This is a genomic window from Coleofasciculus sp. FACHB-1120, from assembly GCF_014698845.1.
Classification (GTDB): domain Bacteria; phylum Cyanobacteriota; class Cyanobacteriia; order Cyanobacteriales; family FACHB-T130; genus FACHB-T130.
In genome coordinates this window covers 110,745-168,415 of the sequence record NZ_JACJTV010000006.1, presented here as the reverse complement: position 1 = coordinate 168,415, position 57,671 = coordinate 110,745, and the positions used below count along the sequence as shown (strand labels likewise).

51 protein-coding genes and 1 pseudogene (2 of these 52 cut by a window edge) are annotated in these 57,671 nt (G+C 46.7%); 32 read left to right on the top strand and 20 right to left on the bottom strand.

Annotation, left to right across the window (positions count from 1 at the left end; all coding sequences use genetic code 11):
- The 6 genes from yidC to H6H02_RS08865 all read right to left on the bottom strand — a co-directional run.
- On the bottom strand, positions 1-725 hold the 5' portion of the coding sequence (gene yidC, locus H6H02_RS08890; RefSeq protein WP_190816695.1) for a membrane protein insertase YidC. The gene continues 433 nt to the left of window position 1, outside the view; 725 of the gene's 1,158 nt are visible here — the first part of the coding sequence; the start codon lies at positions 723-725; its stop codon lies off the left edge, out of view.
- A gap of 181 nt (positions 726-906) precedes the next feature.
- Entirely contained in the window at positions 907-1,302 is a 396-nt protein-coding gene (locus tag H6H02_RS08885; RefSeq protein WP_190816693.1) for a PH domain-containing protein, read from the bottom strand.
- Positions 1,274-1,672, bottom strand: a complete 399-nt coding sequence (gene rnpA / locus H6H02_RS08880; RefSeq protein ID WP_190816691.1) for a ribonuclease P protein component — start codon at positions 1,670-1,672, stop codon at positions 1,274-1,276. The genes H6H02_RS08885 and rnpA overlap by 29 nt, the downstream gene beginning before the upstream one ends.
- 84 nt (positions 1,673-1,756) lie before the next feature.
- Positions 1,757-1,894 (bottom strand): 50S ribosomal protein L34, encoded by a 138-nt coding sequence (gene rpmH / locus H6H02_RS08875; RefSeq protein WP_190412727.1) that lies wholly within the window; start codon positions 1,892-1,894, stop codon positions 1,757-1,759.
- A 124-nt stretch (positions 1,895-2,018) separates the two neighbouring features.
- The gene (locus H6H02_RS08870) at positions 2,019-2,552 is read right to left on the bottom strand and encodes a DUF2808 domain-containing protein (protein WP_190816689.1); all 534 of its coding nucleotides are present in this window, start codon (positions 2,550-2,552) and stop codon (positions 2,019-2,021) included.
- A gap of 49 nt (positions 2,553-2,601) precedes the next feature.
- Positions 2,602-2,850, bottom strand: coding sequence for a hypothetical protein (locus H6H02_RS08865; protein WP_190816687.1), 249 nt, complete (start codon positions 2,848-2,850; stop codon positions 2,602-2,604).
- 330 nt (positions 2,851-3,180) lie between these two features.
- Between H6H02_RS08865 and H6H02_RS08860 the strand changes: the two genes are divergently transcribed.
- The 8 genes from H6H02_RS08860 (at position 3,181) to H6H02_RS08825 (ending at position 17,722) form a co-directional block, all read left to right on the top strand.
- A complete protein-coding gene (locus tag H6H02_RS08860) occupies positions 3,181-4,326 on the top strand; it encodes a Re/Si-specific NAD(P)(+) transhydrogenase subunit alpha (RefSeq protein ID WP_190816685.1) in 1,146 nt (381 codons plus the stop codon).
- Between the two features lie 133 nt (positions 4,327-4,459).
- Complete coding sequence (locus H6H02_RS08855) at positions 4,460-4,750, top strand: NAD(P) transhydrogenase subunit alpha (RefSeq protein ID WP_190412730.1); 291 nt, start codon at positions 4,460-4,462, stop codon at positions 4,748-4,750.
- A gap of 114 nt (positions 4,751-4,864) precedes the next feature.
- A complete protein-coding gene (locus H6H02_RS08850; RefSeq protein ID WP_190816683.1) occupies positions 4,865-6,268 on the top strand; it encodes an NAD(P)(+) transhydrogenase (Re/Si-specific) subunit beta in 1,404 nt (467 codons plus the stop codon).
- Positions 6,269-6,451: 183 nt separating this feature from the next.
- Positions 6,452-7,813 (top strand): serpin family protein, encoded by a 1,362-nt coding sequence (locus H6H02_RS08845; RefSeq protein WP_190816681.1) that lies wholly within the window; start codon positions 6,452-6,454, stop codon positions 7,811-7,813.
- Positions 7,814-7,905: 92 nt separating this feature from the next.
- Positions 7,906-10,899, top strand: a complete 2,994-nt coding sequence (gene pruA, locus H6H02_RS08840) for an L-glutamate gamma-semialdehyde dehydrogenase (RefSeq protein ID WP_190816678.1) — start codon at positions 7,906-7,908, stop codon at positions 10,897-10,899.
- A gap of 449 nt (positions 10,900-11,348) precedes the next feature.
- A complete protein-coding gene (locus H6H02_RS08835) occupies positions 11,349-12,899 on the top strand; it encodes a glycosyltransferase family 39 protein (RefSeq protein WP_190816676.1) in 1,551 nt (516 codons plus the stop codon).
- A gap of 547 nt (positions 12,900-13,446) precedes the next feature.
- On the top strand, positions 13,447-15,060 hold the full coding sequence (locus H6H02_RS08830) for a glycosyltransferase family 39 protein (protein WP_190816675.1): 1,614 nt from the start codon (positions 13,447-13,449) through the stop codon (positions 15,058-15,060).
- A 73-nt stretch (positions 15,061-15,133) separates the two neighbouring features.
- Entirely contained in the window at positions 15,134-17,722 is a 2,589-nt protein-coding gene (locus H6H02_RS08825; RefSeq protein WP_190816673.1) for a glycosyltransferase family 39 protein, read from the top strand.
- Positions 17,723-17,762: 40 nt separating this feature from the next.
- Here H6H02_RS08825 and H6H02_RS08820 read toward each other — a convergent pair whose 3' ends face one another.
- Positions 17,763-20,855: a response regulator gene (locus tag H6H02_RS08820; protein ID WP_190816671.1), complete on the bottom strand. Its 3,093-nt coding sequence runs from the start codon at positions 20,853-20,855 to the stop codon at positions 17,763-17,765.
- Between the two features lie 1,310 nt (positions 20,856-22,165).
- On the opposite strand from H6H02_RS08820, the gene H6H02_RS08815 reads away from it, so the two are divergent.
- The 3 genes from H6H02_RS08815 (at position 22,166) to H6H02_RS08805 (ending at position 24,664) form a co-directional block, all read left to right on the top strand.
- Complete coding sequence (locus H6H02_RS08815) at positions 22,166-22,597, top strand: BON domain-containing protein (RefSeq protein ID WP_190816669.1); 432 nt, start codon at positions 22,166-22,168, stop codon at positions 22,595-22,597.
- A gap of 34 nt (positions 22,598-22,631) precedes the next feature.
- On the top strand, positions 22,632-23,501 hold the full coding sequence (locus H6H02_RS08810) for an RsmE family RNA methyltransferase (RefSeq protein WP_190816667.1): 870 nt from the start codon (positions 22,632-22,634) through the stop codon (positions 23,499-23,501).
- A 77-nt stretch (positions 23,502-23,578) separates the two neighbouring features.
- Positions 23,579-24,664, top strand: a complete 1,086-nt coding sequence (locus tag H6H02_RS08805) for a tetratricopeptide repeat protein (RefSeq protein WP_190816665.1) — start codon at positions 23,579-23,581, stop codon at positions 24,662-24,664.
- Positions 24,665-24,706: 42 nt separating this feature from the next.
- On the opposite strand, the gene H6H02_RS08800 is transcribed toward H6H02_RS08805, so the two are convergent.
- Positions 24,707-25,300, bottom strand: coding sequence for a hypothetical protein (locus H6H02_RS08800; RefSeq protein WP_190816663.1), 594 nt, complete (start codon positions 25,298-25,300; stop codon positions 24,707-24,709).
- Positions 25,301-25,760: 460 nt separating this feature from the next.
- On the opposite strand from H6H02_RS08800, the gene H6H02_RS08795 reads away from it, so the two are divergent.
- Entirely contained in the window at positions 25,761-26,450 is a 690-nt protein-coding gene (locus H6H02_RS08795) for a triacylglycerol lipase (RefSeq protein ID WP_190816786.1), read from the top strand.
- Here the strand turns inward: H6H02_RS08795 and H6H02_RS08790 are convergent.
- Complete coding sequence (locus tag H6H02_RS08790; RefSeq protein ID WP_190816788.1) at positions 26,380-26,811, bottom strand: VOC family protein; 432 nt, start codon at positions 26,809-26,811, stop codon at positions 26,380-26,382. The two genes, H6H02_RS08795 and H6H02_RS08790, sit on opposite strands and share 71 nt — an antisense overlap.
- Before the next feature lie 228 nt (positions 26,812-27,039).
- Here H6H02_RS08790 and H6H02_RS08785 point away from each other — a divergent pair, with 228 nt between their 5' ends.
- Positions 27,040-27,831, top strand: coding sequence for a TIGR00297 family protein (locus H6H02_RS08785; protein ID WP_190816661.1), 792 nt, complete (start codon positions 27,040-27,042; stop codon positions 27,829-27,831).
- 246 nt (positions 27,832-28,077) lie between these two features.
- Positions 28,078-29,925, top strand: a complete 1,848-nt coding sequence (locus H6H02_RS08780; RefSeq protein ID WP_190816659.1) for a serine/threonine-protein kinase — start codon at positions 28,078-28,080, stop codon at positions 29,923-29,925.
- A 201-nt stretch (positions 29,926-30,126) separates the two neighbouring features.
- Here the strand turns inward: H6H02_RS08780 and H6H02_RS08775 are convergent, their stop codons facing one another.
- The 3 genes from H6H02_RS08775 to H6H02_RS08765 all read right to left on the bottom strand — a co-directional run bounded on the left by H6H02_RS08775 (position 30,127) and on the right by H6H02_RS08765 (position 32,948).
- Positions 30,127-32,490, bottom strand: a complete 2,364-nt coding sequence (locus H6H02_RS08775; RefSeq protein ID WP_190816657.1) for a response regulator — start codon at positions 32,488-32,490, stop codon at positions 30,127-30,129.
- A gap of 108 nt (positions 32,491-32,598) precedes the next feature.
- On the bottom strand, positions 32,599-32,793 hold the full coding sequence (locus H6H02_RS08770; protein ID WP_190816655.1) for a hypothetical protein: 195 nt from the start codon (positions 32,791-32,793) through the stop codon (positions 32,599-32,601).
- An 11-nt stretch (positions 32,794-32,804) separates the two neighbouring features.
- Positions 32,805-32,948, bottom strand: coding sequence for a hypothetical protein (locus H6H02_RS08765; protein ID WP_190816653.1), 144 nt, complete (start codon positions 32,946-32,948; stop codon positions 32,805-32,807).
- A gap of 386 nt (positions 32,949-33,334) precedes the next feature.
- Between H6H02_RS08765 and H6H02_RS08760 the strand changes: the two genes are divergently transcribed.
- Together H6H02_RS08760 and H6H02_RS08755 are read left to right on the top strand one after the other, a co-directional pair.
- Positions 33,335-33,484 (top strand): hypothetical protein, encoded by a 150-nt coding sequence (locus H6H02_RS08760; RefSeq protein WP_190816651.1) that lies wholly within the window; start codon positions 33,335-33,337, stop codon positions 33,482-33,484.
- 106 nt (positions 33,485-33,590) lie between these two features.
- Positions 33,591-34,034: a pentapeptide repeat-containing protein gene (locus tag H6H02_RS08755; RefSeq protein ID WP_190816649.1), complete on the top strand. Its 444-nt coding sequence runs from the start codon at positions 33,591-33,593 to the stop codon at positions 34,032-34,034.
- A 122-nt stretch (positions 34,035-34,156) separates the two neighbouring features.
- Here H6H02_RS08755 and H6H02_RS08750 read toward each other — a convergent pair whose 3' ends face one another.
- Positions 34,157-34,744 (bottom strand): SRPBCC family protein, encoded by a 588-nt coding sequence (locus tag H6H02_RS08750; protein WP_190816647.1) that lies wholly within the window; start codon positions 34,742-34,744, stop codon positions 34,157-34,159.
- A gap of 140 nt (positions 34,745-34,884) precedes the next feature.
- Here H6H02_RS08750 and H6H02_RS08745 point away from each other — a divergent pair, with 140 nt between their 5' ends.
- The 8 genes from H6H02_RS08745 to H6H02_RS08710 all read left to right on the top strand — a co-directional run bounded on the left by H6H02_RS08745 (position 34,885) and on the right by H6H02_RS08710 (position 40,108).
- On the top strand, positions 34,885-35,127 hold the full coding sequence (locus H6H02_RS08745; RefSeq protein ID WP_242040628.1) for a hypothetical protein: 243 nt from the start codon (positions 34,885-34,887) through the stop codon (positions 35,125-35,127).
- Between the two features lie 39 nt (positions 35,128-35,166).
- Complete coding sequence (locus H6H02_RS08740; protein ID WP_190816645.1) at positions 35,167-35,358, top strand: hypothetical protein; 192 nt, start codon at positions 35,167-35,169, stop codon at positions 35,356-35,358.
- Positions 35,359-35,506: 148 nt separating this feature from the next.
- The gene (locus H6H02_RS08735; protein ID WP_190816643.1) at positions 35,507-36,298 is read left to right on the top strand and encodes a ChaB family protein; all 792 of its coding nucleotides are present in this window, start codon (positions 35,507-35,509) and stop codon (positions 36,296-36,298) included.
- A 233-nt stretch (positions 36,299-36,531) separates the two neighbouring features.
- A complete protein-coding gene (gene rd / locus H6H02_RS08730) occupies positions 36,532-36,696 on the top strand; it encodes a rubredoxin (RefSeq protein ID WP_190816641.1) in 165 nt (54 codons plus the stop codon).
- A 57-nt stretch (positions 36,697-36,753) separates the two neighbouring features.
- Positions 36,754-38,016: an aminoacetone oxidase family FAD-binding enzyme gene (locus tag H6H02_RS08725; protein WP_190816639.1), complete on the top strand. Its 1,263-nt coding sequence runs from the start codon at positions 36,754-36,756 to the stop codon at positions 38,014-38,016.
- Positions 38,017-38,132: 116 nt separating this feature from the next.
- Entirely contained in the window at positions 38,133-39,182 is a 1,050-nt protein-coding gene (gene lpxD, locus H6H02_RS08720) for a UDP-3-O-(3-hydroxymyristoyl)glucosamine N-acyltransferase (protein WP_190816637.1), read from the top strand.
- A gap of 171 nt (positions 39,183-39,353) precedes the next feature.
- Positions 39,354-39,659: a WGxxGxxG family protein gene (locus tag H6H02_RS08715; protein ID WP_190816635.1), complete on the top strand. Its 306-nt coding sequence runs from the start codon at positions 39,354-39,356 to the stop codon at positions 39,657-39,659.
- A 122-nt stretch (positions 39,660-39,781) separates the two neighbouring features.
- Positions 39,782-40,108, top strand: a complete 327-nt coding sequence (locus H6H02_RS08710) for a WGxxGxxG family protein (RefSeq protein ID WP_190816633.1) — start codon at positions 39,782-39,784, stop codon at positions 40,106-40,108.
- Positions 40,109-40,374: 266 nt separating this feature from the next.
- Here H6H02_RS08710 and H6H02_RS08705 read toward each other — a convergent pair whose 3' ends face one another.
- From H6H02_RS08705 to H6H02_RS08695, 3 genes are all read right to left on the bottom strand, one after another.
- Positions 40,375-40,929, bottom strand: coding sequence for a peroxiredoxin (locus H6H02_RS08705; protein WP_190816631.1), 555 nt, complete (start codon positions 40,927-40,929; stop codon positions 40,375-40,377).
- 231 nt (positions 40,930-41,160) lie between these two features.
- Positions 41,161-42,246: a DUF3474 domain-containing protein gene (locus tag H6H02_RS08700; RefSeq protein WP_347342587.1), complete on the bottom strand. Its 1,086-nt coding sequence runs from the start codon at positions 42,244-42,246 to the stop codon at positions 41,161-41,163.
- Between the two features lie 156 nt (positions 42,247-42,402).
- Positions 42,403-42,567, bottom strand: a complete 165-nt coding sequence (locus H6H02_RS08695) for a hypothetical protein (protein ID WP_190816627.1) — start codon at positions 42,565-42,567, stop codon at positions 42,403-42,405.
- 137 nt (positions 42,568-42,704) lie between these two features.
- Here H6H02_RS08695 and H6H02_RS08690 point away from each other — a divergent pair, with 137 nt between their 5' ends.
- The 3 genes from H6H02_RS08690 (at position 42,705) to H6H02_RS08680 (ending at position 46,650) form a co-directional block, all read left to right on the top strand.
- Positions 42,705-43,631, top strand: coding sequence for a retropepsin-like aspartic protease (locus H6H02_RS08690; RefSeq protein WP_190816625.1), 927 nt, complete (start codon positions 42,705-42,707; stop codon positions 43,629-43,631).
- Between the two features lie 242 nt (positions 43,632-43,873).
- The gene (locus H6H02_RS08685; protein ID WP_190816623.1) at positions 43,874-45,535 is read left to right on the top strand and encodes a D-Ala-D-Ala carboxypeptidase family metallohydrolase; all 1,662 of its coding nucleotides are present in this window, start codon (positions 43,874-43,876) and stop codon (positions 45,533-45,535) included.
- 317 nt (positions 45,536-45,852) lie between these two features.
- Positions 45,853-46,650: a hypothetical protein gene (locus H6H02_RS08680; RefSeq protein WP_190816621.1), complete on the top strand. Its 798-nt coding sequence runs from the start codon at positions 45,853-45,855 to the stop codon at positions 46,648-46,650.
- 431 nt (positions 46,651-47,081) lie between these two features.
- On the opposite strand, the gene H6H02_RS27055 is transcribed toward H6H02_RS08680, so the two are convergent.
- Together H6H02_RS27055 and H6H02_RS08670 are read right to left on the bottom strand one after the other, a co-directional pair.
- A complete protein-coding gene (locus H6H02_RS27055) occupies positions 47,082-47,981 on the bottom strand; it encodes an ATP-binding cassette domain-containing protein (RefSeq protein ID WP_190816619.1) in 900 nt (299 codons plus the stop codon).
- A 77-nt stretch (positions 47,982-48,058) separates the two neighbouring features.
- On the bottom strand, positions 48,059-48,796 hold the full coding sequence (locus H6H02_RS08670; RefSeq protein ID WP_190816617.1) for a phycocyanobilin:ferredoxin oxidoreductase: 738 nt from the start codon (positions 48,794-48,796) through the stop codon (positions 48,059-48,061).
- Between the two features lie 130 nt (positions 48,797-48,926).
- Between H6H02_RS08670 and H6H02_RS08665 the strand changes: the two genes are divergently transcribed.
- The 3 genes from H6H02_RS08665 (at position 48,927) to tatA (ending at position 52,201) form a co-directional block, all read left to right on the top strand.
- The gene (locus tag H6H02_RS08665; protein ID WP_190816615.1) at positions 48,927-50,375 is read left to right on the top strand and encodes a serine/threonine-protein kinase; all 1,449 of its coding nucleotides are present in this window, start codon (positions 48,927-48,929) and stop codon (positions 50,373-50,375) included.
- A gap of 184 nt (positions 50,376-50,559) precedes the next feature.
- Positions 50,560-51,984, top strand: a complete 1,425-nt coding sequence (locus H6H02_RS08660; protein WP_190816613.1) for a serine/threonine-protein kinase — start codon at positions 50,560-50,562, stop codon at positions 51,982-51,984.
- A 40-nt stretch (positions 51,985-52,024) separates the two neighbouring features.
- Positions 52,025-52,201 carry a twin-arginine translocase TatA/TatE family subunit gene (gene tatA, locus H6H02_RS08655; protein ID WP_190816782.1) on the top strand — a complete coding sequence of 59 codons (177 nt, stop codon included), beginning with the start codon at positions 52,025-52,027 and terminating at the stop codon, positions 52,199-52,201.
- A 53-nt stretch (positions 52,202-52,254) separates the two neighbouring features.
- Here tatA and cphA read toward each other — a convergent pair whose 3' ends face one another.
- The gene (gene cphA / locus H6H02_RS08650) at positions 52,255-54,951 is read right to left on the bottom strand and encodes a cyanophycin synthetase (protein WP_190816611.1); all 2,697 of its coding nucleotides are present in this window, start codon (positions 54,949-54,951) and stop codon (positions 52,255-52,257) included.
- A gap of 278 nt (positions 54,952-55,229) precedes the next feature.
- Positions 55,230-56,081, bottom strand: coding sequence for a cyanophycinase (locus H6H02_RS08645; protein ID WP_190816780.1), 852 nt, complete (start codon positions 56,079-56,081; stop codon positions 55,230-55,232).
- A 428-nt stretch (positions 56,082-56,509) separates the two neighbouring features.
- On the opposite strand from H6H02_RS08645, the pseudogene trmD reads away from it, so the two are divergent.
- Positions 56,510-57,193, top strand: a pseudogene (gene trmD / locus H6H02_RS27050) (tRNA (guanosine(37)-N1)-methyltransferase TrmD); the annotation flags it as partial.
- Positions 57,194-57,220: 27 nt separating this feature from the next.
- Positions 57,221-57,671, top strand: partial view of a DUF1517 domain-containing protein gene (locus tag H6H02_RS27045; protein WP_242040634.1) — the 5' portion only. It continues 137 nt past the right edge of the window; only the first 451 of its 588 coding nucleotides appear in the window; its start codon is at positions 57,221-57,223; the stop codon falls past the right edge of the window.

Below are 57,671 nucleotides of genomic sequence, written 5' to 3'. Positions count from 1 at the left end.
GCTAGTCCTGGAACTGTCCCCTGCACTGTGACTTCTCCAGGCTGAAGAGCTTCCAGGGTGCCATCTTCATTCACCTGTACCCTTTCTTCGCCTTTAGTGACCTTCCAGCGGGGAATCAGCTTGGTTTCAGGGTAATCGGCGAGGAGTTCCCGAAGGGGTTTGCCCTCTACGGTTTGAAATTCAATTTTAGCCTTTTCCCCAATCGTCAGGCGGTTTCCTCCTGGCAGCAGCGCCGCAATCGGGGCATGAACGCCATCTGAAAAGTAAATGTTTTGTGGCGCTGTCACGAAAGCTTGCGGTTGAATCCGTTCAATTTGTTCTTGAGGAAAGACTTGCAAATTGACCGTGTAATTCACATCTGAGAACGGAGATCCTCGCAAGGTGGCAAACAATGCAAAGAGAATCGGCATTTGCAGCAACACAGGGAAGCACCCAGCTAAGGGGTTGCCGAATTCTTTAAACAGCTTGCTCATTTCCTCCTGCTGTTTTGCAGGATCGTCCTTGTAAAGCTTCTGAATTTCTTCTTGTCGCTTTTTCATCAGCGGTTGGGAAACTTTCATCCGCCGCATATTGCGAATGGAGCCAGCACTCAGGGGATAGAGAGCAAAGCGAATCACCAGTGTCAGCGCCACGATGGCGAGACCATAGCTAGGCACAATCCCGTAGAAGAAATCCAGGATTGGCAGCATGACGTTATTGGAGAGAAACCCGATACCAAAGTCCATTCGTTCTGAGTTAGAGGGGGCGCTAGTAGCTTGTGGAGAATCTTAATCTAAGTTATCTAATGTTTGTGATTTTTGGGTTAATAAAACACTCAAAAGCAACGGCACAGCCATTGTGGAATTTTAGATAAGCAATTGATAATTCAATTTGAGCATCTAAAATTTCTTGGCTTTTGAGGCAATCTTATCGACTTGCGGAACCACCCGCTGGATTGCCGGTTCTGGCTGCCACTTTCTCATTGATGTAGTCATAAATTTCCCGGAATTGAGGCAATGCTCTGAGTTCTAGGCGGCTGCCATCTCTAAGAGTGACTACCATATCGCCCCAGAGGCCGATCCCACGGGGAACCTTAACGACATTAACAATTTCTGAGTAGATAATGTCGGTGCGATCGCGTCCCATCCAACCACCCGTTACCGAGATGCGGCGAGTCGTAATCCGGTAGCGCAACCAAAGCGCTCTCACAATCGCTCCTACGGTCAGAGGTATACAGATGACTGTAAATCCCAGCAGGATATTAATAATCAAATCACCTATGTGGGGACCGCCTTCATAGAAGGTTTCCTCTTTGATGCCCATTGAGTACCTCTGCTTCTGCCAACAACTGCTCTAATTCTCGCAAAATTTGACCATAATCGCACTCCACTGCTATGGGTCGCACAACGATGACCAATCGCCAGCCAGGTGCAATGCGAGGTAACATCTGACGAATCGCTGCCCGAATCCGTCGCTTGATACGGTTCCGGATGACTGCCCGCTTGCTGACTTTTTGGCTGATGGAGATACCGATGCGGGTTGGCATCACTTCAGCAGTTTTCATGACCCCAGCGCCGCTTGGTTGCCTTAACGCTCTTAAAGCAAAGTGCGGGGCATTGCGACGCAGACCACTCTGATACACAGCGGTGAAATCTTGCCGGTGCCGGAGTCGATTCGCTCTGGATAATGCCACTAGAAACTCCGCCCTCCTACGTGGCTTAAAAGAAGGCTGAAGGCGAAATCAATTCATCCCTCATCCTTCATCCTTCTTTGGTTTCTAAACGGAAAGGCGATAACGTCCCTTTTTTCGCCGAGCTTTGATGACAGCCTGACCATTTTTGGTACGCATCCGTGCCCGAAAACCAGATGTTCTTTTTTGTTTACGATTAGTGCCGCCCAGAGTGCGCTGAGTCATCGGTTTTTACTCCAGATTTAGGAATCGCCGCTATAGAAAAAGTCACGATTCTCCAGCATAGCATCACATTGCGCTCCTTTTGCAAGCGCCCCTTGGCGGCACAGAAGCAGACGTGGAGTGCGCCTTAATTAATACTCAGAATCCAGGTACCGAGATAACGGGGCAACGGTACATCGCCAGGAGTGAGAATCGCACCCGTGAAATAATAAGTTCCACCAAAAGGCGGGTTTTTCACGTTAGACAAGATTAAGTCTACGCTGTTACCGGCAGCTACCGGCTCCTGCATATAAATCAGAAGCTTGTAATTTTCTTTGTCCCAGACAACCTCTTTGATGGGCACCTTTTTCCCTTTGACACGAACTTCAACGTTTTTCGTGTCAAACTTGCCCTTATAGTAATCCGGATAAGTGACGACAAACTGAGCTGCCCCTAATTCCATCTTTTTGCCAGGAATCTTGAGCCGGTAGCGATCCCAGTTATCCGCTTGACCACCAAAATCTAACCGATAGCTCAGCTGATTTTGTCGTTCAACACCGCTAAAAATGGTTAAACCAGGTAGACTCTGTGCTTGGGTGAGACTGGCAAAGCCCGTTAGCAAGCAACCCGTCGCTGCTAGGGCAGAAATTAGGCGTCGCTTAGAGGATTTTGTTGACAACATAGGCTCTTGTACCTCAACTGTAGAGAGTGGGCTTTGTTACTAAACTTTACTATTTTTGACTCAAGTGGGTATGTAGCCACACCCAAGGAATCCTCCCCCGTGACGCGGGAAGCCGGAAGAAAGTGCCCCCAGATGCAAGCATGGTGAGCTTTTGAGTCGAGCGATCGCTCAGGTTAGGGTGATGGAAGCAGACCGGCTTATTAAAGATAGATGATTTTAAACTAGTTGCCTGATTCAATGGGATCTGAAGCAGTGCCATCTGATGTAATGCCGTCTGAATCAGTGCGATCGCGCTCAACAGGATTTTTTTATGTACTAATGTATACCATTATGTATTTTTTTGGTTGTTTATATAATAAATTTGAAAAAATCAGCCGGAAACAAACCCTTCAATTAATCTGAATTGACGCCAGAGATAGTAGGCACCAGAGGGTTTAAGAGAAAGCTTTTTATCATCGGTTAAAGCTTTGAAAACGGGTTCTAGGTGATATCGTCTTAGGACGTGCGTAAGAATGGAACTCTAAATTCATAAAACAAAGTTAAAGATACGGATCGGAATTTAGAAATCCATCTAGGATGCAAAACGATAGGATGCAGAAGGGTTTCGTAGAATTGATTGGGAGAGTTCATGAGAATTGCGGTTGCAAAGGAAGTTGAAGTTGGTGAACGGCGTGTGGCGCTGGTGCCTGACACTGTAGGCAAGCTTGTAAAACAGGGTCTAGAAGTGTGGGTAGAGGCGGGTGCTGGTGAGCAAGCATTTTTGTTTGATGACGCCTATAGAGCAGCCGGTGCAACGATTGTCTCGGATACAGGTGCTTTGTGGCGCGAAGCGGATGTTCTATTAAAAGTCAATCCGCCCAAAGACCATGAAATTCATCAGCTAAAGGAAGGCGGCGTGTTGATTGGGTTTCTAAATCCTCTGGGAAATCCACACCTCATCCAGCGTTTAGCTGAGCGCAGAGTCACCGCCTTCAGTATGGAGTTGATCCCCCGCACCAGTCGAGCGCAGAGCATGGATGCTTTGTCTTCTCAAGCGGGACTGGCTGGATACAAGGCGGTACTGATTGCAGCGGCGGCTGTGCCAAAGTTCTTCCCGATGCTGACGACAGCAGCCGGGACAATTGCACCAGCGAAAGTATTTATTATGGGTGCCGGGGTAGCGGGACTGCAAGCGATCGCTACTGCTAGACGCCTAGGTGCCATCGTAGAAGCCTTTGATATTCGTCCTGCCGTGAAGGAAGAGGTGCAAAGCCTAGGGGCGAAATTTATCGAAGTGCAGCTGAATGAAGAAACTGTAGCGGCGGGTGGCTACGCCAAAGAAGTTTCTGAAGCCTCTAAGCAACGCACCCAAGAAGTCCTCACCGAGCACGTCAAGCAAGCCGATGTCGTCATTACCACGGCTCAGGTTCCGGGCAGGAAAGCGCCCATCCTAGTGACTGAGGAAATGGTAGCCCAGATGAAACCAGGTTCGGTCATTGTCGATTTGGCAGCTGAGCAAGGCGGAAACTGCGCCTGCACGGAACCAGGCAAGGATGTACAGCGGAACGGAGTCACGATTATTGGCCCGATGAATTTACCTGCGTCTATGCCGGTTCACGCCAGTCAAATGTATGCCAAGAATGTTTTGACTTTGGTGCAATACCTGATTAAAGAAAAGGCGTTGCACCTGAATTTTGAGGATGACATTATTAGCAGTACCTGCGTCACTAATAACGGTGAGATTCTCAATCAACGAGTCCAGGATACTTTGGCTCAGGTAACGATTAACGCCTAGAAAAACAGCGGAAGAACCCCACTTTCTTCTCTGGAAGCGGGTTTGTTTGCTATCAAATTAGGTGTCAAATTTGAATATTGTCGGTGGGCATTGTCCACCTTTACCGCTGAATCAAGAAGGAGTAGCGAGCTGAATGACAGAAACCTTAATTGGTGCTTTGTTTGTATTTGTTCTAGCGTCTTTTATCGGATTTGAAGTAATTAACAAAGTGCCGCCGACACTCCATACTCCCCTCATGTCCGGGGCAAATGCAATTTCCGGAATTGCCGTAATTGGAGCGCTGATTGTCTGTGGACCGCGCGAGTCAAATCTCAGCGTCATTTTGGGCTTGATTGCCGTGGTGCTGGCAACCATCAACGTAGTAGGTGGTTTCTTGGTGACGGATCGGATGTTGCAAATGTTTAAGAAAAAGGTAAGCGGGTAAGGGGTAAGTTTTGAATTTTGAATCGAAGAAGTTTCCAACTCAAAATTCAAACCCGAACCCTCAAACTCTTCTGATTACCAATCACCAATTACCCATTACCGACTAACAAGTGATATGACGGAATATCTGCCGAGTGGAATACAGCTGACTTATTTAGTAGCAGCGTGTTTATTTATTCTGGGATTGAAGAAGCTGGGTTCACCAGCGACAGCTCGCACAGGCAATCAGTGGGCAGCGGTCGGGATGCTACTGGCTATCGTAGCAACACTGCTAGATAGGCAGGTGTTGAACTACGAAATGATTTTGTTGGGTTTGCTGATTGGTTCAGTGTTGGGTGCGATCGCAGCCTATAAAGTAGAAATGACTGCCATGCCTCAAATGGTGGGTCTACTAAACGGTTTGGGAGGCTTAGCTTCTGCCCTCGTCGCTCTAGGAGAATTTTGGCGGCTTTTGGACGCGCACCAAGCAATTCCCATTGACGCCAACCTCTCGATTATCAGTAGCGTCTTTATCGGCGGCGTCACCTTCACTGGCAGTATGGTTGCTTTTGCCAAATTGCAGGGACTTATTAGTGGTTCCCCGATCACGTTTCCCTTGCAGCAACCCATCAATGCCCTCCTCTTGGGAAGTTTTGTCGTCGCGAGTGCCTATCTGCTCGTCGTACCAGATAACTTACCTGTATTCCTAGGAATGGTAGGGATTTCCTTCCTTCTGGGCGTGCTGTTTGTGATTCCGATTGGCGGCGGGGATATGCCCGTCGTGATTTCGCTGCTGAACTCGCTTTCTGGGGTCGCTGCAGCGGCGGCTGGCTTCGTGGTGATGAACAATATGTTGATTATTGCCGGTGCCTTGGTAGGCGCTTCAGGCTTAATCCTGACCGAAATCATGTGTAAGGCGATGAACCGTTCCCTTGCCAGCGTGCTGTTCGGTGCCTTCGGGAAAGCTGGGGCATCTGGTGGTGCTGGTAGTGCAGATGGAGGCGATAAAAATGTCCACAGCATCGATCCAGAAGAAGGTGCGATGATGTTGGGCTATGCACGTTCCGTCGTGATTGTTCCCGGCTATGGTATGGCGGTGGCGCAAGCACAACACGCTGTCCGCGAATTGGCTGACGGACTAGAAAAACTGGGCGTTGAAGTGAAATACGCCATTCACCCAGTCGCGGGACGGATGCCAGGACACATGAACGTATTGCTAGCGGAGGCGAATGTGCCTTATCCGCAGCTATACGATATGGATGATATCAATCCGCAGTTAGAGCAGACGGATGTGGCGCTGGTGATTGGGGCGAATGATGTGGTGAATCCAGCGGCTCGTCACGATTCTGCTAGCCCAATTTACGGGATGCCGATTCTGGAAGTCGATAAGGCAAAACACACGATTGTGATTAAACGGGGGATGAGTGCGGGTTTTGCCGGTGTGGATAACGAGCTTTTCTACAAAGACAAAACGATGATGCTATTTGGTAGTGCGCGGGATGTCGTGGCGAAGCTGGTTGCTGAAGTGAAGCAGCTATAAACAAATTTTGAGTTTTATCTCATTACTCAAAATTTTGATTTCGATACGATACCAGTTTGCTTCAGGAGTTTAATACTCCTGAAGCTATCTTTTCTTTGGAATAAAAGATAGGTTAGGCTGGGCTTACCAGAGGCATCTGCTACATTCAGAAACCACGGCTATGGGATTTTGCATGAAAGCAGCATGAGACAATTCATCGCGGGTTTTTCCGCCGCTTTAGTAGGTTTGGCGATCGCTTCGGTTGGTTCCGCTATGGCTCGTGAACCTGGGATGTCTTTCAGGAATCACACCTCGTTTTCAGAGAAAGCACATAGGATTCCGCTTCCAAAGCCGATTTTCACCAGCCAAACCGCGTCCTCCAGTTCAAAACAACCAACAGAGGAAATTTCCGCGCTCTTAGATACCGTGGTGGAGGGCAACAGCTCCTTCGCCCTCGATCTCTATAACCGTTTGCAGAAACAAGAAGGGAACCTATTTTTCTCTCCTTATAGCATTTCAACGGCACTCGCCATGACCTACGCTGGAGCGGGCGGACAAACGGCGACCGAGATGGCGAAAGTTCTCCACTTCACCTTAGAGCAAGAACGCCTGCATCCGACTTTTGCTGCCCTCACGGCTGAGCTAAACGCCAGCGAACAGCGGGGATATCAAATTGCTGTTGCGAATCGGCTATGGGGTCAAAAGGGCTATGGCTTTCGCGATCCCTTCTTGAAAACCACTCAGAACGATTACGGCGGGGGACTCCAGGAGGTAGACTTTGCCGGAGCGACTGAACAGGCTCGTCGCACAATCAACAACTGGGTCGCCAAAAAAACTGAAGACAAGATTCAAGACCTGATTGCACCAGGGATGATCTCTCCCAAGACAAAGCTGGTGCTGACAAATGCCATTTACTTTAAAGGTGCCTGGTTCAGCCCGTTCGATCGGGAAAAAACCAAAAATGAGCCGTTTTATGTCACTCCGACGCAGCAGATTAGCGTACCGATGATGTTCAAGACGGATCAATACGGCTGGGCAGATGTCGGCAGCTTGCAAGTGCTAGAGCTGCCCTACGGTCAAGGGGAGGAGCTATCCGAGGAATTATCGATGGTGATTCTCTTGCCCAAGCAAGTGGATGGGCTGGCGAAGCTGGAGCAGCAGCTGACGCCGAAAAACTTGGAACGGTGGCTATCGTCCCTCAAGCAAGAGCAGATGGTTTCAGTTTGGTTGCCGAAGTTCAACCTCACTTCAGAGTTTGACCTCAGCAAGGTGCTGGCAAATATGGGGATGCCCAATGCGTTCAGTCTTGAAGCTGACTTCTCGGCGATGACCGGCAAGAAAGGGTTGTTCATCTCCAAGGTGATCCACAAAGCCTTTGTAGAGGTGAATGAGGAGGGTACTGAGGCAGGGGCGTCTACAGCGGTGGGGATGACTAGGGGCACCAATAAAAAGTTTCGAGCCGATCGCCCATTTGTGTTCCTAATTCGGGACAAGCGGTCGGGTAGCATTTTGTTTCTTGGTCGTGTGTTGAATCCGCTACAGTCAACAGCGGCAGTTGGGAAGTAAAGTTGATGCCGATCGCGTGGGAAATCGAGAAAATAGAAGATAGAGGGTTCCCAGCATTGATGCCTTTATCCTGAATTAGGAGTCTGCCAGCTGTGGTTGTACAAATATCTGATAGCACCTACGAAGTCAAGACCCAAGAAATTGCCAAACAGCTGTTGGCAGCAACGAGAGAAAATCGCTCCTTTTTTGCCCAAATGCGCGACCAAATGCGCTGGGATGATAAATTACTTGCCTGGGCAATGGGCAACCCTGGTTTGCGGGTGCAGCTGTTTCGCTTCATTGACTGTCTGCCTGCGCTGCACAGTAAACCGGAAGTTGCTCGTCACTTGCAAGAATACTTGGCGGATGAGTCGGTTGAACTCCCGACGAGCCTGAAAGGGATGCTCAACTTTGCGTCTCCAGACTCAATGCCCGGTCAAGTAGCAGCGACAACTGTGAATACAGCAGTTGAAACTTTAGCCCATAAATATATCGCTGGGGAAAGCATTAAACAGGTTATTAAGACGGTTGAGCGATTGCGTAAGGAGAAAATGGCTTTTACCATCGACCTGTTGGGGGAGGCGGTGATTACGGAAGCTGAGGCGCAGTCGTATTTAGATAGATATTTGGAATTGATGCAGCAGCTGACGGACGCTGCGAAGACGTGGACGCGGATTCCTGCAATAGACCAAGCCGATGGAGAAGATATCCCGCAGGTTCAGGTATCTGTCAAGTTAACCGCGTTTTATTCCCAGTTCGATCCGTTGGATGCGAAGGGAAGCGAGGAGCGAGTGAGCGATCGCATCCGGCTTCTATTACGTCGCGCCCAAGCGTTGGGGGCTGCCGTTCACTTTGATATGGAACAGTATGCCTATAAAGATTTGACGCTCTCCATCCTGAAACAGTTGTTGATGGAAGAGGAGTTCCGGAGTCGCACGGATCTCGGAATAACGCTGCAAGCTTATCTGCGCGACAGCGAACAAGATTTGCGCGGCTTGATTGACTGGGCGAAACAGCGTGGCTATCCCCTAACAGTGCGCTTGGTAAAAGGGGCGTACTGGGATCAAGAAACCATCAAGGCGATGCAAAAAGATTGGCCCGTGCCAGTTTACAGCGATAAAACCGCAACTGATGCCAATTTTGAGAAGATGACCCAGTTGTTGCTGGAAAATCATGAGTATTTATACGCGGCAATTGGCAGCCATAACGTGCGATCGCAAGCACGGGCGATGGCGATCGCGGAAAGTTTGAAAATTCCCCGCCGTCGCTTTGAGATGCAAGTTTTGTACGGCATGGGAGATAAGCTGGCAAAAGCTCTCGTCGATAAAGGTTATCGAGTGCGGGTGTATTGTCCTTATGGGGATTTGCTACCGGGAATGGCTTATTTGATTCGCCGGTTGCTGGAAAATACTGCCAATAGTTCATTCTTGAGGCAAAATCTGGAAGAGCGCCCGATTGAGGAATTGTTAGCGCCCCCCGTTGTAGAAAGTTCGGATTCATTCAAAACTCAAAACTCAAAACTCCCAACTCTAAACTTGCCTTTTCACAATGCGGCGGATACGGATTATTCTCAAGTCGAGGAAAGGAAGCGATCGCAACAAGCTTTGCAAACGATGCGCGAACAGTTGGGTAAAACCTATTTACCTCTGATTAACGGTGAATATGTAAATACATCGGATCTCGTCGATTCAGTGAACCCTTCCAACCCCAGTGAGGTGGTTGGCAAAATCGGGTTGATTAGCGTAGAACAGGCAGAACAAGCGATCCAAGCCGCAAAAGCAGCATTTGCCAATTGGCGGCGGACTCCGGTGCCAGAAAGGGCTGGAGTGTTGCGGAAAGCCGCAGATTTGATGGAAAAACGCCGCGCTGAATTATCCGCGTGCATGGTATTAGAAGTTGGGAAGCCAGTGCGGGAATGCGATGGTGAAGTTTCCGAAGCGATAGACTTCTGCCGTTACTATGCCGACGAAATGGAACGGTTGGATGCTGGGCACCATTATGACATCGCCGGGGAAACCAACCGCTATAACTACCAACCAAGAGGAATTTCTCTGATTATTTCCCCTTGGAATTTCCCCTTGGCGATTCCCACCGGAATGACAGTGGCGTCACTGGTGGCTGGAAATTGTACGCTTCTCAAACCCGCTGAAGTTTCATCGGTGATTACTGCGAAACTCAGTGAAATTTTGGTAGAAGCAGGCATCCCTCGTGGGGTATTCCAATACGTACCCGGAAAAGGTTCAACGGTGGGTGCTTATATGGTGAAGCATCCCGATGTCCACATGATTACTTTCACAGGTTCTCAGGAAGTCGGCTGTCGAATTTACGCTGATGCGGCGATTTTACAACCAGGACAAAAACACCTGAAGCGGGTGATTGCCGAAATGGGTGGCAAGAATGCGATTATCGTCGATGAAAGTGCCGATCTCGACCAAGCTGTGCAAGGTGTGGTGCAGTCCGCTTTTGGTTACAGCGGACAGAAGTGTTCGGCGTGTTCGCGGGTCATTGTTCTAGAACCCATCTATGATGCTTTTGTGGAGCGTTTGGTGGAAGCGACGCGATCGCTTAATGTTGGCCCTGCGGAGGCACCTAGCACCCAAGTTGGTCCTGTGATTGATGCAAACGCACGCGATCGCATTTTGGAATATATCGAGAAAGGGCGTCAGGAAGCAAAAGTGGCGCTGGAAATGCCCGCACCCAATAATGGCTATTTTATTGGCCCGACGATTTTCTCAGAAGTCTCGCCAGAGGCGACGATTGCCCAAGAAGAAATTTTTGGTCCTGTCTTGGCAGTCATGCGGGTGAAGAATTTCAAGGAAGCGATCGCGGTTGGTAATAACACCAACTTCGCGCTTACCGGCGGTCTATATTCGCGTACACCTTCCCACATTCAACAAGCTGAAAGCGAATTTGAAGTCGGCAACCTCTACATCAATCGTGGCATCACTGGCGCAATTGTAGCAAGACAACCCTTCGGCGGTTTCAAACTCTCCGGGGTCGGTTCTAAAGCAGGTGGTCCAGATTACTTGCTACAATTCCTCGAACCCCGCGTAATCACTGAAAATATCCAACGCCAAGGCTTCGCGCCAATTGAAGGAGTTGATTAGATTATCATTCTAGCCGTTAGAAAAACAAGCTCCCAAAGCGATTAATTCTCGGCTCATCGGTTCACCATCCTGAAATATCGTACTAAGGGCGATCGCTTACGCGGTGATGCCCTTATTTTTTTGACTGATTCCCCCTCTCTCACAGCCATATTTATTAAATCTTCCTAAAAAAATCCTATCTTTTGACAATTTTGTACTAAAAATTTGAGCAATCCTGTAAAAAATAGCTTTGAACCATAAGATTGTGTGCAGCTAATTTGCACAGAATGATTAGTCATTTTTTAGGGGTTGACATAGCTACTATTTATCACATCTGTACGATCCCATCGGTACGATCATTGCAGACCTAGCTTAAATGACTAAATATTAACCGAAAATATCCAGTAATGTCGGTTAATATCTAGAGTTTTAGCAATTTTCAATTCTTAAAAATTAAGCTATTTTGATAAATGAACAACCAACTAAAGTTGACTTGGGCGCTTCCTCCGACTTGGTTACGGTTCTTAATCATTTTTCTGTTAGCGCTGGGTGTATTTTTTCGTTTTGTCAATCTTGGTAAAAAAGTTTATTGGTACGATGAGACTCTTACTTCAATAACCATTTCTGGCTTTACAAAAGATGAGTTATACCAGCAGATTTTCACAGGAAAGGAAGTAGGAGTCAAAGACTTATTGAAGTATCAGTATCCCAATTCTGAGAAAGGCTTAATGGATACTGTTAGCTCTTTATCGTTAGATTCCCCAGAACATCCACCACTTTATTTTGTAATGGCGAGATTTTGGGTGCAGCTTTTTGGCAATTCAGTAGCAGCAACAAGAAGTGTAGCGGCTGTCATTAGCTTGCTAGCGTTCCCTTGCATTTATTGGCTATGTCTAGAATTATTTGAGTCACCTTTAGCAGGGTGGATTGCGATCGCACTGATAGCTGTCTCACCCTTTCATGTTGTGTACGCACAGGAAGCACGAGAGTATAGCTTGTGGATGGTGACAATCCTATTATCAAGCGCGGCTCTGCTTCAAGCTATACGGCTAAAAACAAAGATTGGTTGGGTAATCTATGCAGGAACGGTAGTAATTAGTCTCTACACCTATTTCTTTTCTATATTAGTTTTAATTGCACATGGACTCTATGTAGCAATAACTGCAAGCTGGCGATTGAATAAAATAATTCTTTCCTATTTGTTCGCAGTAAGTGCAGGAGGAATAATCTTTATACCTTGGTTTTTATTTATTGTCACTCATCGCAGCACAATGAGTTGGGCATCTGTAAAAATTTCTGTATTGGTTTTGGTTAAAATTTGGCTGCTTAACCTGACTCGTGTTTTTCTGGATGTTGAATTCAGCTTCAGTAATCCACTTACATATTTAATTCCTCTTGTTTTAATTTTGGTAGGCTATTCCCTTTATTTTCTTTATCGCCACTCCCCAAAGCAAGCTTTTGTTTTTATATCCACTTTAATGGGAGTAACAGCGCTAGCCTTATTACTACCAGATATAATAAAGGGAGGGCGTTGGTCAACCGTTGCTCGATATCAAACGCCATTTTATGTAGGAATTCAGCTAGCTGTTGCTTACCTATTTGCTACTAAGATAAAATTTTATGTTAATAATCAGCAAGGAAAAACATGGAGGGTTGCCATAGTTCTATTGTTTTCCTGTGGAGTTTTATCCTGTGCAACCAGTTCTCAAGCAGAAGGTTGGTGGAACAAGTTTCATAACTCGGCAAATGCTCAAATAGCTCGGATAATTAACCAAGCTGATTCTCCACTTGTGATTAGTGATTCGATTCATGGTGATATTCTTTCGCTCAGTCATCTATTGGATAATAAAGTGCGTTTTAAGCTAGTAATTGAACCGGAGATACCCAAAATCACAGATGGCTATAGCGATATATTTTTATTCAGTCCTTCAAAGACATTGCTGTTAGGGCTAAAGATAAACCATAACGACATAATGAAACCTGTTTACAAGAAAGAACTTTGGGAGGTAGTGAAGAATTAATATTTATGTCATTTATCGGTCATAAGTTCAGTCGATATAATTAAATTGAATATTTTCGTGAGTTGGGAAAACGCAAGGAAATCCAAAACCTGTATGGCTTACGAAGAAAGCTAACCCATCATACAGATAATTAATATCGCCGAATTCTACCAATTCTCTATCAAGATGCACTGAATGAACCCCACTCTCTCCTGAATAAAAATTTATTTTTTATCTTCCCTCCGCTTGCGGGGAGTAGGCTTTTTTGAATTTGCTCACAATGCCAGAAAACGAGGTAAAGCGTTGCTGAGACCCTTCTATAAGTAGCTCCCTGAAATCCATATTGAGCCATTTTCTTAAGCTTACAAGCTTTGTCAGAGCTGAGATTAAAGCAATCTCAGCTCTGTTTTATTAGAGAAATTTAATTAGTTCATCTACCGAAATCACAATTTTATTTAAAATACCATCTATCTAAAGTTTGATGAATATCTATCTTTAGATGCTTATATTGAGTTACTAATAATAACTTTCGGAAGATTTTAGTTATTTTTTTTAAGAGATTTTATTTATGGCTTATCAACCAGATATCAACGAAACAAGCGTTAAGCAGGTTGCAGGAAAATCTCAGGGAAAAGATAGATTGAAGCATTGGGCGCTCCCACCGAAAGGATTAAGGTTTTTAATTATTATCCTCTTAATTTTAGGCGTATTCTTTCGCTTCTCTAATCTTGATAAAAAAGTTTACTGGCGAGATGAAACCATCACTTCACTACAAATTTCTGGTTACACCAAGAAAGAAGTAATTCGGGAAGCCTTCACTGGTAATGTAATTGGTATTGAAGATTTACAAAAGTATCTACGGGTTAATCCTGAAAAAAGTTTAGGAGATAGCATTCAAGCCTTGATAAAAGAAGACCCCCAACATCCGCCACTGTATGTAATGTTGGGAAGATTTTGGATACAGTTATTTGGTAATTCAATAGCAGTAACGCGGAGTTTATCTGCGGTAATGAGTTTGTTGGTGTTGCCTTGTATTTATTGGCTATGCCTAGAATTATTTGATTCGTCGCTGGTAGGATGGATTGCTGTAGCGCTGATAGCAGTTTCACCATTTCACGTACTGTATGCACAGGAAGCGCGAGAATACAGTATGTGGATGGTGACAATTTTATTGTCCAGTGCGGCACTGCTGCGAGCAATGCGGTTAAAAACAAAATCTAGTTGGGGGATTTATGCAGCAACTTTGATATTAGGATTCTATACGTATTTGCTTTCTATCTTAATTGCGATTGGACATGGGATATATGTAATTGCGGTTGAACGTTTTCGCTTGAATAAAACTACTATCGCATATCTAGTTTCATCTCTTGTAGCTTCGATAAGTTTTATCCCTTGGCTAGTTCAAATCCACGAAGTTGATGCCGCCAGTTGGACAGCTAAAGAAATGCCTTTTCTATCTTTAGTTAGAACGTGGATTGGTGGTCTCAGAAGCGTGTTTTTGGATTTGCATTTTAATATTGCTGAATTTGAAAGTTATTTGGGAAGACCACTTAGTATTGCTTTATTAAGTTTAGCAGTATATTCTTTATATTTTGTATGTCGCCAAACTCAAATCCGAGTTTGGTTATTTATTTTCACGCTGATAGGCGTTACAGGTTTAACTTTAATTTTATCAGATTTAATTTTTGGGGGACAGCGTTCGGCTATTCCTCGATATCTAACCCCTTGCTATTTAGGCATTCAACTAGCTGTTGCTTATCTGCTTGCTACCAAGATTTTTTCTGGTTCGCAGCAACAGTTATGGAAGGGGATAACAACTGGGTTATTTTTAGCTGGAGTTGTGTCGTGTGCATCTATGCCAATAACTGAAATTTCTTGGCATAAGGCAACTAACAGTCCTCAGCTAGCCCCGATAATTAACAAAGCTAATAAACCGCTTTTGATTAGCACCAATCGTTCCTATAATCTAGATGAAATACTCTCGTATAGCTATCTACTTGAACCAAAAGTAAAACTTCAATTAGTAACTGAACCCAATCTACCTAAGATTGCCGATGGTTTTAGCGATGTGTTCCTCCTTGAGCCTTCTAAAGAATGGCGAAGCAAACTTGAAAAAGAGCAAAATTATAAAATAAATCTGCTAGAAGAAGGTCAATATTCGCTTTGGAAGCTTGAAAAATAGTAACAGAGCTTTATAAACATCTGGCTTTTATTGTAAATATGAGGAAGATGTTAGATTAATCCACCTAGGTTTTGTGGCTGATAAAGATAAACGCAATTCGTTTTACAAAGGACTACAAGAGTCGCCCCTACTGGTTCTGGGGATCATTTGGCTTGTGGGGGCGGTATGCGATCGCATTTGGTTTGCGCTTGACCACTCGGTACCAGCCTGGGATCAGGCAGATTACTTGACGGGATCGTTGAACTACTGGAGGGCTTTGCAACAACCCCAGTGGTTTTCAGGCGAGTGGTGGACGAGCTTTTGGCTTTTGACATCCAAAGTGCCGCCTTTTACCTACATTGCGACTGCTATCGTCCAGCATCTCTTTGGTACGGGGGCGGATCAAGCCACGCTAGTTCTGTTGCTATTCAGTGCGATGCTGTTGGGTTCGGTTTATGGTTTAGGCGTCCAGCTATTTAGCATTGAAGTCGGTTTATGGGCGGCTGGGCTGTGCCAATTGTTACCGGGGATTTATCAATATCGTCTGGATTTTCTGCTGGATTATCCGTTGACAGCAGTTGTGACATTGAGTTTCTTTTGCTTGACGGTTTGGCGAAATTGTCCAACCGTAGAGGCACAGAGGACGCACAGAACAAGAGAATGGGTTTGGGCAGCGGCGTTTGGGCTTTCTTTGGGGCTGGCGCTGATGGTAAAGCAGACAGCGCTGTTCTTTTTGTTGTCGCCGATTTTGTGGGTGGGGTTTGGTACGATTCGGCACCGGGCATGGGGACGCTTGGCGCAGCTGGTTGCTGGTTTGCTGCTGTCGGTTTTGGTATTTGGCCCCTGGTATCGCACAAATTGGCTGCTGATGCTGACAGCGGGAAAACGGGCAACTGTGGATTCAGCGATCGCTGAGGGAGATCCCGCCCTCAATACTCTAGACGCCTGGACTTACTACTGGAAAATTCTCCCTTACCATCTGTCCTGGCCTTTATTACTCATTCCGATTGTGGGATTGCTGATCTATTCAATTAAAAAATTAAGAACTCAAAATGAGAATTCTTCAATTTTTAATTTTTCATTTTTAAATTTTAATTCAATTGCTTGGCTGATGGTGTTTTGGGTGGGAGCTTATTTGCTTGGTTCGCTGAATATTAATAAGGATTCCCGCTATGTTTTGCCTTACTTGCCCGCTGTGGGGTTATTTTTAGCTTATGGTTTAACGCGCCCGACAGGACGCTGGAAAAACCATATCTGTTGGGGAACGGTTGGTTTGGCGGTGCTGCTGATGTTTCTGAATCTGTTTCCCGTGGGAGGGATGTTTGCCAATTTAACGCAAGTCCTCAGTCCCTACGCCCAGCATCCCGTTTATCTGGGAGAAAAATGGCCTCACCAACAAGCGACCGCCCAAATTATTCAAACCGAACCTTATCTGCGTTCCACCCTGGGAGTATTACCCTCAACCGCCAAAATCAACCAGCATAATTTCAATTATTACGGTGCGTTGGAAAATTTTCAGGTGTATGGGCGTCAGGTGGGAACCCGAAAAAAGTTTGTCCCTCAAGATGCGCGATCGCTTTCCTGGTTCCTCACGAAAACTGGTAAGCAAGGATCGATTCCAGACGCGCAAGCAATCATCGTCCAAACTGTCGAACAAGGTTCGGATTTCCAGTTGCAAAAGACTTGGGATTTACCCGATGACAGCGTTCTGAAACTCTATCATCGCAAAACGCCACCCATCCAAGTACAACCCCTCACAGAACCCCGTACCCAAGTCAGCCTAGAACGGGTGAGTGTACCTAATCAAGCCCCGCCAGGGAGTCCCGTACCGATTACCTACGAATGGTCTGGTTCCTGGGAACAGTTGCAATCTGGTTTAGTGCTGCTGACTTGGCGAATGAGCGATCGCATCGTTGAAAATTCCAAAGTTGAGAATCCCAAAATTGAAAATCCCAAATCTGAATGGCTGCACGATCACGGGATTGGCATGGGAGAATTGTATCCAAAAGTTCTTCCCCCTGAGCGTTCTGCGAATGGGTTTCGAGTCACCGAACAGATAGCGATGCTGCCGCCAGCAAATATATCAGCTGGAATTTATAGCCTAGAAGCGACTTACCTGAACCGGCAAACAGGTGAAACTTACCCGATCCAGGTGCCTCCCGTGACACTGAACATTGCACCCCTTGCCGCCGCCACACCCGCACCTGAGCTGGATTTGCTGACTCAGTTGCGGACTCTAGCCGCTACCTTACCCCAAGGGACAGAAGCTCTAGAGTCGATATTTGAAGAAACTGGGCGCATCAACCAGTACGACCCGATTCAAGACTATCTGAATCAGAGCTTAACGGCATTGGAATACCGACTGCAACAGGAACCGCAAAACCGGGATTGGGCATACACACTGGCTTTGTCAAAGGCGCTGAAGCGACAAGTCAAAGGTGCGATCGCTGCCTTAGAACGAGTCGTTGAGATCGACTCCCAAAATCCCTACGCTTATGCCTATCTCGCCTTTGTCCATCTGTACGATTGGCATCCCGCCGCCGCCCAGAAAGCTTTGAAACCAGCTCTTGCCATCAACCCGAACTTATCCGAACTTCAAGCCCTGAATGGCGTAGCCACGCTTCTGCAAGGCAATGTGGTTAAAGCTTGGCAAATTTTGAAAGAATTAAAAATTCCAGCCTAGAAACCAAATTCTTTCTTTTGCCTTTTGCCTTTTGCTTTTTTCAAAGATGTTTCATTAAAATTAACTCCAACTGAGGAATGCCTATCGGCTTGCTAAGATAATCATTGGCACCAGCCTCTAAACAATGCTCTCGATCTTCAGTCATTGTCTTTGCCGTCACCATCACCACTGGCAGTCTTTCCAGTTCCGGTTGCTGTCTTAAGTCTTTTAGTAAATTTAACCCACTGTATCCACCGGGTAAATTTACGTCCAACAAAACCAAATCGGGCTGGAAGGTTCGCACTCGCTGGAGGAAATCCGTCCCATCAAGCAAATGTTCGACGGTATGACCTACGATTTGGAGATAGTCTTGCAACAGCAACCCGCTACTTTCATCGTCTTCCACAATTAAAATTCGTCCTTTACCAGGGATAGAAAAAGGGTTAGCGGCGGCTTTTAACTCGCCATTGTTTAGCCCGGAAGACAATGAAGAAGAATCGCCTCCGTCGCTTGGAAACTGGGAGATGGAAACTGATTCATTGCTCATATCGGGCAGATATAGAGTAAATTCACTGCCTTTTCCTAGCGTTGAAGAAACCATCACTTCTCCACCATGAAGTCGGGCTAAACTGCGAGTCAGTGACAACCCCAAACCAGTGCCAGCGAACTGCCGGTTCAATCCACTGTCCAATTGGCGAAATGGCTCAAATAACAATGACAGTTTCTCAGGGGCAATGCCGATGCCCGTATCCGCTACGGTAAACACAATGCATCCAGGCTGCTTTTGCACAATTAGGGAAACTTTACCCGATGGTGTGAACTTAATTGCATTCGATAGCAGATTTAATAACATCTGCTTTAGCCGTCGTTCATCGGCGACACAAACATCAACTTCTGGGTCAATTTGACTGGTGAGTTGTAGCCCTCGTTCGTAGGCTTGCTCCCGCATAATCGTAACGACGTATTCGCACAAATGCGGCACGATGATTGGCATCGGGCAGAGTTGTTCTTTGCCTGCTTCGACTTTAGAAAGGTCAAGAATATCGTTAATCAGCGATAGGAGATGTTCGCCACTATTGTTAATGCAGGTAACATATTCTTTCTGTTTCTCATTGAGCGTGCCAAAAATCTCTTGCCGCATAATGTGAGAGAGTCCCAAGATCGCATTGAGGGGCGTTCGGAGTTCGTGGCTCATGGTGGCAAGGAATTCACTTTTTGCGCGACTTCCCGCTTCTGCCGCTTCCTTCGCTTCCCGCAGTTCGATTTCCTTGTTCATGCGATCGCTAATGTCATACACGACCGCTTGCAGCACTTTCCGGTTGTCCAACTCGATTGCCGTTAGCATTACTTCTGCCGGAAAATCTTTACCATCTAACTTCCGATGAACCCAATCAAAGCGACAGTTGCCTTCTGTTAGGGCAGTGGTAATGCGATCGCAAGCCAGACTCCGAGAACTTTGACCATCGGGCTGAGTCGGCGGCGAGAATTGGCTGGGATGGTTTCCACAAAACTCCTCCAAGTTATCACAGCCAAATAGCTGTAGGGTGGCACTGTTGCAATCTATAAATCCTTGTTCATCCAACAGCATCACCGCCGCGCTGGTTGATTCGTAGAGCGTCCGGAATTTGGTTTCCGATTCCCGCAGCGCCTTTTCTGCTTGTTTGCGCTCAGTAATGTCTCGCGTCGTATTGACTGCCAGCAAGACTTTCCCGGCTTCATCGCAGATTGCCGCCCCATTGATACTCACCCACTTGCGCTCTCCATTGAGACCGTGTACCACCAGCTCCTGATCGGTAAAAACTTCCCCTTGAAGTGCCCTGATTAAGGGTAACTCCGACCGATGAGGGCGGGAACCATCTGGGTTACGGACTTTTAATTTAGTTAAAAAATTCCGGACGTGAGGCATAGAGCCTGGGGCGGAGGTAGGTGTAACCCCATTCCCGACTAGACCATATATCTGTAATGCCGCCCGGTTTAACAGCACGATTTGACCATCGGGCTGGGTGACAGTAATTCCCTCTTGAATAGAATTAAGAATGGCTTCCAGCAGTGTTTTTTCCTGAGCAAGTTGCTGAGTGCGCTCTTGAACCAGGCTTTCTAGCTCTTCAAGCTCTTGGGCATTGTAGAGAGCGATCGCTGTCTGTCCAGCTAACTGTTGCAGCAGTTGAATTTCCCATTCTAAGAACAGCGGGCGCGGCTTGAGCGAGCCAACGACCAGATAGCCGTAGAATTGCTTTCTCACGAAGATAGGAGCCAGGAGTATCGTACTCGGTCTACTTTCCGGGCACAGCGCTTGGTAGGCTGGGGTCAACCAAAAGTCAGCCGTGTTTGCAATAGCTACCGGACGGTTTTCGAGCAACTCACTTCGCACCGTTTCCCAGCCTTCTACGGACAGAGTTGTCCCTTGTAGGGGCGATTGATGAATCGGCTTGACGGCATCTGATAAATGGGGCCAATACTCTGCTTCAATGTAAATTCGGTTTGATTCAGGCAAGTCTCGGACTACCATGCAGAAATCGCAGCTCATCGGGACCGCCGTCTGCCGGACAATTTCATCAACGACCGACTTTGGATCGAGATTGGAATTTAAGGCAGTAGTGATGCGGTTTACTAGGGCTTCTCGCTCTAGTTGTTGCTGCAAGGCTTGCTGAGTTTGTTGGAGCCGTATCTGCATCCGCTGACGCTCGATGGCATATCGCACGGTGCGGATCAGCAGATGGCTGTCGGCATGACCTTTCACGAGATAGTCTTGCGCTCCTTCTTGTACGGCAGAAAGTGCGATCGCTTCATCAGCGAGTCCTGACATCACCACAATCGGCACTTCTGGCACAGCATTGCGGACTCGCCTCACGGTTTCTAAACCCTGACCATCCGGAAGCGATAAATCCAACAAAATCACCTCGATAGATGGTGGGAGGCGATCGCCTCTCTGCTCACAAGGTTGCTGGTTAGTCGGTTGATTCAACCCTTCAATCTTCAACTTTTGACCGTTTAACCTTTCTGAAGTGATGAGGCAATCCAGGGCTTCTGCGAGCTTCTGAACGTGGATCAGCGTTATCTGGGGAGCATTCACTTCCCGCAGTAGTTCCCGCACGAGACGGGCATCGCCAGGATTATCCTCCACAAGCAATACGGTAAGCGGTTCAGTCTGCATGGGTTGCACTCCAATTCTTTTACTGGAGGGTCTTCTTCCAGCATTTCCCCTCTGTTTAGGCAGCGTTACCATCTTTATCAGTTAAAACTTCCAGGGTTAATTTGAAAATTCTTAGGAACCAATCCCCGTCTCCTGGTTTGGTATGTAATTGAGATGGTATGTATTGTAGATATCTTAATCTTCCGTCTATGTTATGGGGATTACTTGCGAAGTCCCTCTATTGTGCTTAATTGCCTTGTTTTTTGCCAACAGTCGATCAAGATTTTTTTAGAATTTGTATTTAGAAGCGTAATGTCTGAACCCAGCCGCCTGAATTTACTATCCTTCGCTTCGCGCAAATACTAAGTCAGAGAGGATGTCTGAGAAGTGAGTTATGACTTCATCCATCTGTACGGGTTTACGGATGGGTTCAGCAATTTTCTAGGGTTGGCGACAGCCGCTTTTTTCCCGAATAGATAGCCTATCAGAGATGCAAATACAACTTATAAAACATCTTTAACTTTCAAAATTTAATAGATAGTTTTTGTGATATTTTTCAGGCTTTTAGCTTGGAATATATCCCCCAGAAAATTATTTTTGTATGTCCAGTAAAGATTTTATCATTAATTGAATTTAAACCAAAATTTTGTAGTTGAATAATTAGAGGCAATACTCGTTGGCTTTTTAATTTCGTCATAATCTAATTAAAGTTGTATGCAAAAATTAGATACATAATATTTGAATTGAATATTAAGTTTGCAAGATAGTGAAAACCCTACGGTTCAAATACTCGACTTCTCTAAAAAGTCGGGTATCTCGGCTTTATGAACCATTTAGGATTCCACTAAATGGTTCGCGAACTCCTGTGGAGACGCGATAACTCTTGTCTCTACACTAAGACGAATACTTGCGTGCAACTTAAATAGAATGGCACTGACACCAGAGCCTTGAGATAAATCTCTCACCTTAAAGCTAAAACCTGTTAAAACAGGTTAAAAGCCTTTGCTCTACGAGTATTTCAATCAGTTTTAACGGACTTTAGCTCTTAGCCCTTTCCCGGAGAACGTTCCCGTTCGCGTTAGCCTTCTTGAGGGGTAGATTACTTTAGTTCAGGGCTTAAGTCAGTGCCATTCAACTTAAATAGGATGGCTATATATATTAAATAAAAAAAAATTTAGTTGACAAATCCGCGTAAGGTAGCGAAACATCTTATTTAAAAAACCAGTAATTTATCCTATACCCAATGGCTGATTTCGGATGAGAGATGTAATCAGAACTAGGATAGATGTGTAATAGAAAATATAAAACTTCATTAGGAGCAAACAATAATTATGACTTGGTTAGAAAGACAGCTTGGAGAAAAAAATACTAGCAGTGAAAAAGAAGAAGACAGCAAGCATGACGCTCAAGCTGTCGAGGAACAAATGAGTCCCGGACTTACAGGTGAGTACGATTGGGAGTTGCGCGAGAAGGCTGGAATGCATAAACCTCCGACACTGCCAGAATACATGGGATTTGAGGGGGAATACGATGCCAATGGATTAGCCAAGCGTGTTGCTGTTGCATTTGATGAAGATCCGAACATCAAAAATATTGAGACCCTGGCAATCGAACAAGATGGTGCCACGATTATCCTTACGGGTTCTGTTCCTAATCAATCAATTTTGAGTCATGTCGAAGCGGTTGCTGCCAAAGTAGATGGCACCAAAGCAGTAGACCTGCACCAAGTGGAAATTAAAGCCCAAGAAGGTTCGTTCCGATAAAATCAGATAGGTCTGCTCTCAGTGGGAAAATAGATTGGCTCAGCTGCAACGATTAGCGATCGCTCCCTCTCAATTTCAAAACCAGCAAATTATCCTGACTGCCGAACAACAGCATTACCTCAGCCGGGTGTTGCGGTTACGGGAGGGCGATCGCTTTATCGCAATGGATGGACAGGGGCACTGGTGGCTGGCGAAGCTGGAGGCGAATCAGGGGCAGCTTCTAGAACCGATTTCTGTCCAAACTGAGTTGCCCTGCTCGATGACGCTAATGCTTGCGTTGCCAAAAAACGGCTTTGATGAAGTGGTGCGCTACAGTACCGAACTAGGGGTGGTCGCGATCGCGCCCGTCGTAAGCGATCGCAGCCTGCTCAATCCCAGTCCCCAAAAACTCGAACGTTGGCGGCGAATTGCCCAAGAAGCCGCCGAGCAATCAGAACGTCAAATCGTCCCCACAATTTTAGAACCCGTTTCCTTTTCTACTGCTTTGTCTTCCCTCAATAGTCACTCTTCTTTAACAAAAAACAAGAATTATATCTGCGTTGCTCGTGGAGATTCTCCCCATTTACTCGATTGCTTGATTGATCTATTGCCGCAAGAGACCTCTCCCCCAACCCCTCCCCTTGTAGGGGAGGGGAGTCCGGCTCCCCCTTCCCTTGTAGGGAAGGGGGCTGGGGGGTTAGGTTTTTTAGGTATAGCAGATGAACTGAAGAATCCAGGGCAAGGAACGATTGTCATCGCCATCGGGCCAGAGGGAGGCTGGACGCCAGCAGAAGTCGAACAAGCGATCGCTGCTGACTTCCAACCTGTTTCCCTAGGGCGTCGTGTCCTGCGAGCTGTCACCGCCCCGATGGTCGCCTTATCTCTGGTAGCAGCGGCATGGGAATCAGAAATTAGAGAGATTTAAGCTACGGCTCAATGCACAATTAGAAATGAAGGCTGCTTCAATTTTTAATTTTTAATTGTTAATTTTTAATTACTGTAATGCTTGAACAACTTGCGGAAGCTTTCGAGCGCAAAGACTATAAAACCGTTGCCTGGTTACTCAACCATCTGGTAAAACAGATGCCGCAAAATCCCTTAGTACAGTTTTATGTGGGACGACTGTACGAAGAAACGGGCAAATTGGAGGCGGCAGAAAATGCCTATCGGCAGCTGCTACGGGAAACCACCAATCCCAAGATTATGACTCAAGCTCGTCAAGGATTGGGACGTATAGAAGCGATCGCCCAACAAAAAAGACGAGACGCGATCGCTCAAGCCACCGCCGCCCCAGAAGACACAGAAGCAGGCGTTTTAGTTCTAGAAGCTGTCAGTGCCGAAAAGAAACAGGTCGCCGCTCAACAGTTGGCTCGAATCGTGCAGTTAGACCCCTACACCGCACGGCTACAACTCCCCAGTCGCGGCTGGCGGTTATACCGAACTGGTCCGGTAGGAGAACTGCGATTCTACAGTCAACAGATGCAGCAAGCTGAAATTCCCAACTTCTGGGCAAGCCTTGCGGATGTTCGTAAACTTAACGTCTTTCGCGTCAGCCATTTCCTTTCGGCTTCCCCAGAAGCTAGCGTTGTTTGCCAGAACGAACACGGTCAGACAGGTTCCCTGAGCTTTAACTGGTCAGAAGTCAGACAACAAGTGCAAGGACTCTTACCAATTTTTGGCGAAGTCATCGACCAAGATGCTCGTCGCCAACTGCAATGGAAAACTCAAACCCAAGACTATGCCCAATTAATTGACCTGCATCTTCCTTCCAGACGCAGTATTCTTCGCCTTTGCGATAGCAACTATCAGTTTGGGCAGGGGATTACCTTCAATCCACAGCCGACCCAACCCAATCAGGCGACCAACCGCAGTCACTGGAACAATTTACTTCATTTTCTAGAAGGACATTTACCTCAGACGCCGATTTGGGCAGATTTTACAGATTTTGCCCAAACTGCGCTAGATCGTACAGAAATGCTAAAAAGTCTCAAGTCTCATATCGACTTATTCCGACGCGAAGAAACCCTCTGGGACCCAGCTTTCCAACTGTACAGTGGGCTGGTTTTCCTCAGAGGGTCAAAGAATTAAAAAGCAAATCAAAAATTAGACAACAAGCCTGCTAATTTTTAATTATTTTTTGACTTGACGCGCCATGTCCATGAAGTTGCTCATGCTAGGACCGGGACGCCGACGACTATTCGAGCTAGAAATTGGGTTCAAGTATTTCGGAGCAAACGTGGTATCGGATTGGCTTTGACCCTTGCCGTTGATAGGCTCTGCTGGTTTCTCAGCAACCACTGCCTCAACACCTTCAGCCGTCTGAATTAGCTCTACTGGGGTTCTTTGAGCAATTTCTTTCGGTTCTGAAACTTCTTTAGAATTTGATGAATTCTTGGATGCAGCTGCTACAGGTTCTGGGGCTGCTTGAGGCTTCGATGAATCCTTTTGTCCATTAGACGCAGATTTAGAAGCGGATGCAGATGCCTTCGCGGGTTCTGGCTTTTTCGATTCTGATGCTTGGGCTTTGACTGGTTCTGGCTTCTTCTGATTCTCTTTTGCTGCTGGTTTTGAGTCTTTGGACTCGTCTAGCTCCATGTAGTATCCACCAGACTTCTTACGAGGTAGCGCAGCACCCGCCTCGTTTCCCTCAGATTTCTTAGAGCCAAAAATTCCACCAATGAAAGCGGTAATGCCGCCCAACAATTTTTTGATAAAACCAAACATTTAGTATTACTCCTGAGATTTAAATGACGATGTTGACTGATTCCCGAAACATGGGAGCAAGCTATTCTATTTTTGATGCAAAACTGGTATCGCCAAAGATAAACTCAACTGCTCAGCTCAACTGTTCAACTCACAAAGCAGCTGCTCTAAGATATGGACAAAGCGTTTCTACCGTTGCAATTGCGATCCAGATCGGATTATGAAGTTTTACGGCGGACAAAGGCAAGATTCCCAGATGTTTATTCACAAAAATTTACAAATTTTGTTTCAGTAAGTACAGTTACCCAGCCGTTCGTTCCTAGAAAACAGCCGCTTGTCGCAGGAAAACCTTCTTTTGTTGCAAGAATTTACATGGATCTCAGATTTGGAGCCACAGCCACTCGGCAGGCTGTCCTAAACCAACCCCAGTAGCGATCGCTCGTGTCTAAGCTGGGATTATATGAGATTAATCCCTGGCAACATGAACAGTGCCCATAAGCGCAATCCTGTATTGCTAATTCACGGTATCAACGACACAGCGGCTGTTTTCCATAAAATGGCTCCTTACTTGGCGCAGCAAGGCTGGTCTGTATACGACCTCAGTCTCACCCCCAATAATGGTCAGATGGGTCTAGATTCTCTGGCACAGCAGGTTGAGGATTACGTTGCCAAGACCTTTGCGCCCGACCAACCATTTGATTTGGTCGGTTTCAGTATGGGAGGCATCGTTAGCCGCTACTACGTGCAGCGACTAGGGGGCATTCACCGAGTGCAGCGCTTCATTACCATATCAGCGCCCAACCACGGAACTTGGGCGGGCTACTTTCACGCAGGGCTTGGCTGCGTTCAGATGCGTCCTGATAGTGCTTTTCTACAAGATTTAAATCGAGATGTGGCGATGCTGGAACAGCTGAATTTCACCTCGATCTGGACGCCTTTTGATTTAATCATTCTGCCACCGAATAGTTCGCAAATGCCTGTCGGTCAAAATTTACAGGTGCCGATCCTGCTGCATCCGTGGATGATTACAGATGCCAAGGGGGTTAAGGCTGTGGAGAAAGCACTTTTAGAACCGCTGAAGCGCGATCGCGTAACGTCTGCTAACGAGAATCGCCAATCTCGGCATACTCCCGCACCCCGAAAATTGCCTCGGCATGAGAGTAGTATTTAAACTCCATCAGGTTATAAAACGGATCTTCGAGGAAGAAGGTGCGATGTTCGGTCAGTTGACTTGGAAAGCGATGTTTCGGCTGCTGATAAAAGTGCAACTGTTGCTGTTGTGCCCGTTCTAGCAAGCTTTCCCAGTCAGCAACTGATGTAAAAACCAGCCCAAAGTGCCTGGGATAAATCCCTCGTTGCGGGATAATTGGTTCTTTGCTAACGTGACCTACCAGCTGATGACCGTAGAGATTCAGAATTAAGGCATCGCGGGTTTCACGCCCAACTTGGCAGCCAAGTCCATCGGCATAGTACGCTTTGGCTTGGGCAACATCGGAGATGGGAAAAGCAAGATGAAAGATTGTTGGGTTCATCGGTAATATCGCGTTTCTCAGTTGGGTGGAATATGTTGCGCTTCTAACATTCTCTAGAGGCATGGCAGTGCCATCATTCTGTAAGGGCATGGCACTGCTATGTCCCTCCTTGCGGTGCAAGCGCCGATTAATGGCGATAAATACATCCTTCACCTAGGGTTCCTTTTTGCACCTCTCTCACGAGCAAGAGTATTGTGAAAGAGTGTTATGAATTCAAGATTTTTACAGATGCTTTCTACAATTAATTCTTTCAATCCCTGGTTAGTTGCAGTGGGATTAAATACAGTTTTGTTAGCGATCGCGTATTTCGCCCCTAAAAAGTTACTGACTCCCGCCGGATTCCTCCACGCTTGGGCGCTGGGCGTCATTATCTGGGGTACCCTCGGCTGGCAGGGGTATTTAGTCGTGATGTTCTATTTTCTCGTAGGTTCTGCCGTCACGCGCATCGGCATGGCTCAAAAAGAAGCCGAGGGAATCGCCGAGAAACGGTCTGGGGCGCGGGGACCAGAGAATGTCTGGGGTTCCGCCCTCACGGGCACTCTATGCGCCTTAGGAACGCTACTGGTGAGTTATTTAGGGCAACCTCAATGGCTGCCTTTCCTACTGCTGGGCTATGTAGCCAGCTTTAGCACTAAGCTTTCGGATACCTGCGCCAGTGAAGTCGGGAAAGCTTATGGTAAACGGACGTTTTTGATTACGACCTTACAACCTGTAGCCAGGGGAACAGAAGGGGCGGTCTCTTTAGAGGGAACAATCGCTGGAGTGGTGGCATCGGTTGCGATCGCTCTTGTTGGCTGGGGCGTCGGTACAATCGATTTCATCGGGGTGGTTTGGTGCGTAGTAGCAGCGTTTATTGCGACCAATTTGGAAAGTGTCATCGGTGCTACGCTGCAATCTCAATATAGTTGGCTTACCAATGAAGTCGTGAATTTTATAAATACATTCATTGGCGCGATCGCGGCAATTTTGTTTGCCTTAGCATGGCACTCGTTTAGTCTGACTACTGCGGGAATTGCTTGAAACTGGGATGATTTTGAGTAGTTTTTAACTAGATGGCTGCTGACGTTGATAAGATGCACGATGTCAACTTTTAAAAGTATTATCAATTGAAAGATAAATTTTAACTTTAGGTTAAGTTAGAGATCGCACGATGCAATGCAAGGCAGCGATTTTTCTGTCTCCACCTTACCTGGTAACAAGGACAGCAGAGATGTTCGCCCCACAAAAAGCTCTATCATAAACTCAATCCGCCGAGCTTTGCTGTGTATGAGCTATTGCCTGAATTCAGCTTGCAAGAAGCCTCAAAACCCTGTTGAGACAAATTTTTGTACAAGTTGCGGAACGAAGTTACTGCTCAAGGATCGATATCGTGCGATCGCGCCAATAGGGGAGGGTGGATTTGGCAGAACTTTCTTGGCTGAAGATGCAGACAGGCTGAAAGCTGCTTGTGTAATTAAGCAATTTTTGCCAGTGCCAGAAATTCAAGGCAATTCAGCGGCAATGCAGAAGGCAACCCAGCTATTTGAGCAAGAAGCGAGGCAGTTACTCCAACTGGGAGAACAACATCCACAAATTCCCAGTTTATTTGCCTATTTCGAGCAAGATAAACGCCTGTATCTGGTACAGCAATATATCGAAGGGCAGGAATTAGGTCAAGTCTTGGAACGGCAGGAAGCATTCACAGAAGAGCAAATTCGAGATTTATTAAATGATTTGTTGCCGGTGCTGCAATTTGTCCACGAACATCAGGTGATTCACCGGGATATCAAGCCGACGAATATTATTAAACGTAAAAGAGATGGCAAATTTGTCCTAATTGATTTCGGAATTTCTAAAAAATTAACAGTCGGCACTGGTTTAACTAAAACAGGCACGAAAGCTGGCACAGAAGGCTACGCACCCATCGAACAATTTCGCAGCGGTAAAGCATATCCAGCTAGTGACTTATACAGTTTAGGCGTTACCTGCATTCATCTGCTAACAGCAACCAAGCTTGATGAACTTTATGATCCATTAGAGGGATGCTGGCTATGGAAAGAGCATCTGAGGGAAAAGGGAAAAAATGTCAGCAGCCAACTGAGTCAAGTTTTGGATAAGTTGCTGAAAGATTATGTGAAAGAACGCTATCAATCAGCCGCTGAAGTCTTAAAAGACTTAAATGCTGCATCTACCCTACCACCGCCAAAACTACAAGCGACAGCACCTGCGCCACCACCGCTCAAGCCCCAGAATTGGATATGTATCCGCACTCTTATAGGGCATTCAAGCTGGGTTCGTTCTACAGCTATCAGTCCGAATGGGCAGACTCTTGCCAGTTGCAGCAATGACAGAACCATTAAGCTGTGGCAGTTGGACAGTGGCAAGCTGATTCACACTCTCACGGGGCATTCAAGTTGGGTTCGTTCTATAGCTATCAGTCCAGATGGGCAGACTCTAGCTAGTGGTAGTGGAGACAGCACCATTAAACTGTGGCAGGTAGACAGTGGCAAGCTGATTCGCACTTTCACGGGGCATTCAAGGTGGGTTCATTCTGTTGTTTTTAGTCCGGATGGGCAGACTCTAGCTAGTGGTAGTGGGGACAAAACCATTAAGCTGTGGCAGGTGGGCAGTGGCAAGCTGATTCGCGATTTTACGGGGCACTTAGACTATATTTTTTCCGTTGCCTTTAGTCCGGAGGGGCAAACTCTTGCCAGTTGCAGTCAGGATTACACTATCAAGCTGTGGCAGGTGGGCAGTGGCAAGCTGATTCAGACTCTCACAGGGCATTTAAGCCGGGTTTATTCTGTTGCTTTTAGGCCGGATGGGCAGACTCTTGCCAGTGGTAGTGGAGATAAGACTATCAAGCTTTGGCACTTGGAGACTGGTAAGCTGATTCACAGCCTCACTGGATATTCAAATTCAGTTTGCTCCGTCGCTTTTAGTCCGGATGGGCAGACTCTTGCCAGTGGTAGTGGAGACAACACCATTCAGAATTGGTCGATTGATAGTGGTAAGCTGATTCACACCCTCAGAGGGCATTCAAATTTGGTTTATTCAGTTGCTTTTAGCCCGGATGGGCAGACTTTAGTCAGTGGCAGCGAGGACAAGACTATCAAGATTTGGCGGTGCGATTAACTGGGTAAGGACTGATGCAAAGCGCGATCAACTGGACGAGAACTGATGTAAAGCGCGATCGCTCCTAGTACATTCTTTGGTCGTTGGATAAAATTGAGCTGCAACTATAGCATTCCTGAATCATTCGTGAAGGCGAGATACCCGACTTCTTTAACAAGTCGGGTATCTGAAAAGCTACCAATCATAGGAAAACAAAATTTTTTAATTTGCATTAAGAACCACCTGTATATTTTTCAACAATTCCTCTGACGTATAGGGCTTTGGTAAAAAGGTTTTGACGTTATTGCCAGCAATTTCAGTTATCTGGTAATTAGATGTAAGTCCGCTAACTGCAATAATCTTGACCTGCGGATCAATTTTTTGCAAAGCCCGGATAGTAGTTATACCATCCATAGCAGGCATCATCATATCAACTAATACAGCGTTAATATCTTGCTTGTGTTCTGCATATAGCACCAATGCCTCCACTCCATCAGTAGCGGTTAAAACCTTGTAATTGTATGTTTCTAGAGAAATTTTTGTAAGTTCTCGAATGGAATATTCATCATCAACAACGAGAATTAATTCTCCTTGTCCTCTGGGTAATTCCTGATGCAAGCTTTTCATTTCATCAGTTACCGTTGCCTGCGTTACTGGTAAGTAAATATAAAACTGCGTTCCTTTTCCTACCTCACTCAGTACCTGCACAAATCCACCGTGACTTTTAATGATACCTATGACCGTTGAAAGACCTAAGCCAGTACCTTGTCCTATCTCTTTTGTTGTGAAAAATGGCTCGAAGATTCTATCTATTATTTCCCTTGAGATTCCCATCCCTGTATCGGATACGGTAATGACAACGTAAGGGCCAACCTTAGCGTCAAGATTCATCCGAGCATAGTGTTCATCAACCCACAGATTCCTGGCACTAAGCTCTAGAGTTCCCCCGTTTGGCATCGCATCCCTAGCATTTACGCAGAGATTCATCAATACTTGGTGCAGCTGAGTCGCATCCCCAGAAATAGTCCAAAGATCGAGCATCGGGATATCGGTGCGGATTTCAATCGCTCTAGAAAACGTCTGTTTAACAATCTGCTCAATTTCTTTAATAATGTGCCTTGCTTGCAGAGTGGTTTGCTTACCTTCGACTCCTCGCGCAAACGACAGCACTTGTTTAACAAGATCGGCACTTCGTTTAGTATTGGTTTCTAGTGTTTTGAGTATTCGCTGACTCTGCTCATCCTGAAGTTTGTGTTCCAAGATTTGAACAGACATTAATACAGGCGCTAGGGCATTGTTGAGATCGTGGGCAATCCCGCTTGCCAGAGTGCCGATACTCTCCATGCGCTGTGCCCGGAGGAACTGGGCTTCGAGTTGTTTCCTCTCTGTAATATCGGTATTAACAGTCAGGATAAATTTGGGTTGTTCTTCTTCATCCCGAACGAGGGTCCAGCGACTTGCAACGATAATATTTTTCCCGTCTTTTGTGACTTGATGCAATTCACCCTGCCACTCGTTTTCTTGGGCAAGAATATTCTGATTTTTTTGGAGTTGTGGTGAAATTTCCTTGTATAAAAGTTGATTAGCATTCTTGCCAAAAACTTCTTCTGTCTTCCATCCGTATAAACGTTCAGCCCCTTTGTTCCAAAATAGAATTTGGTTGTTCAGGTCGCGGACGAGAATTGCATCGCTTGTAATATCAAGCAAAGCCGCTTGTTCTTGGATTTTCCGATCTGCTTGTTTGCGCTCGGTAATGTCAAGGACAAAACCGACAACGTTTGGTTGAGATGGTTCCATCAGCGCTGCACCAATCATCACTGGAACGCGGCGACCATCTTTGGAAATAAATTCTTTCTCGTAGGGAGTACAAATGCCAGAACTGAAGAATTGTGCGATCGCGCCTTCGTCTAAATGGCGATATTCTGGCGGAGTTATTTCGTTCCAACGCAAACCTCCGGTTCGCAGTTCCTCCCGCTCATATCCCACCATCTGTAGAAAGGCATCATTCGCTTCGGTAATGTTGCCCCGAAAATCTGCGAAAATAATCCCAATGATATTCGACTCAACCAAGCATCTAAATCGAGCTTCGCTTTCCTGGAGCGCTATAAATGCTCGCTCTCGTTCTGCTTCTGCTTGTTTGCGTTCGCATATCTCCTGTTCTAAACGTACATTTTGGTCTATCAGTTTTTTGGTCAAGCAACGCAGGCGCAGATGGATGCTGACACGGGCTAAAACTTCTTCATGCTGTAGCGGTTTAGTAATGTAATCTACCGCCCCAAGATTCAACCCTTTGACCTTATCCACTGTCTCACTCAGCGCGGTCATAAAAATTACGGGGATATCTTGGGTTAATTGATTTGCTTTTAGGCGGCGACAAGTTTCAAACCCATCTATTCCGGGCATGAGGACATCCAACAAAATTAGGTCAGGCGAAGCATATTCGGCGCTTTCAATTGCACTTTCTCCATCTTCAGCTACCAAAACTTGGAAGCCGGAATGCGCCAAGAAATCAAACAACATTTCTAAATTAGTTGGAGTGTCATCGACGATTAAGATGACTCCTTTTTCAACTGTATCAACACTCATTCATACCTCTTAAATTCTTTAATAAACTTCAGGACTTGTTTCCCTTTAAAACCTTTGGCGAGTTGACGAAGATGGGAGGGAAACGTTACTCATTGCCGATCCAACACCTCAAGGTACGCGATCGCTCAATTGATGCCTCTGAGATCGCCTTTCCTTACCTAGATCGAGCAAGATGGATATCTCCTCGGCAGGGGGAGGATACTCTTGACTTTCAGTTTGCCACCCATTAGTTGAATGAATTGCCAGTCCTAATTCCCTGGCTTCAGTCTCGCGACTCTTGTCGTTTGCCTGCTGGAATGACAAAAATATTTCTTTTATTGCTCCGGTGCAATGCCAATGGCTGTATCTTCCCCCTGAAACCGGGTTTTCTCCGCCTGATCGCTTACTTTGAAAGTTATAGCGCCAATTTCTCTAAACTTGACTGTATTGCCAAGTAAGTTAATTAAAACTTGCTGCAACCAAATAACCTCGCGTCCGATGATGGATTTATGAGCTTCCTTTAATCGAGAGGATTTAGCAATTTCTAACCCCCTTTTTAATGGTTTCTTTTTTTATTCCTAGTTCGAGGCTAAAATCCATCTCCCTTTATATAGATTTTAAGATATTTTCCTTTCATAAAATTACATCAGTATTCGTCAAGAAGAGTAACAAATTTGTAAACTTTTCAACTCTGTAATGACCCAAGCTTTTGTTTGCGTTCTTGATATTAAAAGTTTGTTAAATTTTTCATACTTATCTCTTGCGTCATGTATAGAGCAGTTGTAAATGATTCGTAAAGACGAGAGCCGCGACTTTTTTAAGAAGTCGCGGATCTGAAGGGCTAGGAACTTACAAGTAAAATAGGATGGCTATATATGGCGACTCGATCGGAAAAGCCATTAAAAAGCGATTAGGGAACTGGAAAAGTCTCCGTTTTTCTAGCATTAGTCAAGCGATCGCGGCGCTCTCTTTGCGGGGATGCAAGCGGGATCTCTGGGGAAGTCCTAACGATTAGACCAACTAAACCGGATAGAATAAACCGGATAGACAGATATGGCGGTTCTCTTTCTCCTCATAGATAACGCCTCGCTGGATAATAAGCGTAGGAGGCGACAAACGTCATGAAACTCACACTACTGGTTTCCGCTGCTTTATCAGTGCCGCTATGGTTAGCGATGCCCGCACAAGCGGCAAATTTGGGACACGTCAAACGATTGCTGGAAACGAAAGAATGTGTAGGGTGCAACCTTTCCGGTGCTGATTTAAGGGGTGCTGACTTAAGAGAAGCCAACTTGCAACGGGCTAATTTGAGGAAAGCCAACCTAACCGGAGCCAATCTGGCTGGTGCTAATTTATACGTAGCTGACTTAGACCGCGCCCAGCTCAAAAATGCTAATTTACAAAATGCCAGCCTAAGATTTACGCGCTTAACGGATGCCAACTTAGAAGGTGCTGACCTGCAAAAAGCGACTTTGAGATTTGCTAACTTGACAGGTGCCAAGCTAAGAAATGCCAACTTGCTTGGGGCTGACTTTAATAGTGCTAATTTATACCAGACCAGGTAGATATCCGATGAACAATTCTGCCAGGTGTTTGTTGCGATCGCCCGATCATCCAGGTCATTTGGCATTACACGCGATCGCCTCTTTTAACTGCCGCACATCACCATTACACGCGATCGCCTCTTTTAACTGCCGCACATCACCTGGCGCATGGTTCGCATATTTACAGGCAATTCTAGTTGCATTGCCTGTTCGATGAAAATTGACGGCACCGGGATATTGGGCGTTGCTTTTACTGTATAAGTGAGCAAAGTGCCATTCTCGTAATCTTGCAAACTTAAGTCAGCACAGAAATCGGTAAAAGTACCTTTTTCCAAGCGAAAATGAATTTGCTGCTGCACGATCTCAGATACCCTCAGGTAAGCCTCAACCTGAAGACTGAGAAACAGGAAAGTTTTCGTAGCAACTTGGTAAACACTCTTGAAACTCGCCCCTTCTGGTAAGCCAACAGGCGAGGAGACGGTGGGGTGCAGTACCTCAGAGTGAGTAACATCTGGGAAATATTGCACCCAACGGGGATAGTCTGTCACTTGCTGCCAAACGCGCGATCGCTCGATTGGCAAATACATCTGGGCAGTAACAGCACCCCCCCAAGTAGAACGCATTTGCGTTTCTATCAAAATCTCACCTTGCAAAAGCGCCGTTGAGTATCTCTTTCTCAGCGACAAGTCTGAGGCGGCATCCATCGAGTCCGACGGAAAAAGTATACTCATACTGACTCAGCTACTCCTCAATCAATAGTAATTCGATGTCAAGCTAACACAGGTTGTCCCAGACTTGGAAGGCAAGGTGCGTTGGCTAATCTTCTTAATTTGATCCTACATCGCTGTTTCAGCAACTCAGTTATGTAACAATGATGACCATAATTCCTCAAGCATTTCAGGAGCCAAGGAACGTGAGCCGCTCTCCCAACCCAGGAACCGCAATTTTGTTGTATATCGCTGGCATTGCATTAGTGATTACAGCGATTATCGTGGTGCTGAAAGGATCGGGCGTTCTGAAGCAGCTTCCTGACTACGTCATCTGGGCGTTAGTTCTCTTTACCTTGGGGGCTGGTATCCTCGGCGGCATTCGCAGCTTGGGCGGACGTGGCTGATCGCAATATTCTGTTTTAACCATTTATTTGGTCGAGTCTGTGAGCCAAACTCCTAACCCCGAAACCCTGATTTCTTCTATTTTTGCCAGTGTTCTAGGGCTGACAATTGCGGTGTATCTGTTGCGAGGATTTGGAATTCTCACGTTCATCCCAGGCGGCGTTATCTGGATATTAATTTTGCTTTCAATTGCTTCTGGGATTACTTACGGCGTTCAGCGCACTCGCCGATAATTGCTTTCTCTTTCAAACTTTATTAAGTCATTTAGTATCTTTAAATACATTTAATCTCAACCTTCGGGGCGATTCGCTGGAATTGTCATGTTCGCTATTCTCCAAGAGAAATTAACAAAAATTAAAAAACAAATTTCTGGAGAAGTGCATGACCGCGACAAACCCAATTACACAGCCAAGTATTTCCACTGTAGAACGCAGTATCTCAGGCGTTTTCAAAGATCGCGAACAAATTGAAAGCGTGATTCGCCGCTTGCTCGATCGCGGGATTTCCCGCGACGATATTTCAGTAATCGGCAAAAACTTTCATTCTGAAACCCGCATCGCTGGATTCATCACCAAAAAAGATGTGATTTTAGGCGGGCTGAGAAGCGGAGGCATCTTTGGTTCCTTGTTTGGTTCAGCCCTAGGTTTGCTGACTGGCGTGGGAGTGCTGTTCATTCCTTTTGTGGGGTCAGTCGTCGCGGCAGGACCTATTGGTGCGGCGTTGCTGGGTGCAGCAAGTGGCGCGTTAGCGGGTGCAGCGGGCGCTGGTTTAGTCTCCGCTTTGGTCGCTTTGGGAATGCCAGAAGATAAAGCTGCCATTTATCAAACTCGCGTCGAAGCTGGAGATTTTTTGGTCGTTGTGGAAGTCCCTGCCAATCAATCTGGTGAAATTCAGCTGCTGCTAGAAAGTGCTGGTGGCGAAGAAGTCCATACCAGCGAAACCACATTACCCCGCAAACGCGCTGGAAAACTAGAAACTCCTGCCGATTTGTCCCCCGAAGTTCGTTCTCACCTTTCAGAGGATGCTCAAAGGACATTTATTGCCAATTACAACAAAGCGCTAGAGGACTCTAGCGATGAATCCAAAGCCGAACATCATGCCTGGGATGTTGTTTCTGAGCAATTTGAACAAGATGAACACGGCTTTTGGTCGAAGGCTAAAGCAAAGCTGTAGCCTTCTCAACTGGGCGGTTGAAAGCGCGCCTACACGAGAATTAACCCGCCTGAGCGGGTTTCAAAACTTTTGATTTGCCTTAAGTTAGTGCCATTCAGCGATAGTCCTTGGCTCAAAACTTAAGTTTCTCGAAGATAAACCTCGAAGATGAACAATGTGTTCTGCAAAAGCCGATGTAATTTCGATTACGTCGGCTTTTAGTATTATGTATAGGCAAATGTTGAGGAGCGATAATGAAGAAGTATATATGTACAGTTTGCAACTACATCTACGATCCACAAGAGGGAGACCCAGATAGCAGTATCGCACCGGGTACGGCATTTGAAGATATCCCGGACGACTGGGTATGTCCTACGTGTGGAGCCACAAAAGCGGATTTTGAACCATACGACGGGTAGAAAGATGATATCGCATCTGTACGGAAAATATTCCGTGACATCGGTAATAGTTGGATTGTGCAACCTTTAAAAGTAGTAGTGATTGGCGGTGGGGCAGCGGGTTTTTTTGGTGCAATTACCTGTGCCGAAACTTATCCCCACGCGCAAGTAATTTTGTTAGAAGCAGGGCGACAACCCTTAGCGAAAGTTCGGATTTCTGGCGGTGGGCGATGTAATGTTACTCATGCTTGCTTTGACCCCGCTGGTTTAGTGCAATATTATCCCAGAGGCGGGAAAGCACTTCGGGGGGCTTTTAGTCGTTTCCAAGCTAAAGATACAGTCGCTTGGTTTAGCGATCGCGGTGTCGAGTTGAAAACTGAACCGGATGGACGGATGTTTCCCGTCACAGATAGTTCAGAAACCATTGTGGATTGTCTCTTTGAAGCAGCAAGGGCATCTGGAGTGCAGATTCGCAGGGGGACACCTGTTGATCAGATTTTTCGGCAAGTGACTTCATTGAATCAACCACTCAACACCGACTTTGAAATCAAGTTGAAGTCTGGAGAGATCCTCCAGTGCGATCGCATTCTCCTCGCTACCGGCAGCAATCCCCAAGGCTACCGCTGGGCAAAAACTTTAGGACACACGATTGAACCACCCGTTCCCTCTCTATTCACCTTTACGATTTCCGACTCCCGGTTGCAAGATTTAGCCGGAGTCAGCGTAGAAAGTGCGCGGCTGCGTTTAGGGGTTGGTAAAACTCAGTTAGAACAAATCGGACCATTACTGATTACCCACTGGGGTTTGAGTGGCCCGGCTGCCCTGAAACTGTCTGCTTGGGCTGCCAGAGTGCTGCATGATTGCAATTATCAGACAACGTTGCAAATTAATTGGCTACCCCAGTACAACCCAGAAAAATTGCGGGAAATGCTCTTAGCAGTTAAGTCCCAATTGCCCCAACGCGCCATTTCTACCAGCTGTCCGCTTCCCTTGCCTCGACGCCTTTGGCAGAGTTTAATTGCTGCTGTTGGGATTAGTGGGGAACAGCGCTGGGCGGAATTATCCAATAAAGTTCTCAATCAGCTTATTCAAGAACTTTCCGAGGGTAAGTATCAAATTCAAGGGAAGGGTGTCTTTAAGGAAGAATTTGTCACCTGTGGCGGCATTAACTTAAAGGAAGTGAACTTCAAGACGATGGAAAGCCGCGTCTGTCCGGGGCTTTACTTTGCTGGAGAAATCCTTGATATTGATGGCGTCACGGGCGGCTTTAACTTTCAGAGTGCCTGGACGACTGCTTACTTAGCGGGTCAAGCAATGGGCAACGAAGAAATTAAAAATTAAAACTTAAAACTTAAAAAGCCGAAGATTTAATTTTTAATTGTGTCTTGGCGGTGCAAATTCTTAATGAATCTCTTGTATAACTGCCAATTCATTTACCGTTGTCCATGAATATGCCAATGAAATTTCACGAGATTGTCGAAAAACTGGGTGCTGCTGCCGCCTGCAATAGTTTGACCTCCCATACAGATTGCAACCCGGAAATTACGGGAGTGGCACCTGTCGATGAGGCTACCATTGGCACCCTTAGCTACATAGAGGGCGGAAAATTTGCGGCTTTTGTGGGGAAAACCTCTGCCAGTGCCTTAATTTTACCGCCGGATGAAAAGCTGCAAGCACAAGCTTCTGAACGGGGAATTGCCTGGATTGCAGTATCCGATCCGCGATTAATGTTTGCCGCAGCGATCGCGCTTTTCTATAAACCCTTCCACCCAGCACCTGCAATCCATCCCACCGCAGTGATTCATCCCGACGCCAAAATTGGTCAAGATGTTTACATCGGCGCTCATGCAGTCATTGAGGCGGGAACAGAGATTGGAAATGCTGTCATCATTCACCCGAATGTAGTCATTTACCCAGACGTGCAGATAGGCGATCGCACGGTATTGCACGCCAATTGTTCCATCCACGAACGCACCCGCATCGGCGCAGATTGCGTGATTCATAGCGGTGCCGTCCTCGGTGCGGAAGGCTTTGGGTTTGTCCCCACTCCGACTGGCTGGTTCAAAATGGAGCAGTCTGGCTACACTGTTCTGGAAGATGGCGTCGAAGTGGGTTGCAATAGCACTATTGACCGCCCTGCTGTGGGAGAAACCCGCGTTGCCCACAACACCAAAATTGATAACTTAGTACATATCGGTCACGGCTGTAAGGTAGGCTCTAACTGTGCCTTAGCCGGACAGGTGGGGATGGCAGGCGGCGTGACTGTCGGCAATCGGGTGCTGTTAGCTGGACAGGTGGGGATTGCGAATCAAGCGCATATTGGAGATGGCGCGATCGCGACCGCCAAAGCAGGCATCCACAATGATATCGAACCGGGTGCCATTGTCACTGGCGTCCCAGCGATTCCCCACAAAGTATTCCTTAAAGCAGCAGCCATCTACCATCGTCTACCGGAGATGTATCAAACTCTCCGGCAGTTACAGCGGCACCTGGGAGACAAGAAATAAAATTTCCAGTAAATGTATATACGGCTTTAGCCGTATATATCCATCCCCTACAAAAGGCTTTTTCTATCTCTTGAGTGATAACAAACAGAAGCAGGAGTTTCCAGCTATAGAGGGATTTGGACTCTCGTGATACTCGTATAAATTAAGAGTAACAAAAGAGGAGATTTACACATGAAAAATTCAAACTTGTCGAAATTCGTGGGTGCTGGTGTTCTTGCAGCTAGCGTCGCTTTGGTTCCCATGACCCTACCTGCCTCCGCCCAGACTGATACGACTACTACATCACCTGATACCACCACCACTGCTCCTAGCCAAGGCGTAACAACTACAAATTACGAAGGCGATCGCGGTTTTGATTGGGGTTGGTTAGGATTGCTGGGTCTAGCTGGATTAGCAGGTCTGGCTGGTCGTAAGAACAGCGAACCGACTGCTTACCGCGACCCGAATGAAGTAGGTTCCTCTACTTATCGCCGCTAAAGCTGATTCACAGCTTCTTCATAGACGTTTAATGTCTATCCGTCACTTTTAAAACCAATTTTCTTGATGGCGATCCTGTTGGAAATCCATCGATTGGAAACATGAGAACAGGAGATTTACAGATGAAAGTTTCAAACTTGCCAAAATTGTTAAGTGCTGGTGTTCTTGCAGCTAGCGTCGCTTTGGTTCCTATGACCCTACCTGCTTCCGCCCAGACTGATACAACTACTTCTCCGGACACTACCACGAATACCGCTCCGGATACCACGACCACTACGCCTAACCAAGGTGTAACGACTACCAATTACGAAGGCGATCGCGATTTTAATTGGGGTTGGTTAGGATTGCTAGGTTTAGCGGGTTTAGCAGGTCTTTCCGGTCGTAAAAACGACGAACGTGTAGCTTACCGCGACCCTAACGAAGCCACTTCTTCTACTTATCGTCGGTAAAGCATAACGTAGTTTCGCCGTAGTCACGTAAGCATTGATAACTACGTTTTAGAAACAACTTTAAAAATCACTGGTGGAGGTTTGTCTCCGCCAGTGATTTTGTCTATTGATGATTTTTTTAAGATGCTAGCGGTTGAGATTCCTGACTACTCTAAGCAGTCAAGAATCTCGCCTTCACAAATCATTATTTTAAGGCTAGCTATTATTCCAGGGCAAAAGCTCAACACCATTCGATTTAATTAAACCTTTCCTTTTCCCCTTAACCCTTAGGATGCTGTTTGCAATTCATTGAGACGCGCCAAAACCTCGGTACTGTGAATTGCAGGGTTTATTCCTGTAAATGTCTCGCGTAGCACTCCCTGTGGATCGACAATGAAGGTGTGGCGCATCGAGACAAATCCAATCCAAGAACCGTAAACTTTGCTCACCTTGCCATCCGTATCAGCCAGCAGCGGAAACTTCAGCTTTTCTGAATCGCAGAACTTGGCATGAGAATCGACAGAATCAGCACTCACGCCAATAATTTGAGTATTTTTATCCAGGTATTTCGGTAAGTCTTGCTGAAATCTGCGGGCTTCTAGAGTGCAACCAGAGGTGAAGTCTTGGGGATAAAAGTAGAGAACCACCCATTTACCTCGGTAATCCGAGAGGGAGACTTCGCCATCGCCGGTATTCGTTGGCAAGGTAAACTCTGGAGCCGATTGATTTACCGTGGGCAGCTTGCCGCCGAGTGCAGCCACTGAGGGTGTAATGCTCAACCAGGTGATGAGGGCAAAAAAACTTGCGAATAGAGTATTGAGGAAGATGCGACGAGAATTCATGATGGAAAGCGAGAACTGAACTTAACATAAGTTTACAATTTTATTCGCTCTCCACTCTTATCCGAATATTCGTCGTTAATTGAGGTTGTATTCTGTCAGGCTGGCTCTAAAGGGTTCATTTACCGTAGAGGCAAGGGTTGATCGCGTTGGGAAGAAACTCAAGATTGTCTTAAAACTCAAGTAGGGGCGGAAAGCTTTGCGCCCCTACTACGAACTCAGGAAATGACTGGATTAGCCTTCTTGGAGTTCTTTTTTAGGTTTGTAGTAAACCTTCGCCCCTGTATCGGTTACAAAATGGCAAGAAGGGTTAGAGCGCAGGAAGGCTTGGAAAACTGACCGCTCAGATTTTCGGTAGTAATTGCCCAAAATGGGTTTAATCGCCTCAGTCGCTGTCTTCAGATGGTAGTGAGGCATGTTGAGGAATAGGTGATGAGCTACATGGGTGCCAATATTATGGTGGATATTATTGATAAACCCATAGTCGTGGTCAATCGTAGATAAGGCACCCTTGAGAAAATACCAGTCTTTGCCACGATACCAAGGAATATCTGGGTCGGTGTGGTGCAGAAATGTTACCAATGCCAGCCAGACAACAAAAACCTCGTAGGGACCTACATAGTATTTGACCAGCCACATCCAGCCCCACTGATAAGTTAACCAGCCCAAGCAACCCAGCATCAGCGTCCAGAGGGTGGCGCTAGTGATGACATCCCATTTTTCTGAGGGTCGAAACACAGGGTTGCTAGGGAGAAAGTGAGAACCCGGCTTTCCAGGAGTCCCTTTAAACAAGTACAAAGGATAAGCCACCAGTAAGGCTAAGGCGTTAAAGCGGACAAATTTTTCATACCCGGGCATCTCCCGATACTGGCTTTCTGTCACGGGATACCAGCTTTCATCCGTGTCAATGTTGCCGGTATTTTTGTGGTGAGTTCGGTGGCTGATACGCCACCCATGAAAGGGCACGAGGATGGGAATGTGCGCTAGATGTCCAATCAGGTTATTTACCCATTTCTTTCGGGAAAAAGAACCGTGACCGCAGTCGTGTCCGACGACAAACAACGCCCAGAACATCGTTCCCTGCGCCAACCAAAATACAGGCCAAACCCACCAGGAATCCAGATAGCTGGCGATCGCGTAGAGGATGCCGATTATCCCTACATCCACTACAAAATAGAACAGCGATCGCTTGGTGGAGGGCACAAAGCACTCTGGGGGAATGGCGGCTTTCAAGTCTTGAAGGGTAAAGGGGGGTTCTGAGTGACCCGAATATAAGTCTTCTTCGAGAGGATTATTTAACTCTATGAGTTTAGATTGCACGAAGTTTCCAATTTTACGTAACTGTAGACCAAAAGGCATTATTCTACAGCCGCGCCATCAGTGCAATTGACGCTATAAGGACTGATTAGTCAAGAGTATGGCTGTTGTTTACCTACAAAATCTATTCTGCGGAAAATGCGGTTGCTTATGTAGCATTTAGTATGGTATGGAACAAATACACTTGGATTCAGCCACTGATTGAGGGACTGGCTTGAACGGGTCAGCAATTACGACTTGTCGGGCAGGCAGGTCGGGCAGCCGATCGGCTCCCTCCGGCATGAAGAGTTTAAAGGAAGCGATCGCAATTGACAAGTTAAACAATCATTAAACAAAAAGAAACTGGTTAAATCCGGAAAAATCTGCGGAAAAATCTTACCTTAGGGTGTAGTAAGAGCCGTCTTGCCAGAAAAGCTGCGTCCTCTCCAAAATAAATTGCTTATAAGATCGGGCGATTAATCATGTGGAAACTCTCTCAAAGCCGTACCACCCTGATTGTTCTATCCAGCTCCCTAGCGTTTGGGATTCTTGGCTGTAATAACGATCCAGCCACCCCTCCTAGCCCACCGGCAGCCTCAGCCCCAGCGACTCCTGCTGCTAGCGCAAGTCCCGTCGCGGCTGTTGCCAGTTCTGCTGCTGTTACTAAACCGGCTAAACCCGTCTCAGCAGCTAAGCCAAAAGCATCAACAGCTAAGCCAAAAGCATCAACGGCAAGTAAAAAAACACCCGTTAACCAACCGATTAAGACTGGTCCTGACACTTATAACGAAGCGATTGATACTGCCCTTGGCGCGATCGCGATTAGTGAATCTGCCAAAAGCCGAGATGATTGGCAATTAGTTGCCAGCCGATGGCAAGAGGCAATTGGGTTAATGAAAGCTGTGCCAACCTCTAGCCGCAACCATGCGATCGCTCAAAAGAAGCTGCCTCAATACCAGCGCTTTCTAGCCTCGGCTCAGAAACAAGCGGCTCCTCCGCCCAAGCCCAAACCCATTGGGCCTGCAATCGTTAACAAACCCTTTTTCACAGTTCCCATCAAACGCCGACAAGGGGACACGATTCCTGTTGTTGACGTGACATTTGATGGCAAAAAGAAATATGAAATGTTTCTGGATACAGGGGCAAGTAAAACGTTGATCACCCGACAGATGGCTTATGACCTAAAGGTGAAACCTGTAGGAATGGCGAACGTGAAGACGGCGAATGGAGTGGCTGGGATATACTTTGGGTTTGTTAATTCGATTCAACTGGGTGGGAATCTCGTCAAAGATGTGCTAGTTGGAATCGGACAACCCGACTTGGACATTGGGCTGCTAGGACATGACTTCTATGACGGCTATGACATCACCATTAAAAAAGATGTGGTGGAGTTTCGTCGCCAGCGCTGAAGAGCGATCGCGCTTTTCAATTGGTTACAGCGCATTTTGACCTCTCCCCAACCCTCCCCTACAAGGGAGGGCGCTGGATTTTCTGGCTTCTGTATCCGAAAGGCGAAAGCTTGGGGCATCAACGTACCCTTTCGGTAGATAGCGATCGCACTGATTGATATTTCTCTAGATAATCACTCCGAAAATGCTTCGGAACGGGTGCCAAAGTCATAGAGTGGTTAAGTGGGTTATTAAAACTGGCTATGCCAACACTGACACCAGACCAGCGCAATTACTACTACCTCTTAGAAGCAGAACGAACTGGCATTCACAAGCCGATTCTGGCAGCGCTTTATCAAGTGCTATCTTCACCGCAGCTTTCGGACGGAGAAACGGGGCTGGGCATCTCCCCGGCTAACCGCATTCCTTTACAGGGGGTGGATTCTTTTCCCAAACAAGTGCAATATGCTGCGAATACTATCCGCAGTTTAAGCAACAATCTGGTCGCTCAGGGGTGGAAAGGAGCGGATCTGTGGGACGCCCAAAAAGGGCGCTATAGCGATCGCTTTATTCAAGCGGTGGCTGATGGTTATGTACCGCCAGCAAGCGACCCGACAGCAGCACGGTTGGAAGCCAGCGATGCCAAAGCATTACTGCCAGCTTATCTGAAGGATATTGAAACCGATTTCAGTGCGGAAGGCTTGCCCCAAAATCTTGCCTACCTGGATAAGGCACTACTGACGCTAGTAGAGCGAGTTCCGGAATACTATACTGGCTTGCCTCACCAACGGGATGCTGCCCTGGAAGCGGTGCGGATGTGGCGTCAGATGGATACGCAGGAAGCTGCGATCGCGTCTTTGCTGTCTCCTGGCACTGTGCTTGGAGATAACTTTGAGGAGTCCCAGTTGGATGTTCCCCTCAAGCAATTTATCCAGCGCATTTCTCCCAATTACTCCGGTTATCCCTATCAGCGAGAAGCTCTGCTGCGGCTAGCCCATCTGTGGCGTCAGCTAGAATCGCGGGAAGTGGCGATCGCTTCTTTGAAAAACAACACCTCTGCCGATACAGGGATTAAAATTGTCGATCCTGCCCTGATTGCCTTTATCCAGCGCATCCCGCAGTATTATCAAGCTTCAGGCAACCAACGCAACGCTCTCACTGAATTAGTTCGGATCTGGCGAAAGTTGGACTCTCGCTCTTCCGCGCTGGCATCCTTGGGAATCGATCCCCTATTGCTAAGTGGCACGACGAGCGATCGCACCAGGCTGGCGAATCTTGCCGCCCAGATGGATCGAGACTTGCTGACTTTTGCCCGACGTCTGCCGATCGAGTACAAAGAATTAGACCACCAACGGGAAGCTTTAATCCGCCTGGTTCAACTTTGGCGCAATTTGCCGACCAGAGATCAAGCCATTCGCTCCTTGTTTGACGATCTCAAACGCATGAATCAGGCTCGGAAAGATTCTCCAGATGCCGCACCCAAGCCCGTCCCCATCGCTGTCGCCAAGCGTCCTGATAGGTGGACGTTGAGGAATATTCAGCTGTCTGCCCCCATCATTCCGGATGGTAACTTTACCTGGGCGGAAGCCACCCACGGCGGTACCCGGATGCCTCCGAACCAAGCGACGTTGGATTCCATGATCCGGATCGCAAGACTGGCGCAAAGGGCACGCGATCGCATTGGACGACCCTTCATCATCACTAGCTGGTATCGACCTCCAGCGATCAATCGTGCCGTTGGCGGCGCAAGATACAGCCGTCATATTGTTGGAGATGCGATTGACTTTCTGTGTGAAGGTCTTTCTGGCGATCAACTTTACTGGTCTCTCGACCCTTGGTGGCCTGGTGGTTTGGGTCGTTACACCAGCTTCCCGAACCTGTGTCATATTGATGCGCGAAGCTACCGGGCACGCTGGCGAAACTAAAATTAGGCAACCAAGAAGGACACAAAAGCTCCCCTTTCAAGGGTTCGGACTGGCTGACAAATCTTTCCGTGCTACTACGATGAAAGTCTCTCTGGTTTTGTCAAGTCTGCGCGATCGCGCAGACTTGGCTAACAGCGCTTTCAAGTCAGGTCTAATGAAGGCTGATTTGAGCCTAAACTAAGAGTCAAGCCGCTTTCCCAAAAATGATTTGCCAGAATTTCACACTTGATTATTTATCTTTCATACTTTTTACTTTGTAATTGCTCCTTTTTTGGGCATCCTAAAAATAGACATCAATTTCTTTTAGGCTAGCGACTATGTCCACTCCGATCCTTTTTGTTGACTTGGTATTGGCTCAAACCCCTGCCAAGAAGGTTCAACCTAAAGCCCCTGTCAAAAAAACTCAAACCGCCCAACCAGCCGCCGCCGTCAGCGCTCAACCCGCTCCCATCTGGATGTACACTTCCGGAGGACTGCTGTTACTTCTCATTGCTGGAGCAGTATTTGTCAAGATCAAATATGACGAAACGATGAAGAGAGCCAAGATCCAGGATTTCAAAGTCAAAGACCTCCAAAAAAAGTTAAAGTTGGCACTTGACTCTATTCATAGAATGGAAAGCAATCCTGACTTAGTTAACTCACGGGAGTTCAACCTGGATTACCTCAGAATGCGAATGGATGAAGAGGTATTTCACTTTGCCATTGTTAATCAAATCAAAGTCAGAGTAAAAGACTTAATCACTATCGCCCTGCGCCCTACACAAGCATCGCAAGCATCGGTAGGAATTGCCAGTACAGCCGGACGCCAAGTTGACGAAATTTTTGATGTCATTTATGAGACAGGAGAGGGCACGAAGCGCTCTAAGCGGGTGCTTTTTCGCATTCAAATCAAGTTAATGAAATTACCTACTCAAGCGACTTCTGCTACAATTAGCCAAATTATTGATTGTATTGAAACCTTCCTCAGCCCAGCGGAAGATCACGATACTTGGCAACCAACAATTCAGGGTCGTCTTGCGAAACTACAATGGGATCAAAAAGCGAAGCCGACACCTTTGTTAGTGCTAGAACAATTAAGTGAAGGCGGTAATGTCACCATTCGCACGAAGCGCTAGGATTTTGGAAAAAAGGGTGGATTTTACTCAGTTATTCTTTAGTTGCATCTTGCACCGGGCGGTTGAAACCGCACAGGGACACAAACGAAACCTGGCAAGAGCAGGTTACAAAACCCTGGATTTTCGGTCAGTTCGCGTTTATTCTGAGTTGGATTGCAACAGCCCCAGGATTTCATTCTGAGGGCTTGGTGCAAGATGTGAGCTTAGTTAAATCTCTAAACAAAAAACTTTCTCAAAGTGTAGATTGCAAAGGAAATGATTGCCTTTTTTTTTGGATAAGCCATTCGCAAAAAACAAAGGAATATATTAATACCAATTCTCTCTTAAAGATGCATCAATGGGAAGGGGCAATGATTAAGTGGAATTTTACAGAGAATTGGTCTAAGAAAAGTTAACCCACTTTAATCGAATTTCTCACTCAAAGTTCTGACTTATGCAGGTGTTTTTTCAGAAATAACTGTATCGCGGACTAGACGCCCATCTTCCATGTGAATAATTCGGTCAGCAACATCTAAAATTCGATTGTCGTGAGTCACCATCAAAATCGTACACCCTTGTTCCTTTGCCAATCGCTGCATCAGCTCGACGACATCGCGTCCAGATTTACTATCTAAAGCAGCCGTGGGTTCGTCAGCTAATACTAATTTAGGATGGCTTACCAAGGCACGCGCGATCGCTACCCGTTGTTTTTGTCCCCCAGACAGATTCTCCGGGTAGTAATTTACGCGATCGCCTAAACCTACCGCCTCCAGCATTGTCAGACGGGCAATCTTGGCAACAGATGCATTGTTTTCCCCTTGCAGTTCGGCTTCTAAGCGGGCTATGGTCGCCTGTTGAGTGGCAATTCTCCCGCGTAACTCTTCTTGGGTGCGAGCGATCGCTGCTTTCTGAGCGCCAATTTCCCCCGCTTGCGCTCCAGCCTTCACTTTATTGAGGTTGGCTTGGGCGACTTTGACTTGTTGTTTTGCCTTGTCCAAAGCTGCTTGTAAGCGATTGCGATTGTCGAGAATTGCCACCACTTGACCTTTTATGACCTTATCTCCCTCACTGACCAAAAGTTGATCCACGCGAGCAGCGCCCTGAATTGACATGGGCGCAGAGAGTTTGATCACTTCGCCTTGTGGTTCCAGACGCCCCAAGGCAGTCACTGCAAGTATGGCAGGCGGACTCGGCTCCGCTATTGGCACCGGCTGAGCAGCCTCTCGCAGGGCATAGAGGTTGTCAACGGTAACGCCGCTGGTCGCTAAAGCACCCGCTACGACAACTGCGATCGCCCACCGCCCTACAGGCTTGACCAATGGTTGATTCTTGGAGCCTGATTCCTGCACCATAACCTCTAAGGAAATTATTTTTATTAATTAATCTTAAGAGGTAGGCATCAATCTGGCGAGGGAATCTTACTAGCAGATTAAGCACTCGGTAAGTCAAACAGAACGGTCGTCATATAATTTTCTGCCCACTCCGTACCAAAAGCTTTTTCTAGCACCCGACGGGTTTTATCGTTCTGCTGCTGTTTGGTGCAGTAGTAGTGTTGACCCTGCAAAATTTCAGCTTGCTGTTCGGCGGAAACGGGTTTGGCGGCTTTGGCGTTGACACAATGAATTTCTAAAAATCCCTCGACGCGAGAGAGAAACTGGGTTTCTTCCTCTGGATTACTGGGTCGAATAAAGATGCAAAATTCAGAAAAAATATCCCCCCAGTCGGGTAGTTCGCGCGGTTGCGAGAAGTCGAGGGCTGGTAACGCCTGAAGTTCGGCAGTATAGTTTGCCGGTAAGGTGAGGTTGCTGGTGGGAGAAAGGTCAGCGATCGCTGCACTAATCTGCCCTCGTCCCCCGACTAAATCGCAGCCAAACATGGGTAGCGCGTATTCTGGACGCGGAAACATCACGCAGTGCAAAATATCCAGCATTGTGCCGACTTTTGCTAATTCCAAGTGCATTTTCCGGAACTGCGGCGACTGGTAGCAGCGATTTTCAATCGTTAGCTTTTCGCCCTCTAATCGCCCTTCTACATACCCCAACTCTTCTGGCAGGTGGTAGGGAGAAAGGTCGAGATGGCGGTGCCAAACTGCTTCGATGGTGTCTGCTAAATTGCGAATCAGAGGGTGTTGTTGTTCGCGTAGGGAAGGCTTGGAAGTTTCGAGCATTTTTTGAAAATTTGTTTTCTTTAGCGTACAGGAATCTAGTAATAAAGGCAGGTAGGTTAAGGATATCAGCTTGCCATCGGCAATGAGTCAAAGTTATAAAACAGCTAATAGCTAGGGACAGGCGATAAGTATGAAGGGTGAAGTCTTAGGCGATCGCTACCAAATCGAACAACAGCTTGGAAAACGCGAGCTTGGAAAACGCGCTGGAAGACGCACACTCCTGGTGCGTGACCAAAAAACGCAACAATTAGTCGTCGTCAAGATATTGACTTTTGGCAATGACTTTGAGTGGGACGACCTTAAGTTATTTGAACGCGAAGCCGAAACTCTAAAATCTTTAACACATCCGGCTATTCCGCGCTACCTAGATTATTTTGAGCTAAATTCACCGAACTACAAAGGATTTGCCCTCGTCCAAACCTACGTGGAAGGGAAATCTTTAGAAGAACATCTCAAAGGAGGACGAACTTTCAGCGAAGCAGATATCAAGCAAATTACCACTACAAGTTTAGAAATTCTCAATTATTTGCATAGTCGTCAACCTCCAGTTATCCACCGCGATATTAAACCCAGCAATATTTTATTAACCAACCGTTCTGGTAATACTGTAGGTGAAGTTTATTTAGTTGATTTTGGAGCGGTGCAGACTCTCGCCGCCAAGGAAGGCGGGACAATTACCGTTGTGGGAACTTATGGCTATATGCCGCCGGAACAATTTGGCGGCCGTGCTGTTCCAGCATCCGACCTTTATAGCTTAGGCGCAACTTTAATTTATCTGGCAACAGGTCAACATCCCGCTGATTTACCCCAGACAGATAACCTGCAAATTGAATTTGAAAAAGCTGCCAATCTCAGTCCTGCTTTTATCAATTGGTTAAAGCGGATGACACATCCCAGCTTAAATCGACGCTTGGCTTCTGCTAGTGAAGCACTACAAGCACTCAAACAAGAACATCCAACAACAGATAGCTTTACTCCAATTGTTAAAAAACCAACTGGTAGCAAAATTTCACTGACTAAAAATGCAGATTTTATTAAAATTAGTATCCCTCCGAAAGGATTTACTGCTTCTACTATTGCTTGTACCTTTATCGGGTGGTCTCTTTTGGCGATCGCTTGGAATTCATTCATGATAATTTGGACAAACGGTATCCTCTTCCACCCTTCCGTTATTGGCTTCTTTCTGTTGTTGCTTGCGCTACCTTTTTGGTATGGGGGCGTGACTCTGATATGGCATATTTTCGTTACATTATTTGGACGATTGCAGCTTTATTGCAATCAACAGCAAATTTCACTGACATGGGAAATATTTGGATTTAAATTCCAGCATCCTCGTCCAGCATTGAGACAGGATATTAACAGGCTGGTATACATCCCAAAACACCATAAAAAAGACATAGACGGAGACCGGGTTGATGTTCCAGGCAAAATCATTATTAAGGCAGGATTAAGGCAGTATGAACTTAACGGTGAGATTGGCAGCATCCACGAATTGGAACTAGATTGGTTAGCTCATGAACTCAGCGAATGGTTGGAAATACCAATTACAAGAGATTATCTTCCTCCATCTGATAAATAGTTTCCTATAGTTGATTGTGGATAGTTCGCAGGAGACGGGTATGTTTAGTTTAGGATGGCCTGAAGTGGGAGTAATCGCGATCGCACTATTGATGTTCCACACCTAGTGTCTTAATGTGCCAGCTTGCCAAAAACTGTAATCTGAAGCTATAACCGCCTGTATAAGCTAGGGACAGCCGACAAGTATGAATGGTGAAGTCTTAGGCGATCGCTACCAAATCGAACAACAGCTTGGGAAACGCGCTGGACGCCGGACGCTACTCGCGCGTGACGAAGAAACGCAACAATTAGTAATAATCAAAGTATTGACTTTTGGCGGTGATTTTGAGTGGGAGCATCTTAAGTTATTTGAACGCGAAGCCGAAACTTTAAAATCCTTAGCACATCCGGCTATTCCGCGCTACCTTGACTTTTTTGAAGTTAATTCACCCAACAGCAAAGGATTTGCTCTCGTACAAACTTATATAGAAGCAAAATCTCTAGAAGAACATCTTAAAGGTGGACGTAGTTTTAGCGAAGCCGAAATCAAACAACTGGCAACATCAATTTTAGAAATTCTAATTTACCTACATGGGCGTCAACCTGCTGTCATCCACCGCGATATCAAACCGAGCAATATTTTATTAACTAATCGTACTGGTAATAGTATCGGAGAGGTTTATCTGGTAGATTTCGGTTCGGTGCAAACGCTAGCTGCCAAAGAAGGTGGGACGATTACTGTAGTGGGAACTTATGGCTATATGCCACCGGAACAATTTGGCGATCGCGCAGTTCCATCATCCGACTTGTATAGCTTAGGCGCAACGTTGATTACTTTGGTAACGGGCACTCATCCAGCAGATTTACCGCATAAGGATGGACGAATTCAATTTGAGCAAGCGGCTAATCTTAGCCCAACATTGAGTAGCTGGTTAAGGTGGATGACAGAACCCAGCTTAGAGCGACGCTTGGCTTCAGCCCAAGAAGCACTGCTAGCTTTGGAAGAAGAATACTTAACAGTAGATAGTGCCGCTGTAGCTGTTAGGAAACCAACGGGTAGCAAAGTTCTGCTTATCAATAATGCCGATTTTATTGGAATTCAGATTCCTCCCAAGGGATTTACTTCGGAAATTAGACAATTGTGCTTTTTTGCGATCGCTTGGAATTCATTCATCTTTGTGTGGACAAGTTCTGTCCTATTTGCAGCGTCCGGCTTCAACTTATTTATGGTGTTGTTTTCACTACCCTTTTGGTATGCTGGCGTGAGTATGATCTGGCAGATTCTCTTTGCGTTGTTTGGACGAGTTTACCTGCGTATCGACCGGCAGCAAATTTCCTTAGCCTATGAGCTATTGGGATTGAAATTCAATTTTTCTAGGTTGGCACAAAGACAAGACATCAGTATGCTGGAACACACCAGAAAATACTTGACCACTGGTGCAAGGGGTAGGCAAGTTGAGGTCAAACCCCGCGTTATTATTTGGGCGGGAACGCAGAACTATGAGTTGGCATCTGGTGAGTTGGTGACTGAACCGGAACTCGATTGGATCGCTTATGAATTGAGCCAATGGTTGAGATTGCCGATTACAAGACCGATAACAACTGAACAGCTTCCTCCAAATGATAGATAGTCTCCTATAGTTAATTGTGGATAGTTCGCAGGAGACGGGTATGTTTGGTTTAGGATGGCCTGAAGTGGGAGTAATCGCGATCGCAGCGATTTTAATTTTCGGCCCCAAGAAGATTCCCGAACTGGGAAGCTCGCTGGGTAAGACTTTACGCGGGTTCAAGGACGGAGTAAGGGGCGTGGACGATGAACCAGCAGATGAAGATCAAGACCTCAAATAACGTGTAGGGACACGGCATTGCCGCGTCCCTACAAATATCTAACCGATGAGCCTTTAAAGGGTCTGTGCTACAGACGCCTTCAAGCTATTTTGATTTTCCACCGACGGCGCAATCGGCTGATGTCCGTTCTCCGTTTGAGGGCGACGCGCCTCAATTAAGCTAATCGCACGAGTGACGCTTTCTGGCAAAATGACCACTAAACTGCCTTCTGGTGCTTGCCCCAGCGCCGTATTTATAGCGGTCGTCTCATCCAGAATGGTTTCATAGCGGGAATCTGGCTTTTCTTGCTGAATTCCCTGAGAGATTAAGGCAGCTGCCTCGCCGCGAGGACGCCCGCGCGTATCATCATCTTCCTTGATAATGATGCGGTCAAACATATTTGCCGAGAGTGTGCCCAGAGTCACGAAATCTTCATCGCGGCGATCGCCAGGACCACCTACCACACCAATTCTCTCACCAGGCCAGTTGCGGACAAAACCACCCAACGCCTCATAGCTGGCTGCATTGTGAGCATAATCGATCAGAGCATTATAGTTGCCCATCTCGAACATATTCATTCGTCCTGGTGTCTGAGAAGCCGAGGCGCGGAATGTATTTAAGCCCTGACGAATTTCCTCAATCTTCACCCCTTCCGCAAAAGCCGCCAAACTCGCTGCTAGCGCATTGGCAATTTGAAAAGGTGCCCGTGCCTCCATCGTCAGTGGCACATTCACCGCTTGTTCAATCCGTAGTACCCAATCTCCCTTCAAAATCGACAGATAGCCATTTTCATAAGCTGCTGCCAAACCGCCCCGGCGGGTATGTTCTCGCACCAGCTCATTTTCTGGATTCATGGTGAAATAAGCGACTTGTCCTTGCACCCGCCGCGCCATCGCTGCCACGAGGGGATCGTCGGCGTTCAGGACGGCATAGCCTTCTGGCATCACTGATTCCACGACTACGCTCTTGAGATGAGCCATATCTTCGATCGTTTCAATATCGCCAATTCCCAGGTGGTCGGCAGCCACATTTAAGACCACGCCCACATCAGAGGCGCTGAAGGCTAAACCAGAGCGGAGAATCCCCCCCCGCGCCGTTTCTAGCACCGCCACTTCTACTGTGGGATCTGAAAGAATCAGCTGGGCACTTTGAGGGCCGGTGTTATCCCCCGGTTCCACCATATAATCCCCAATGTAGGTGCCATCGGTGGTGGTGTAGCCAATTGTTTTCCCCGTCTGCTTGAAAATGTGAGCAATCAGACGAGTTGTTGTCGTTTTGCCGTTGGTGCCAGTGATGGAAATGATCGGAACGCGAGTGGGGGTTCCTGGCGGAAAGAGCATATCTAGCACGGGGGCAGCCACATTTCGCGGCAAACCCTGGCTAGGACAAACGTGCATCCGGAATCCGGGGGCGGCGTTCACCTCAACAATCACCCCATCCACTTCTCGCAAGGGTTTGCTGATATCAGATGTCACCACATCAATTCCAGCAATATCCAACCCGATAATCTTGGCGACTCGTTCGCAAAGCCAGATATTTTCGGGATGGATTTCGTCAGTCCGGTCAACTGCAATCCCGCCGGTGCTGAGGTTGGCTGTTGCCCGCAGGTAAAAAATCTCTCCAGCGGATAGCACGGTTTCTAGGGTATACCCCTGCCGTTGCAACAGCGAGAAGGTGGTGCGGTCTACTTCAATTTTGGTGAGGATGTTATCGTGCCCTTCACCTCGATGGGGATCGCTATTGGTTAGCTCAATCAATTGCTCAATCGTGGATCTGCCATCTCCCACAACATGGGCGGGGACTCGTTCCGCAACTGCCACCAATTTGCCGTTGACGACTAATACTCGGTGGTCGCGTCCGCTATAGTAGCGTTCAATAATCACCGAGCGAGTTTTAGAAGCTGTACTGGCAGCATCATAGGCTTCTTCTGCTTGTTTGAAGTCGGTGATGTTGATAGTAATGCCCCGCCCGTGGTTGCCATCGAGGGGCTTGAGGACGATTGGGTAGCCACCCACCTCGTCAATGGCGTCTTCAAGTTCGTCCAGGTAGTGAATCACTGTGCCGCGTGGAACCGGCACCCCGGCTTCGCGCAACATTTTTTTGGTGCCTTCTTTGTCTGAGGCAAGCTCGACGCCCAAAATGCTGGAGTGGTTGCTCAAAGTTGCCTGCATTCGCTTCTGATAGACGCCATACCCTATCTGAATCATGGCGCGAACGCTTAAAGGCATCCAGGGAATTCCCCTGGCTTCGGCTTCTTTGACAATGGTTTCGGTGCTGGGGCCGAGGGCAGCATCCCGTGCGAAATCTCTCAGGTCTTTGAGATCCTGTGCTAACTCTTGAGCGGAGTAGGTGCCGGTGTCTACAATGCTCTGACAGAGGCGCACGGCTGCTCTGGCGGCATAGCGACCAGCTTGTTCATCGTGGTACTCAATGACCACCTGGTAAATGCCTGGGGTGGCTGTTTCGCGGGTGCGACCAAAGCCAGCTGGCATCCCAGCGAGTTCCTGGAGTTCTAGGGCAACGTGTTCGATGATATGTCCCATCATCGTGCCTTCTTTGACTCGGCTCAAGAAACCACCTCGACAGCCAGGGGAACAGAAGTGTTCTTCCAGACTTGGTAGCACCTGGATTAATCCCTCGTAGAAGCCAGGAATCTGATTAGATGGCTTTTCTGCAAGTTCTTCTAAATCTAGGCGCATGACGACCAATTTTTGCCGTCGAATACTCCAGTAGTTGGGACCCCGTAATGTCTGGATTTTTAAAATTCTCATGGCTACTTTTGCGGGTGATTCAGAGGATGTGAGCTGTCGAATGGCGGATAGGGACGAAGATGCAAGCAATTTAACATCTGCTGCTTTTAAGAGGAAATTTTGCCATAAAGGCTTCGCCCTTACTGAATCCGCTGCTACTTTAAGCAATTCCCTAGTTTCCAGCTTTAAAAAGTCACTAAACTGTTCTCCACGAACAGTTTTTTGCCAAAAGGGCAATCATGACAAGTTTCAAATTTGGAATTGAAGTACCGCTGGTAATATTCACTCATCTTCACTCATCAGCCATCGGGTAGCAGGATGACTCGCTGGTGTAAATGGTAGCGATCGCCATAACTGAGAATGTGCAATCGTAGATTGAAAATACTAATCGGATCGGTTGCTCCGACTAAAGATTGATTGGTGTGAGATATCTCCCCAGGATCGACGATAGACACGGTGCCTTTGCCGACTACCTGCAAAAGACCATCCGCTTCCACTAAGGCGCAGGTATCTTCGTCAATCCCAATCCCTAATTTGTCTGGATGAGCCGAAATCGCACTAATCAGACGCGCCATGCGATTGCGATTGTGAAAGTGTTGATCCACGATCACATCCGGTAAAATTCCTAACCCTAGTGCCATATCGACTAGGGAACGATTGGGAGACTCGCCGCTACCGCCTCCCGCAATCATATGATGACCCATCACCGCCGCGCCTGCACTGGTTCCTGCCAGCGTGATCTCTCCCAGTTGCGCTCGGTATCGGATTCTTTCCATAAATGGCGTCTCGCCAAGCAGTCCACAGAGTCGAAGTTGGTCGCCTCCAGTCATAAAAACCCCTGTACACTCTTCAATGTACTCCTGCATCAAGGGATCGTAACTCTGTTCGCGTTCGCGGATATCTAACACTTTCACTACTTTCGCACCCATCTCTTGAAAGATGGTGAGGTAGCGATCGCCAATCACCGCAGGTTCTCTGGATGCTGACGGAATAATCGCAATGCAAGCATCCGTTGAGCCAGCACGATTAAAAAAGGTTTGTAATATCTCTCGTCCGTGAACTTTGTCTTCCGCACCGCCGATCACCATGATGGCGGTTTTCGTTGATTGGGGCATCCTCTGTACTAAGGATTGAGGTTCTAACTGCAACATCATGTGGCTCTTGAGCATAGGGTGATATCGAATACTATCGTTCTGCCAGTTGATAGGAATGCCAATTTATCCTGATGCATGGTTCTTGTTCAACTCTTGCTAACCCCCTTGCTCACCAGGAAAATCCCTATTTTCACGCTTGTCAATCGTCTCAATTTCCTGATCAATCTCTCTGGCAGGCGTTCCACCAACATCACCAAACAATTTAATTGTTTTTCTAGGTTGTTGAGTAACAAACGTTACAGATCGCCACTTGCTTGCTTGCTTGTCGGCTTAATCCTATATGCATAATGCCAGATTGAGTCAACTTTTTTTACAAAATATTTAACATTAGCTTGAGATTGGGGATACTGAGTAGTCTGTAATCGGTAGAGGGTCGTAGGTAATGGCTAAAATCAACCTACCACTCACTATCACCGACTTCTGCTGTGCGATTTGATATTGTTACTCTTTTTCCAGATTTTTTCTCCTCTCCCCTGAGTTCGGGACTGTTGGCGAAAGCTTTAGCCAAACAGATTGCTTCCGTGCATCTGATCGATCCCCGCAACTTTGCCACCGATAAACACCGCCGCGTGGATGATGAGCCTTACGGCGGCGGTGTGGGGATGTTGATGAAGCCAGAGCCGATATTTGGGGCGGTGGAGTCGCTACCAGTTCTACCCAGACGCGAGACGATCCTGATGACGCCGCAGGGAGAACCGATGAAACAACCGCTGTTTCGAGAATTGGCAGCCAATTATGACCAATTGGTAATTATTTGCGGTCATTATGAAGGTGTCGATGAGCGGGTGCTGAATTTGGTGACACGGGAGGTATCTTTAGGAGATTTTGTCTTGACTTGTGGAGAAATTCCGGCATTGGCACTGCTCAACGGCACCATCCGCCTACTACCGGGAACGGTGGGGAAAGAAGAGTCTTTAAAAGCAGAAAGTTTCGAGGCGGGATTGTTAGATTATCCTCAATACACCCGTCCGGCTGACTTTCGCGGGTGGAAGGTGCCGGATGTTTTGCTATCGGGGAATCATGGGGAGATTGAACGCTGGCGAAGAGATAGACAAATTGAGCGAACGCGCGATCGCCGTCCCGATTTATTTGCGGCTTGGTTAAAAGATTCTAGTTCCAACCCAAAACCCAAAACCATGAATCAGAATGAGCTTGAAAATGATATCGTCACCATTAGCCAACTACAAATTGCGCTAACAGCCCAGGCAGGTGCGATTCAATCAAAATTGTCTCAATTAAGTCTCACGGCGAATACCCAAACCCAGGAAGGGTTGATGCAGCTATTAAAAGCATCTGTTCAAGCATTGCTAGAAAATTCTGAATCCTGGACTCATATTTTGGGCAGTTCGCAGACAGTTTCCAGTCGAGAGGAAGCCGAAACAGTTTTCAACAAACTTTCGTTACAAGAACGCAGCAAATTTACGGCTGAAACCCTCTCTAACGTAGATGGCAAAATTAGCCAGCAACAAGTCGAACTCGATCCAGATGAAGAACTACCAGCATATATCGTAGTAACATTGCTCATCGGCACTGCTGACGACCAGCCGTTATTTAAAAACCTCACTTCTGCACAAGATGTCAAGCAAG

Excerpts from the sequence above, each read along its gene's own strand:
- H6H02_RS08885 (WP_190816693.1), bottom strand. The coding sequence starts at position 1,302 with ATGGGCATCAAAGAGGAAACCTTCTATGAAGGCGGTCCCCACATAGGT.
- rpmH (WP_190412727.1), bottom strand. The coding sequence starts at position 1,894 with ATGACTCAGCGCACTCTGGGCGGCACTAATCGTAAACAAAAAAGAACA.
- H6H02_RS08870 (WP_190816689.1), bottom strand. The coding sequence starts at position 2,552 with ATGTTGTCAACAAAATCCTCTAAGCGACGCCTAATTTCTGCCCTAGCA.
- H6H02_RS08860 (WP_190816685.1), top strand. The coding sequence starts at position 3,181 with ATGAGAATTGCGGTTGCAAAGGAAGTTGAAGTTGGTGAACGGCGTGTG.
- H6H02_RS08855 (WP_190412730.1), top strand. The coding sequence starts at position 4,460 with ATGACAGAAACCTTAATTGGTGCTTTGTTTGTATTTGTTCTAGCGTCT.
- H6H02_RS08850 (WP_190816683.1), top strand. The coding sequence starts at position 4,865 with ATGACGGAATATCTGCCGAGTGGAATACAGCTGACTTATTTAGTAGCA.
- H6H02_RS08845 (WP_190816681.1), top strand. The coding sequence starts at position 6,452 with ATGAGACAATTCATCGCGGGTTTTTCCGCCGCTTTAGTAGGTTTGGCG.
- H6H02_RS08835 (WP_190816676.1), top strand. The coding sequence starts at position 11,349 with ATGAACAACCAACTAAAGTTGACTTGGGCGCTTCCTCCGACTTGGTTA.
- H6H02_RS08830 (WP_190816675.1), top strand. The coding sequence starts at position 13,447 with ATGGCTTATCAACCAGATATCAACGAAACAAGCGTTAAGCAGGTTGCA.
- H6H02_RS08820 (WP_190816671.1), bottom strand. The coding sequence starts at position 20,855 with ATGCAGACTGAACCGCTTACCGTATTGCTTGTGGAGGATAATCCTGGC.
- H6H02_RS08815 (WP_190816669.1), top strand. The coding sequence starts at position 22,166 with ATGACTTGGTTAGAAAGACAGCTTGGAGAAAAAAATACTAGCAGTGAA.
- H6H02_RS08805 (WP_190816665.1), top strand. The coding sequence starts at position 23,579 with ATGCTTGAACAACTTGCGGAAGCTTTCGAGCGCAAAGACTATAAAACC.
- H6H02_RS08800 (WP_190816663.1), bottom strand. The coding sequence starts at position 25,300 with ATGTTTGGTTTTATCAAAAAATTGTTGGGCGGCATTACCGCTTTCATT.
- H6H02_RS08795 (WP_190816786.1), top strand. The coding sequence starts at position 25,761 with ATGAACAGTGCCCATAAGCGCAATCCTGTATTGCTAATTCACGGTATC.
- H6H02_RS08790 (WP_190816788.1), bottom strand. The coding sequence starts at position 26,811 with ATGAACCCAACAATCTTTCATCTTGCTTTTCCCATCTCCGATGTTGCC.
- H6H02_RS08785 (WP_190816661.1), top strand. The coding sequence starts at position 27,040 with ATGCTTTCTACAATTAATTCTTTCAATCCCTGGTTAGTTGCAGTGGGA.
- H6H02_RS08780 (WP_190816659.1), top strand. The coding sequence starts at position 28,078 with ATGAGCTATTGCCTGAATTCAGCTTGCAAGAAGCCTCAAAACCCTGTT.
- H6H02_RS08775 (WP_190816657.1), bottom strand. The coding sequence starts at position 32,490 with ATGAGTGTTGATACAGTTGAAAAAGGAGTCATCTTAATCGTCGATGAC.
- H6H02_RS08760 (WP_190816651.1), top strand. The coding sequence starts at position 33,335 with ATGGCTATATATGGCGACTCGATCGGAAAAGCCATTAAAAAGCGATTA.
- H6H02_RS08755 (WP_190816649.1), top strand. The coding sequence starts at position 33,591 with ATGAAACTCACACTACTGGTTTCCGCTGCTTTATCAGTGCCGCTATGG.
- H6H02_RS08750 (WP_190816647.1), bottom strand. The coding sequence starts at position 34,744 with ATGAGTATACTTTTTCCGTCGGACTCGATGGATGCCGCCTCAGACTTG.
- H6H02_RS08745 (WP_242040628.1), top strand. The coding sequence starts at position 34,885 with ATGATGACCATAATTCCTCAAGCATTTCAGGAGCCAAGGAACGTGAGC.
- H6H02_RS08735 (WP_190816643.1), top strand. The coding sequence starts at position 35,507 with ATGACCGCGACAAACCCAATTACACAGCCAAGTATTTCCACTGTAGAA.
- rd (WP_190816641.1), top strand. The coding sequence starts at position 36,532 with ATGAAGAAGTATATATGTACAGTTTGCAACTACATCTACGATCCACAA.
- lpxD (WP_190816637.1), top strand. The coding sequence starts at position 38,133 with ATGAAATTTCACGAGATTGTCGAAAAACTGGGTGCTGCTGCCGCCTGC.
- H6H02_RS08715 (WP_190816635.1), top strand. The coding sequence starts at position 39,354 with ATGAAAAATTCAAACTTGTCGAAATTCGTGGGTGCTGGTGTTCTTGCA.
- H6H02_RS08710 (WP_190816633.1), top strand. The coding sequence starts at position 39,782 with ATGAAAGTTTCAAACTTGCCAAAATTGTTAAGTGCTGGTGTTCTTGCA.
- H6H02_RS08705 (WP_190816631.1), bottom strand. The coding sequence starts at position 40,929 with ATGAATTCTCGTCGCATCTTCCTCAATACTCTATTCGCAAGTTTTTTT.
- H6H02_RS08690 (WP_190816625.1), top strand. The coding sequence starts at position 42,705 with ATGTGGAAACTCTCTCAAAGCCGTACCACCCTGATTGTTCTATCCAGC.
- H6H02_RS08685 (WP_190816623.1), top strand. The coding sequence starts at position 43,874 with ATGCCAACACTGACACCAGACCAGCGCAATTACTACTACCTCTTAGAA.
- H6H02_RS08680 (WP_190816621.1), top strand. The coding sequence starts at position 45,853 with ATGTCCACTCCGATCCTTTTTGTTGACTTGGTATTGGCTCAAACCCCT.
- H6H02_RS27055 (WP_190816619.1), bottom strand. The coding sequence starts at position 47,981 with ATGGTGCAGGAATCAGGCTCCAAGAATCAACCATTGGTCAAGCCTGTA.
- H6H02_RS08670 (WP_190816617.1), bottom strand. The coding sequence starts at position 48,796 with ATGCTCGAAACTTCCAAGCCTTCCCTACGCGAACAACAACACCCTCTG.
- H6H02_RS08665 (WP_190816615.1), top strand. The coding sequence starts at position 48,927 with ATGAAGGGTGAAGTCTTAGGCGATCGCTACCAAATCGAACAACAGCTT.
- H6H02_RS08660 (WP_190816613.1), top strand. The coding sequence starts at position 50,560 with ATGAATGGTGAAGTCTTAGGCGATCGCTACCAAATCGAACAACAGCTT.
- tatA (WP_190816782.1), top strand. The coding sequence starts at position 52,025 with ATGTTTGGTTTAGGATGGCCTGAAGTGGGAGTAATCGCGATCGCAGCG.
- cphA (WP_190816611.1), bottom strand. The coding sequence starts at position 54,951 with ATGAGAATTTTAAAAATCCAGACATTACGGGGTCCCAACTACTGGAGT.
- H6H02_RS08645 (WP_190816780.1), bottom strand. The coding sequence starts at position 56,081 with ATGTTGCAGTTAGAACCTCAATCCTTAGTACAGAGGATGCCCCAATCA.